Source organism: Cytobacillus sp. EB106-05-05-XG126 (assembly GCF_058791715.1).
The window spans coordinates 1-57,671 of record NZ_JBYTDU010000014.1; the positions used below are offsets into that span (position 1 = coordinate 1).

A 57,671-nucleotide genomic window follows, 5' to 3' on the forward strand; every position below is an offset into this window, starting at 1 on the left:
GGTATATGTCGAAAAATATTTTTTTGACATCCCACCAACGGGTCAAACCGTTGTTATATCAATATTTATAGAGGGAGGGTGATACAAAAGTGAATTTACCTGCGGTGGACCTTGGGATCATGGCGGAACATTTGAGTACCCATGAAGGGGTCATAAATAAGCTTAAATTGTATTATTCATCAGTACAAAACCCTGTATTAAAAAATTTATTGGGATTAAATATTAAAATGTTAAGAAATCATGTTAGAACAATGCTCAATCTTATCGACCCAGATCGAACACATAAGGTGCTTCTATCCGATATTGATTCAATAAACTGGAACATAAATTTAGGCACTCTCGAAGAATATGAGAAAGATATTGCCCTTGATGCGAGGTCGACCGCCAAACTGATGGGGAGCGATAATTTTAATTCAGCCTTAATGATGAAGGATGATAACGTCAAAAATATCCACTTTCAAATGTCATACCAGGATGTAAGCATGCAAATGATGTATGACCATCTAATAAAACATACTCGTGGAGAATTTATTCCCAGGGTTAGCAAAGAAATGCAGCGTTTGACTCTGCAGCATTATTCCCACGTACAAAATGAATAGCCATCTCATTCGTGCCGGAACCCATTTGATTGCTCCGGCTTTTTTGTGGAGCAATATGTGCATTTTTTGTGCAGTTTAATTCACTATAGAAGTGGTAGAAGATAGATGAACCGAAAATACCATAATCAGGAGGAATGCATATGTTACTGCCTGCTACAGATATGGGGCTTATTGCTACACATTTATCAGCACAAGATGGTTGAATAGCTAAAGAAAAAATGCATGAGACTATCCTTTGAGGAATTAGCTGCCAACTAGCATCTTACGATGGCTTTTACCCTAAAGGATTCTGAAAGCCAAAAGCCTGTAAAAGATCTGGAACCCTACCTAGGATCAGCTGGTCATATGGTAATTGTCAGCAGTGACCTGGATGAATTCCTTCACGTTCATCCAACTGATGAAAAAACGACCGGACCGACCGTTATCTATATGACTTCATTTCCGGAGTCGGGTATTTATAAAATTTGGGGGCAGTTTAAACATAAAGGGGAGTTGCATACCGTCCCCTTTGTCGTGGAAGTTCCAAATAAATCCCTATAATAGTACACTTTCCGTGTGCTTTTATTCTAGAAATTGGTCAAACCCTAGGAAAGGAGAAGTGATCTTGAAACAACGAATTGAACCGAGCAAAGTAATGGCAGCCGATACCAACAAAGCCAGGTTAAAGTTGATCATCATTCTTGCCATTCCTGCCGTAATCGAGAATTTCTTTCAAACCATTCTTGGGTTTGTCGATACTTATTTTGTTTCAAAAATTAGCCTGGCAGCTGTATCAGCGGTTGGTGTAACCAACGCCATTCTTGCCATTTACTTTGCCTTGTTTATGGCAATTGGCATTGCAGCAAATGTACGGATTGCAAACTTTATGGGAGCGGGTTTCCACGAAAAAGCGCGTCATATCTCCCAGCAATCGATCGTCCTTTCCATCGTTTTTGGCTTGATTACAGGACTCTTAACCTTAATATTTGCCGAAGCGCTATTAAGATTGATGGGGATTGAAGAGGAAGTTTTAGAGCTTGGGGCTTTATATTTTAGAATTGTCGGAATTCCGTCTGTATTTATGTCACTTATGTTTGTAATGAGTGCAATCTTAAGAGGAGCCGGTAATACTAGGTCCCCGATGATTGTTAGTATTGTAATAAACATCGTAAACGGAGTTCTTGATTACGTTCTAATATTCGGGTTTTTGTTTATACCGGAAATGGGCATTGTGGGTGCCGCAATCGCTACAGTTTTTTCCAGAATTGTTGGAAGTCTGTTCCTTGTCTACTATATCAATCGAGAAAAAGTGCTCAAGTTTCGCCAGGATTATTGGAAGCCAGATTTGACGCACCTTAAGGAACTTTCTACACTTGGTGCCCCGGCAGCCGGCGAAAGATTATTAATGCGTGCCGGTCAGATCGTTTACTTTGGGTTTATTGTGGCGCTGGGGACCAACTCGTTCGCGGCACATCAGATAGCAGGTAATATTGAGGTGTTTTCCTACATGATCGGTTATGGGTTTGCGACAGCGGCAACCATTCTGGTCGGGCAACAGGTCGGAGCAGGAAGATATGAAGAAGCTAAAACATACGCAAAACTATCTACCTATTTTGCTTTCATATCAATGACCATTCTAGGTATTCTTCTATTTTTCCTTGGGGAATGGACAGGCAGTTTCTTCACAGAAGATCAGGCGGTCATCTCGAATATCGATACCGCGCTTAAAATTTCAGGTGTGTTTCAGCCCCTGCTGGCAATTCTCCTAGTCATGACAGGAGCTTTCCAAGGGGCAAACAATACAAAGTTTCCCATGTATATTACAGCCATTGGCATGTGGGCCGTCCGCACCGTATTGGTCTACGTGCTTGCCATCATGCTTGACTGGGGTTTGGCAGGTGTATGGATTGCCATAGGCATTGACATTGGACTGAGAGCCATTATCCTGTTAATTCAATTCAAACGAGATAAATGGATGGAGCTTGAAAAGGCACCTGAACCAAGAACAGAATGTGATCCACAAACAACAAAGGAAGATTTGCCAGCTTGTGCAAATAGTTATTAATAATTTCTCTAGGGTAAGTAACTCCCTAATGGATAAAGATACATTTGAATTTTTTTAAGAGGTGATATTTAATGAAACCCTATGTTAAATTTGCAGGAATGGTTACGGTATCCACGATTGTCATGTTTATCTTTAAATATTTCAGTACATTTAAGTTAGATCACGTTTTTTTCAGTGAAACAAGAGCTTATATGGCTCTTTTAATGGGCGCAACAATGGCTGTTATTATGCTGGTATTTATGCGTAACATGTTAAAAAACCGGAAACTAAATATAGGAATTGCTGCGGGAAGTGTGATTGTTTTCTTTGTTTCAATATATCTGTTGAGGAGCCAAACCTTGGTTGATGATGTGGATTATATGGAAGCTATGATCCCTCACCATTCCATTGCCATATTGACCAGTGAACGAGCGGAGATATCAGATCCAAGGGTTAGAAGCCTTGCTGATGAAATTATAAAAGCCCAACGCAAGGAGATTTCAGAAATGAAAAGTTTGATTAACGACCTTGAAGAAGACTAAAAGTACAAAACACAAAAAGCCTTTTAAAGAGGCTTTTTGCGTTTTTAGATTCAAATATTTAACTGCGCGCCTATACACCAACAAAAAATAATGACAAACGGGGCAGGTTAGTAAAAGAAGAAAAAATTCTTAATGATTATTAGACTCATACTGTGACAGTAGAAAAACATCGGAACTATTGTGAAGAAATGTACCTAAACTATAGGGTGCTTTTGTTCAATAATCTAAATCAATAGTGAGCTAATAATATGCAAGTTCTTAATCAAAAGTACATATTTCTGGCTTTATTTCATATAAAAAACATACTTCCATAATCAGCATTTTTGTTATGTCAGATATACTAACTACTAATAAAAAACATGTAAAACTGAAGGTCTTCATATTTTCTTGACATCTTTTTAGTAAATTTAAGTCTTAAAGCTGCGCAAAGTATTTTTTTATATTCATGCCCTCACACTCCTGCTGAAAACTTCCTTATAAAATTAATCATAAAATCACGATAAATATTGTGATATCGCCTATTTTCAGAAAGATTAAATGTATTTAGGAGGCGTTCAAAATCAATGTACTGAAATGGAGTATACTTGTGTCGGGATTAGGGGTAATGCTATTAGGGTGCTCAAAAGACCAGAATTACAATGAAGGATTTAGTTACACTGAAGTTACTGATAGAAATATAGAGCATATTCACGGTATAGGGTACACAGAGGAAAAAGAGGAACTCTTTGTTGCTACTCATTCAGGTTTATTGAAATTTTCAAAGGGACGCTGGAATGAATCCACAACCAATAATCATGATTATATAGGATTCCAAGCAACGTATGATGGATTTTACTCGAGTGGTCATCCAGATTCGGATTCTGATTTTAAGGATCCTCTTGGCCTAATCAAAAGTACGGATAATGGAAAGACATTAGAAAAATTAGCATTTTACGGGGAATCGGATTTCCATCATATGGCGGTTGGGTATTACAGCCGTGCGATTTATGTAATAAATGAAGTCCCCAATTCTAAATTATACACAGGTATCTTTTTTTCGAAGAACAATGGTGAAACTTGGGAGTTAAGTGAACTGAATGGTCTAACTTCTAAATCAATTTCTAAAATTGCCACCCATCCAAAGGAGGCTGCACTGGTTGGTATTTCTACAAAAGATGGCCTTTTTTATTCGACAGACTTTGGTGACAACTTTCAGCTAATAAGTAAAAAAGATATGATAACATCCCTATACTTCGAAGAAGAGACTCTTCTCTTTTCCTTAATAGAAGATGGGAATGCTCAATTGTATGAGTTAGATTTAGCTACTAGAATGAAAAAAAAATTCCTGTTACCCGAAATAAGTGAAAACGATGCAATCATTGAAATAACTTCTAACCCCTTAAATAGAAACGAAGTAGTGTTAATTACACAGACAAATGATATGTTCCTAACAATAGACAGAGGGCTTAAATGGCAACAAGTTGTGACCAAAGGAAAATTGGATGGTATCAGCTGAAAGTAGGCAAACGTACCTTTTGAGTCTAAGAAATAGAAACATCCAACCACAGAAAATAGCAATAGAAATAATATTCAGAAAGATTCAAATGCTTGAAGTGGAATTGAATCTGTGTTCCTTACTATAAACATACTGGAAGAATGCATTTCCTAGATTCCCGTCGTTTCTCCCTCAAAAAGGGTTGGTGACTATTCCTAAATTTTAGTGCTTTTTCTTAAGTCCCCTAGGAGACAAACTGAAATTGATACGTCTTAGCGAATTCGATAGATTTCAATAAAGATCCAATTAATATAAAGTGCCACATAAGTTAAATTTTTTTGTTACCATGAAAGAAAAATGAAAAAAGGAATAAAGCTGGTGAAAAAAATGGAGAAAACGATTTTAGTGGTCGATGATGAGCGTGACATTGTAAAACTAATTACAGAAAGCTTAAAGTTTGAACAATTTAATGCAATACGAGCTTACTCTGGAAAAGAAGCTTTATCTATACTGAAAGAAAACAAGATTGATTTTATTGTTTTGGATATCATGATGCCAGAAATGGACGGTTTAGAAGTATGCCGAAAAATTAGAAAGGAATACAACATTCCCATTCTATTACTAAGTGCACGCAACAGAGATATGGACAAGATTATTGGACTGGAAATTGGTGCAGACGATTATATGACTAAACCTTTCAGCATTCAAGAGCTTACCTCACGCATAAAAGCTCATTTCAGAAAGGTTGACCGTCTATTTCAGGAATGGAGTGGTCTTAGGCACGAAAAGGATATGAACTTTCAAAGTTCAAACTCGCCGCTCATATTAAATGATAAGTCGTTTGAAGCTTTTTTGAATCATGAAAAGCTCGATTTATCGACAAAAGAATTTCAAATTTTATCCTTTCTGATGAATCATCCAAATAATGTCCTCACACGTGAACAAATTTATGATAGCGTCTGGGGAGACGAGTACGGAGAATTAAACACTGTCACGGTTCATATAAAAAATATCCGCAAAAAGATTGGCGTAGAGTATGATTTTATCAAAACCGTCTGGGGTGTCGGGTACAAATATATTGAAGGGAATAGATGAACATGAAGCTAAAAACCAAGCTTCCGTTACTGTTTCTCTTAATATTTTTGCTAATGTTTCTGCTGATTGCAGCCTTTTTTGTCTTATATATAAAATCGTTATTTTCAGATGAAGGGCACGCGTTGCTAGGAAATATTTTTAGTCCGGTTCATTTTCAAATGCTTTTACTTCTTAGTTTTTTAATGGGATTGATATTTGTTGTTTTAACCATATTTTTTCACTTTAACATCACTAAACCGATCGAAACCCTCAATTCGAGGCTAAAAAAAGTAAATATCGGTAACTCCCGAACCCCATTGCATTCAAGAAGAAAGGACGAAATCGGGGACCTGTATAATCATTTCAATGAGATGGAAGAAAGATTATACCAGGCTCATAGGGAACAGGTTGATATGATCGCTGCTATCGCTCATGATTTGAAGACCCCATTAACTTCGATAACAGGATTTGTGGAACTACTCTCCATGCAAAAGAATCTAACTAAAATGGAAACACAGGATTATTATGAGCTTATTATGAAAAAATCAAGACACATGGTGGAGCTGATAGAAACTTTCTCTATGTATACCAAGAATGAGGCTATAGTTGAAACCATTGATATGAGACCGATGGAGGCTCATAGATTGTTTGAAAATATTGCAACTGAATATGAAACCGAATTATCCGGATTCAATTTCAGACTTACATGGAAGCAGAGGTTCAATTCGAACCAAATCATATGTATTAATGAAAACATGATACGGCGCGTATTTGGTAATCTTTTTAGCAATGCTGTCAGATACGGTAACAAGAAAGACCTTCATGTCTATTTGACCGGTTATGCGCAGGATAGTTATTCATATTTTCAAATAGAGGATAATGGTGTTGGAGTGCCATCTAAGGATCTATCATCGCTGTTTCTTAAATTTTTTACAGTAGATAAGTCTAGACAAATGGATAATCAAGGCTCCGGATTAGGTCTTTCCAGTTGTAAATTAATAATTGAACATCATGGCGGGCAAATTCATGCTTTTCAATCAAATCATGGAGGATTGGGAATCCGTTTTACACTTCCACTTAAAATATAAGAATCTTTTCTGGAAAACTTTCGGTTGAAACTGAAAGTTTTTTTGGTAAGTAACTTCATACTTTTTTATATTTTTTATAACTTTTTATTTTCATATTATCAGCGTTTTAGTTTTCTCATTTACAATAAGTTTGCAAGTATGGTTATGGAACTAAGTAGGATTTTAGAAAAAGAATTCATTACATCTAAGCAGGAGGAAACCTAAATGAAAAAATCACCAGAAAACGATAATGGCCGGAATGTGACTAAAGAGCCGCCGCCAATGCCACGTTGGGTAAAGGTATCTGGGATCATCGTCATCGCCCTGGTACTATTGTTTGTTATAAAGGTGTTTTTTGGAAATGGTGACCACGGCCCTGGTCGCCACTTACCTATGGGTGAACCAACCGAACAGACAGAGCAGGGGACAGCCCAGTGATGACCATGACACCCCGCATCCGTAAATTCGCGCTTACCACACATATCACTGCGTCTGTCGGGTGGCTCGGAGCGGTCATTGCTTACCTAGCTCTCGCAGCCGTTACTCAGATCAACCACGATGCACAGATGGTGCGTGCAGCCTATCTAGCATTAGATCCGATCACCAGCTACGTCATCGTCCCAATGTCCTTCGCTTCGCTGTTAACGGGAATTGTCATGTCCCTTTTCACGCATTGGGGATTGTTTAAGCACTATTGGGTGGTTTTCAAACTTCTTTTAACTGTCTTCGCTACCATCATTTTGCTTGGTTTCACACAGACACTTAATAAAATGATCAGTTTAGCAGCAGATCCGACAACATCGATTCTTGACCTCCGTACAATGGGGGCTGGTATGAATCATGCTGTTGGAGCCCTATTGGTGTTGCTCATTATTACAATATTATCTGTCTACAAGCCTAGAGGCACAACCCGATATGGGTGGCGTAAGGAGCAGGAGAAGCGCAATTTGCCAAAACCGTGATGTAGTCTAGTAGGTGCTACCAACTTAAGTCAAATTTATTTAGTTGTTAGATAAAATGTTCAACATAAACCATTACTAGATAGGCAATCGAGTAGGAGGGGGTGACTAACCCCCGACCTCTCACACCACCGTACGTACCGTTCGGTATACGGCGGTTCAATTAAGTTTGACGTAGAAATTCATATCTTTGATATAGACTTTTAAGCCCTCGATTACTCCAGTAGGAGTTATCGAGGGTTTTGTGTAGGATTGGACTAGAGGCTATTCTCCAATATTTCTTTCTGGAGTTTCCCCATTCGTATGCCTTTTGGTCAGTGACACCTAGACCTTTGAGTTTTCTTACTCTTGTCCTCGGTTTCTTCCATTGTTTCCATTCAATCATACGAAGTCTTCTTCTAATCCACTCATCGAATTCTTTAAATTTACTTGGTGTATCAGCCAATGCAAAATATCCACACCATCCCGTTAGATATTGATTTAGTTTCTCGATTCTAACTTCCATAGGAATTGCTTTAGAACGGGAGGTTAACTCCCTTATTTTAGTTTTAAGCTTTTTGATACTTTCATTTGCTATTCGAACCTTCGGTATCTTATTAAACGTAAAGCTAAAGCCAAGGAACTTTCGTTTCCACGGGCGATCTACCGCTGATTTTTCTCTATTTACTTTAAGCTTTAATTTCTGCTCAATGAAGCATGTAATCGAGTTCATCACTCGTTCTCCAGCTTTCTTCGATTTCATGTAAATATTACAATCATCGGCGTAGCGGACAAACTTGTGACCTCTCTTTTCTAGCTCTTTATCGAGCTTATCCAGAAGGATATTCGAAAGAAGAGGGCTCAGAGGACCTCCTTGTGGTGTCCCTTCTTCTGCATCATGGACTACACCATTTATCATGATTCCTGCTTGGAGATATTTCCGTATCAATTTCAAGACCAATCGGTCTTGGATTTTACTTGCCATTATCCCCATCAATTTATCATGATTCACTTTGTCAAAGAATTTCTCCAAGTCCATGTCAATCACCCATCTATAACCTTCACTTATAAATTCCCTTGCTTTACGAACAGCGTCGTGAGCTCTTCTTTTTGGTCTAAATCCATAACTATGTTCTGATAAGGTTGGGTCAAAAAGCGGGGTTAGAACTTGGGCGATGGCCTGTTGGATGAACCGGTCTGTCACGGTAGGTATTCCTAGTAACCTTACTCCACCGTTCGATTTCGGGATTTCGACTCGACGGACTGGGTTAGGTTGATAGGTACCTTTCCTTAAAGAGTCACAAAGGGTGTCCCAGTTCTCATAAAGATGTCTTCGTAGGGATTTTACGGACATTCCATCTATGCCGTGACTCCCTTTGTTCTTCTCCACACGTTTAAGTGCTTCTATTAAGTTTTCCCGTGACAGAATCAGATCCATTAACATGTGATATTTCCTTTCGACGTGAACGTAGAAATCTAATTATGTTATTCCTGCTCCACCCTCATGAAGTCCCCTGTGGAATTCACCACTTCCTCCTTCAAGTAAGTCCTTTCGGATTGTCTGCTTCTACACAGGAATTGTATGCCTAGTTCTCGTTCTTCCTAATTGTTCAGTCCTTCCCTTACCGTCTCGAGAAGGTAAGGTACTATGACCTCTGCTGACTTCTGGTTGTTCAGCTACCTATTGCTAGATAGGTTACCAAGTGTGCTTGGCGTTCCAACCAGACCTCCCCGGGTAAGAGTACAGTCTTTCCCTCCATCTATCTGCTCCATTTACTCTGTACCACCTTCGGCAGTAAGGACTTTGTTTTGTAATGCAAACTCATCCAATGGTACCTAGCCTTATATGAAGTTCGTGTTCCTCAGACCGGAGGTTTGCCGCTCGCTTCCTTCAGATTCCGCGTCACCGCAGACACCCTTGCGTTAAGCTAACCACTACTACTGCCTTCATGGCTCGGGACTTGCACCCTATAGACTGCACCCATGCCGGGCGCACATCTAAAAACCTAACACAGGCAGTGTTAGGTTTATCTATAATATAAACCAATACCTAAAGGGGTTAGTGAAATTTCTTGAATTGCTCATTTCCATTCAACTCATTCTGTGAGTCTGCCGCTCTGTTATTGAAAATGTTAAATCCTCATCCCAACGCCTCTCAGTCAAATAAAAAATCTCTTATTAATAAAGTAAAATTCACCTTTCATATTCTTATGCAAATTCTCCATTGCGGGTAGATATATAGGATTCTCCTATCGACTAATGCAGGGAGTATAGAATCTGGCATAGAGATGCATTTTTTTAAATAGTAGTAATGTTGAAATAAAATCTTAATTATAATTAGAATGAGAATTGAAAATAAAAAAAGAGGTAAGTACTAAATTTGATTCCCCAAATAATACACCATTTGGAGGGGTATGTATGGGATTTAAAAAATACTTTGCTTGTCAATCTAGAAGTCCCAAAGGTTTCATTGGTAAGTTAATGGGTAAGTTGATGAATAATATCAATGCTCCGATGAATGAAAAGACAATCCAATTACTCGATATTGAAGAACAGGATCATATACTAGAAATAGGTTTTGGTAACGGAAAATATATTGCAGATATTATTAAAAGAATAAAGGGAACTCATGTGTGCGGTATAGATTATTCTGATACAATGGTCCAGGCTGCAACCAAACTCAATAAGGCTTTCATCAAGCAGGGGAGAGTACAGATCAAACAGGGAGATATAGAAAAAATTCCTTTTGACGATTCGATGTTCAATAAAATATTTTCAGTGAACACGATTTACTTTTGGTCTCGTCCAATTCTTGCCCTACGCGAGATAAGAAGAGTGCTCAAGCCGGGAGGTAGGTTGGTCATTTCGTTTCGTTCCAGGGAGATAATGACGGAAAGAGCATCTGATGACTATGATTTTAAATTATATACTCCAGCAGCAGAGGAAATCGAGAACTTACTAACAAAAACCGGTTACTCAAGTATCAGGATAGAACATTTTATCGACAAGTCCATAGACTATTATTGTGTAATAGCGGAAAAGCAAGGTACCGACTAGTCAAAAGTTATTGGCGATCCAGCTGCTAGGTGGGTAAGAGAGTCTAGATAAGGATGCGAAACCTATTGAAGCAGGCCTATATTCCGTACTTTTCAATTTGGTATATTTAATTACAATTTGTATTTATGGGTAAAATACAAATAGATAAGTCGAATATAAAGGAGAGATAAACTTGCAAAAATTGCAAATAGAATTATATTCAAGACCAACATGACTGGATTGTAAAGAAGCGAAGGAGTTTCTTTCGCAGCACGATATTAAATACATTGAATATGATTTGACCCAGGTCCCTGATAAAGAGGAGGAAATGATAGAAAGAACGGGTTCACGAATTGTACCTACTTTTGTAATAAAAGATAAAAGACTTCCCGGTTTTATTAAACGCCCTGAGATTTTTATTGGTTTCGAGGTAAATAAGGACAAAATTGTAAAGTTACTAAATGTGCAATAATATAAATTAAAAAACAGATAAGCATGTAGATAAGGATTTAGAATTATAAGTTTTTGACTGAAATTAGAAACTAATAAATTTTATTTAACCTCAAGCTCTTTTATTCAAAATTTTAATAGTTACACAAACAAGTTAATATATTATAAAGGACCGCCAATAGGTGGTCTCATTTATTTTGTTTAGTGTTGAGTTTAATTTAGTTAGGCATTTAAGATAAAAAACATAATGTTTCTATTCAATTAAGGCAATGGGGGATTACCATACAACTATTCGTATAATAACTATTTTACGAATAGTTATAATCGACATGTAAACAAGGGCCTGCTATAATTAATATACTTAGTATTCTTTATATTTTTGAATAAGAAATTAATTAGTTTATTATCACGATGAAATTATACATAATTGGAGTTATACCATCCGACATTTTCCACCTTTAAAGTTAAAGATCAATCTCAGGATTTTTAGTAAAGGAGCGGTTTAAATATTGAATCCACACCTTGAAGAAACCATTATAGATGTACTACGTGAAAAATTATCCCCCGATTGGATAGTTATATTTGGTTCAACTGTCAGTGGAAATACCCATAAGGAAAGTGACATTGATATTGCATATTTGGGTGACACAATAAAAGCGGATAAATATCAAATATTCATGATTGCTCAGGAATTAGCAGCAAAACTCAACAAAGATGTGGACCTCATTGATTTAAACCAGGCCAGCACAGTATTTCAAGCCCAAATAGTTCAATCCGGAACAACTATTTATTGTACCAATGAGCACAAAAAAGCTGAATTTGAAGTTAGAGTATTAAAAATGTATGCGAAGCTAAACGAGGAGCGATCAGAAATTTTAAAAAAAATTGACGAAAGCGGGACAATTTATGAAAAGTGATGTAATTTTAAACAAAATAAATATAATTGAACGCTGTATTAAACGAATACACGAAGAATACGACAAGAACCCAAAAAATCTAGAGAATTATACAAAGCAAGATTCCATTATTTTAAATCTACAGCGGGCTTGTGAGGCAAGTATTGACTTGGGTATGCACATAGTAGCTGTTAAAAAGCTGGGACTCCCACAGCAAAGCCGGGATGCCTTTACCCTATTGGAATCTGAAGGTATTATTCCCTCCTCTCTTTCAGATAAGATGAAAGCTATGGTTGGATTTCGTAATATCGCGGTTCATGATTACCAAGAAATCAATTTAGTGATCCTTCAAAAGATACTTGATAATCATTTAGTGGATTTCTTTGAATATACAAAAACCATTTTAATGCACTGATCTAGTTTTAGATAATATTATTATGTAAATTACTATTCGTAATAATTGTATTATACGAATATTTATTCCATTTTTTTACATCCATTGATCATACAGTTCTTTTCTTGCCTCATGATATAAACGAGCATACAGCTGTGTTTGGTGCGGACCATTATGCCCTAAAAGAACCTGTATACATGCTAAGGGCATCCCCTTCCGTGCTAAATGCGCAGCAAATGTATGGCGTAAGGTATGTGGTGAAATGTGAGTACCCAGTTTTTTGGTATAGCTTTCAAATTTTAATTGGATGGTACGCGGACACACCGGACCTGTGCCTTTTGAATTCACAAAAACAAATGGAAGTGTGTCCTCACGTGTATCTAAATAGGCTCTCAGATGTTCCGCACACTCTCGTGTAAATAGCACAATCCGCTCTTTTTTACGTTTCCCTTTTGGTACTGTTATCATTCGTTCCTTCCAATTTATACTCAACTTTTTCATGTCTACTAACTCCATAAGGCGCACACCCGTGGAATAAAGCATTTCAATAACAGCTTTTTCCTCTAGCTTTCCTTTTACTAATTGGCGTAGCTGAAACAGTTCATCCCGCTGCAGATAGCGGGGCAATTTGTCCTCCACTTCTGGAAAAGGAATGTTTTTCACTGGATTTTTAGCAAGAAGACCTTCTTCTGTACAGTACTTATAAAACAGCTTGATGCCAGCGAGCTTACTTTTCACAGTAGCAGCTTTATATTCTTTTGATTCTAAGGATGCCATCCATCTTCTAATATCTCTGGAATTAATTTCAGAATAGGGTTTATCACCATAGGCCATTAGCTGTTCCACTGCTAATATATACATGTTTACAGTCTTTTCTTCTAATCGAAAACTATATTCGTCTTTAAACTGCTTCAAGCTAATTTCTGAAGTTATCAAATCTAATACTCCCTATCCCATATATTTTCGGTAAAGTGATATGATTTCTCTTTTGGGAAGTCTGGCATAGATTTGAGTAGTGCCCACATCACTATGGCCCAATTCATCCCCAATAAACGATAAATCAGCCCCTTTAGCCAATAATTCTGTTGCAAATGTATGCCGTAATCGATGTGGGTGCAAGGTGGTACTCAACTCCGCTCCAGTTCCTAGCTTTTTGATAAGAAGCTGGATTGGCCGAACATCTAACCGTTTACCTGAAGAGGTTGCAAAAAGCGCATTTGGAGAATTATGACCTGCTGCTAGATACCGTTCCAATAAAAGAGCACACCTATCCGTAAAATGTACATAGCGGATTTTCTTTCCTTTTCCAACTACTCGTGCTGTACGGTTCTCAAGATCCACATCTTCCCGATTTAAGTTGCTTACTTCTCTTACTCGGCAACCGGTTGTCAGCATAAATTCCACCAGCGCTTGATTGCGAAGAGTGGTTATTTCACTGTAATTGCGAATTTTAGCGATTTCCTCTTTTTCCAAATACTTAGGAAGTGGTTTTGGCAGTCGAGGAAACCACCGGCTCTTCATTGGAGAACAGTCCACATAACCCTCCTGCACGCAAAACTTATAAAATGAAGAAAGAATACTTAAGCGAAGTCTCAGCGTTGCTTCGCTAAAATGTCCTCCATTCTTTTTAAACCAATCCAGAATTGTATTTGATGTCAAAGTAGTATACGGTTCTTTCACGTCCCCAAAGAAATACTCTAAAAATCTGCGATAGGCCGTGACCGTTACCTGGCTTCGGTTCGATACCTTTAAACTTAATAAATATTCTCCAACGATATCTTGATTGCTTTCATTCGGTAAGTCTTTAGTCAACTCCCAATACTTGTTCATTCTATTCACCTCTAGTGGTAAAGATCATATTGCTTTTTACGCGCATGTTCCATTAACCGTGTATAAATACGGGTACTATTAATATCCACATGGCCAAGCAGATCCTGAATGTAACTTTGAGGCATATTTTTCTCTGCTAGGTGTGCTGCAAATGTATGGCGCAGCGTGTGGGGAGTTACCCTAAAGCCAAGAGTTTTAGAGAAACTGCGAAAGTTTTTTTGTATATATTCCCGGTGTAGCTGCCCTCCTCTTCGATTTGCAAATAAAAACAGGCTTTTCGTTTCTCGCTTGTCCAGGTATATTTTTAATCGTTCAGCACAATCGTGGGTAAAAAGGACAAAGCGTTCTCTGTTTCCTTTTCCTTTTCGTATCCATATTTGCCGGGTGTCCCATTTAATATCTTCCAGCTTTATTTGTAATAGTTCACTAACCCTTACTCCAGTAGAATATAACGTTTCTATGATAGGACGAAACTCGTTATTATTTCTTGTTAATTCTTGCAGCAGGGCTACTTGACGTCTGGTTAGATAGTATGGAAGAATATCATCATTTTTTGGCGTTTTTATTGTTAGCACTGGACTTTTCTTAATAAGATTCTCTTCCATACAATATTGATAGAACGATTTCAAACCCGATAGTTTAATATGAATTGTACGTTTTTTATTGCCTCTTTCCTCCATTGATGCTAGCCATGCTCTTATATCTGCTGCTTTGACCTCGTCAAAATTCTTTCCGCAAAAGATAAAAAACTGTCTAAGAGAAAGCCTATAGCTTCGAATGGTTTCTTTACTAAACCTAGATTGATGATCATCAAAAAAGGTCTCTAGTACAGTCAGTTTCAACGTTATCTACCCCATTTTATTTTGATAAGCTATAATCATATCCTCTGTCAGGATTCGTGCATAAATACGTGTTGTATTTAAATTTACATGCCCCAGTTGATCTGCAATAAATTCAAGTGTTGCACCCCTTGCAAGCGTATTGGTGGCAAATGTATGTCGACAACAATGTGGATATAATGATTGCTTCATTCCAGCCCTTTTGCCAAGTTTCCTTATGATGTAATAAATCGCTTTTGTTTGAATACGCTGGCCCGAATTATCCAAAAATAAGGGTTCTATCCCCTTGCTGCTTCTTGTTTGTAAATAATCACACAATGCAATGGCACACTCCTCTGAAAAGTGCACCCTTCTAATTCTCTTTCCTTTTCCCGTTACCTCAGCCGATCTATTTTCTAAATTGACATCCTGAATTGATAGCCTGGAGATTTCTGAACTTCTGCATCCTGAAGAAAATAAAAATAAAATCAGTGCCCGATCACGAGGAGGCACATTTTCAGCTGTAACTTTCACCTTGGCAAACTCCTTCTCATTTAAATACTTTGGTAAGGGCTGTCGGATTTTGGGTCTCCATCTTTTTTTAATTACAATATTTCTTATGTATTCTTCTGCGAGGCAAAATTGTAAAAATGAAGACAGTGCTGATAAATAAACATCAACAGTCTTTTCTTTTTTTCCATAGGTAAAATGATTTAAATACTCTTTCACATCTTCAGATGTTAAGAGATTTAAAGGAATTGTACACATGGTAAAAAAGCGTTCTAAAAACCAACGATAGTTTTTAATTGTTCGTTCAGCTTTATTCTCAAGTTTTAAACTCAACAAATATTCATTCATGATAGTTCTCATTGACTCATCTTTAAGGCTACTTTTCCAATATTGACTTATTTCTTCCATCCTTTCACCTCCTTTCTAGTATCATTAATCATATGTAATAATCTTTAACAAGAAGATTCTTTTTTATACCATTAATTCCAATCGGAATAATAAGATAATTTCATTTAGGAGGAAAACCTGAAACCGATGCTAAAGCTTCAAATCTATCCTATAACTCCAAGATTCTTTTTTAAAAAATACTAGTCCAATAAAAAAAGGCTGCCAAAGTATCCATGACAGCCTTTTCTTCCTATTAGATTCAATTATTTGTTTTCAATTTCTTTTGACATAAGATAATTATACTCAGAACGGTCTACCGGTACAAAATTCTCAGGAGTATAGAAGCGCAGCAAATCTCCATTAACAACCTTATCCGATAAATCAAGCTTTTGTTCAGCAATTTCCTTATATTTTCTTGCTTCATCTAATCTATTTTCTTCCAGCAGCTCGCCAGTTGCTGAATCATAGAACTTACCGTCTACAGATGTGAAATTTGAGCTTACAAAGTCTCCATTTCTGAACGGAATAATGTCATCATGCTGATTAGATAAAATATCAGTTCCCATGTGGACATATTCTTTTGTATCCATTCCAAGCAAATGAAGCAGGGTTGGAAGCAAATCGATTTGTCCTGCATACTCGTGATTAACTCCGCCTTCCATGCCGGGTACACGAATAAATAAAGGAGTGCGCTGAAGTCCTGCACTTTCAAACGGTGTTACCTCTTTTCCAATGACTTCTTCCATTGCTTTGTTATGGTTATTCGATATTCCATAATGATCGCCATACATAACAATAATAGAGTTATCGTATAATCCTGACTCCTTTAAATAAGTAAAGAATTGTTCGAGTGCTTCATCAGCATATCTTGCTGTCTGAAAGTAGTTATCTACTGTTTTGTTCCCCGTTGTGTGCTTCTCTATAGTTGCTTCATCTTCATCGATTGTGAAAGGAAAATGATGCGTAACCGTAATAAAGTTTGCATAAAAAGGCTGCGGCAAGGCTTCTAAATATGTCATGGACTGTTCAAAGAATGGCTTGTCCATTAACCCATAGTCAGCCAGATCAACCGGGTTCATCTCATAATAGCTGGAATCATAGAACTTGTCATATCCCAATGATTTATATATTTCATCTCTGTTCCAAAAGCTCCCCGTATTCCCGTGAAACACTGCAGATGTATATCCGCGTTGCTGGATTAATATTGCTGGAGCCGCCTGATAGGTATTTAATCCTTTTGTTGTAAACGCTGAACCTTGAGGTAATCCGTAAAGTGAGTTTGCTACCATAAATTCAGCGTCTGCAGTTTTACCTTGAGCTGTTTGGTGAAAGAAGTTATCAAAGTATTGTGTATTTCCTTCTTTAGTTAAGGAATTTAAAAATGGTGTAACTTCTTCTCCATGCAGTTTGTAATCAATAAGGAAATTTTGAATAGATTCCATGTGCACATAAATCACATTCATTCCTTTAGCAGCACCAAAGTAGTTCGGATTGGGCTCCGCATAATTCGATTTTGTGAAATTGGTAATTTCCGTAATATCATTGCTGTCTGCAAAAACTCTCTGTGCAGTAGCTTTCGTACTTTGCACAGCATCATATATAGTATAATTGTACATGCCGAGATATTTTACTATATAGTTACGGTCAAACCCTCTTGTTAATAATTGCGGACGGTCCGCTTCTGCAATGGCCAGATTTATCCCTGATATACTTAAGGCAATGAGCAGCAAGGCAGTTACTTTTCTAGATGCTATCTTTTTAACTTGTAAACTTCTAAAATTAAATGTAAGAAGAAGCAGGAGCAAAATAACATCAGCAAAAAAGAACACATCCAAAGGGCTAAGCAATGTACCTATACTTCCGCTAACATCCCCAAAGTTTTGTGTCTGTGTTAGAGTCGGCAAGGTAATAAAATCATTAAAAAAACGATAATACAACGCATTTGCATATAAGAGAAACGACATGAAGAAGTCGATCATAAGAAGTGCTGCAAATTTTTTCTTTCCTTTAAATAGAAAAGCAAAACCCAAAAATAATAATGAAGAACCTAGAGGGTTTAAGAAAAGCAAAATTTGCTGAATCGTATTCTCTATGCCTAAACTGAATTGTGTTAATTGGACAACATAAGTCTTAAGCCAAAGCATTAATACCGCAGCTATAAAAAAGAAAGTAAATTCTTTCGTCAGTGTTTTATTTACTAATTCTTTCATTTCCACCCTTCTTTCTAAAAAACATTGTATTTAAAGTAAGTGTTATAAAAACTCCGTTAGTATAAACTAAACAATATGGAATAAGATTAACAAAAGATAAAAAGAGTGTACCACGAATCGTCCCAAAAATGAACTGTTTTGGTACTGGCAATAATATATACATATTATTCTCTATGAAAAAAATCCCATTTTAATGATAGTGATAGTCAGGAGTGTTATACATGTTAATTGGATATGCCAGGCCATATTCAAGTGATCCAAACAGTAAAAGACAGCATAAACTACTCAAGAATGCGAATTGTGACTTGATTATAAATGAATCCCATTTTTCCTCTAAAGAGAGACAGAATCTGCGTGCAATGATAAAGAAACTTAGGTCAGGAGATACAGTAGTTGTTGCAAAACTGTTTACGTTTGCTGATTCCACCCGGAATCTAGTTGAACTCCTGCATGAAATAGAGGAAAAGGGAGCTTATTTCCATTCTCTAAAAGAGGGCATTAATACAAGGAATGATCAAAACAGCTCATTTAAGGAGATTGTCATTCATATTATAGAATTTGAATCAGATTTACTCAGCGAAAAAACCAAGGAAGGGATTCATGAAGCAAAACAGAAAGGAATCCTTCCAGGACGGCCAAGAATACCGGATGAAAATGTAAAGAAAGCAATTGCAATGTATGAAAGCAAAAAATACAGCCTGGCCGAAATTAAAAATGAAACAGGAATAAGCAAGTCTACGTTATACAGGTATCTGGGAAAATAAAAATCCAGCAAAAGTAGGGATAAAGGAACCCTGCTTTGCTGGATTTCTATCATTGGTTTTGATTCTGATTCTAAATCTCCATAAGAACTGGAAGGATCATCGGTCTCCGCCCTGTTCTTTGAAACAGGAACGGCTGGACAACATCAATGATTTCTTTCTTAAAATATGCACGATCTTTTGCTTCAGGTAATTCAGTCAGCACTTTATCTTTAACAAGATCTTCAAGATCATTAATCAAACTTCCGGATTCCCGGATATAAACAAAGCCCCTGGTTACAATAGCTGGCTTTGCTGCCAGATTACGAGTATTTTTTTCAATTGCTATGGTTACGATGACTAACCCTTCTTCGGATAGTATTCTTCTATCCCTCAGAACAATATTCCCGATATCCCCGATACCATTCCCATCGACATATACTGGCTGGGCTGTAACTGTATCCGTTATTTGAGCACTATCTGCTGTTAATTCCAATACATCACCATTATCCAGTATAAAACAATTGTCGCCTAAAATACCGCAAGCTACTGCTAAGCCTACATGTTCTTTGAGCATTCTGTACTCTCCATGAATGGGAATGAAATATTTAGGCTTCACTAAGCGCAGCATCAGTTTTTGTTCTTCCTGCATTCCATGGCCTGATGTATGGACTTCACTTATTTTGTGATGGATAATTTCAGCACCAGCCCGCAGCAATTTGTCCATAACCCTGCTTATGCTTATTCCATTCCCCGGAATAGGTGAGGATGAAAAGACAATTTTATCTCCTGGGATCACTTGTATCTGCTTGTGGATACCATTCGCAATCCTCGATAAAGCAGCCATTGGTTCTCCTTGGCTTCCTGTACAAATAATCGTCACTTCATGGCTTGAAAGCCGGCCAATATCTTTTATATGAACAAAAGCTCTATCAGGAGCTGATATGTACCCGAGTCTTCTTCCAATTTCAAGAGTTTTTTCCATGCTTCTACCCACAACTGCTATTTTCCGATTGTATTTCAGAGACGATTGCACTACTTGCTGAATGCGGTCAATGTTTGATGCAAATGTGGCAAAAATGACTCTGCCATCTGCATTTCGAAAAACATCTTCTATCGCACCAGCTACCTTCTTTTCGGATAAAGAAAAGCCGGGAACTTCACTATTGGTGCTGTCTGATAATAAACAAAGGACCCCTTCCTGGCTAATTGATGCTATTTTATGGAAATCGGTTTCAGCACCAACAGGGGTCAAATCAAACTTGAAATCTCCTGTGTGGACGATGTTCCCTTCAGGTGTTGATACCACAACACCAAAGGAGTCCGCAATACTGTGCGTCGTACGAAAAAACCGTATCTTCATATTCTTTAATTGAACAACGCTTTCATTATCAACCTGCTGAAACCTTGCGCCTTTTATCCGGTGCTCAGCGAGCTTGCTTTTTATGAGCTCAATAGCAAATTCCCCGCCAAAAATCGGTGCCTGCACATCACGGAATAAAAACGGGATTCCTCCGATGTGATCTTCATGGCCGTGGGTAATGAAGATGCCTTTAAGCTTATTTCTATTTTGTTTAAGGTATGTATAATCTGCCAATACATAATCAATTCCAAGCAGTTCATTATCCGGGAACTTAATACCACAGTCTATCAGTACCATTTCATCCATATACTCAATGACATATGTATTCTTCCCAATTTCCCCAAGACCGCCTAAGGCAAATATTTTAACCTTATTCTCTTTTTTTATAGACATTCATTCAACTCCTAATTATCATATTTGACTCTATAAAGAAGGATTAAATCCTATAGATAGCATAATGTTCAATTATGGAAACGCTTTATTAGTATTTTCATTGTACCATTTAATAGATTTAAGCACATTGAAAAGGAACTATTTCCCATACATCATAGTGAAAAAGCGCAGACTATGTCTGCGCATAATACATTTGACAGAAAGTTGCTTTTGCATGTTTACATAACCTGTATGAATTCTGTCAATAACCAGACTCTTTATATTACCAATATCTCTATTCAATAGTTGAGTTGACAGTTTTAAACTCCTGCCCCTAAGCTGCTTATAATATAATGGGACTCGTCCACCCTATTTAATAAAAAGTCTGATGGTTCTTCGCCATATAAACAAAGTCTGTGCATTGGCCTGGTCATAGCCACGTACAACAGCTTAATATCCAGTTCCTGTTCAGTATATTTTTCATTCAGACTTACCATTAATACAGCATCGAATTCAAGGCCCTTAGAAAGATAAGACGGAACAATCACAACATGGCTTTTCTTAATATCCTCGGATTCATTCAAAAGTTGCGTTTTAATGCTGCTTGATTCCAGAATGGCAGCCAGGGCACCACATTCTTTCTCTGTCCTGCCGATAATCGCAATAGAGTTCAGATCCTGACTGGAAAGATCGTGCACTTCTCTTTCAATAAGATTCACAAACTGTTTCCGGTCCGCAGGATCAATTTTATGAAAGACCGATTTTTGTCCATGTCTGACCACCGGCTCCACTTTTGGAAGGTCTTCCGCCATGACAGACAATATGTCATTGGCGAGCTCCATAATCTCAACTGTTGTTCGATAGCTTTTTTGCAATGCATAATAATTTGCAGATGGAAAAATCTCTTTTATTAATGGCTCCCAGCTATTTAACCCCCGGTAGGCATGTATACCTTGTGCAAGGTCCCCTACAATCGTAAATAGCTCTGTTTCCACTCCTTCCTTCATAGCGGCAAACTGAAAATAACTGTAATCCTGTGCCTCATCTATAAAAACACTCTTCATCTTTAATTCTGGGGCAATTCCAATCAATTTTGATTTTATATAAAATAGCGGGGCAAGATCTTCCAGTTCGTAGACTCCTTTTTTAAATATAAATTTGCAATAGGCAGCTAACAGGGAAGCTTCTTCTAAATTTAGGCCAGAATATTTCATAAGCATTTCTTTTGAAGTCATTAAGTCTTTATATAAAGTAAAAACAGCCGTTTTGGCAAAGCTTTTCATATATCTATTCACAGCTGTTCTTGCTTCTGTTTTAATGCTCTCCATTCTCTTTTCTTTCTGATCCATTAATGATGTTACTTTTTTCTTTCTTTTTTCTGCATCTTTTATATTATAAAGGGCCTTTTCTAATGCCTCATCATATTTTTCTTCCAGCATTGTTAAGATTGTTTTTCTTTTCGTCTTTAAATGGCTTACAAGCAGCGCTTTTATTTTGTCCAGGCGTGCATATACAGGCAGATACTTATATTCCTTTAAAAAAAGCCTTTTTAGCTTCGACCCTTTCATCAGCCTGAATTTTTCTACCTTGAAATCTTCAGAAGGTCCAAGCTCGCTTTCAATATCCGCTATATACTTGTCCAACAACTCTTTAAATTCAAGAGAACCTTTATAAGCCGAAACCCATTTTATCCGATTGGACTCTGGAGTGTTCTTTACCAATGCTAAAAGTTTACTTCCCGGGGAGGCAATCTTAAGTTTTCCTCCTAAGCTTTCCCGCATGTAATCAATAAAAGTAGTTTGTTTAATCCGATTCACACCTAACTCCGGAAGAACCTCAGATATATATTCTATAAACAAGCGGTTTGGTGCGAGGATCATCAATTTTTCAGTTGGAAAACTCTCACCAGCTGAATATAAAAAATAAGAGATTCTATGAAGGGCGATCGTCGTTTTTCCGCTTCCGGCTGCCCCTTGCACTATAATGGGATGACCTAAAGAAGCCCGGATAACATCATTTTGTTCTTTTTGGATAGTGGAGACAATCTCTGTCAGCCGATTGTCAGCTTTTCCAGCCAACGACTCCTGCAGCAGTTCATCATGCGTAGTTAAATCAACATCACGTATATCTTTTAATATACCTTTTTCAATATTGTATTGCCTTTTAAGTGATAAGTACCCTTCTCTCTCGTCCCCATTCACTTGGTAAGAAACGGTACCTAACCTCCCGTCATAATAAACATTCGCTATCGGGGAACGCCAATCCACGATGATAGGCATTTGATTTTCTCTGTCATATAAGGAGGTCTTTCCAATGTAAAGAAACTCTTCGCTTTTACCGACATTCCTTTGAAAGTTAATTCTTGCGAAATAAGGTTTGTTTAAGATACTTTCCAGCCTTTCTAATTCGCTTTCTGCCATTTCAAGAAATTTGGCATTCGTTAAGATATTGATATAGCTTAAACTGCTATCTAAATAGTCCAAATCAACAAATGCTTGCTTTATATTTTCCTTAAAACTGGCCTTATTGCCTTTGGAGCTTTCGAGTATGCTTTTTATATACACCTTCGTGAACTCCAGATGCTGTGCTTCAGCTTGATAATCTGGGTGTTCATATATAACTGTGTTTTTATCAGTACCCATTCTTTCGATTCTCACATCCCTTTACATTTTTTCTTTATTCTTTTTTAAAAAAACCTCAGGAAATAAAAGATGAAATCTGAAGATATAAGAGGAATTACGAGGAAATTTCATTTTGAATATAACATACACGTTTTTCTTATGCAAAACCATCACAAAAAGAAGCGTCTGTCGGACGCCTCTGTTGGGTATCTATATCACTTTACAATCATGACTGGGCATGATGCTTTTTTCATTACTTTATGACTGACACTTCCTAAAATCATACTTTGGAATGGGTTAAGGCCTCTGGATCCAATGATAATCATATCCGTACTGTTTTCTTTTGCATACTCCACTATTTTTGTTTCTGGGTCTCCCCTTAGAAGCTTGATTTCATAATTGACGCCATTTTGCTTGGCTGCCTCCTCAGCAAGTTTGAACCTCTCCATACGGTCTTCTTTTATTCCCTCGGCTTCCCACAAGTTTAACACTTCGCTTTTTGAAGTATCATCAGACAAAACATATAGAACGTCCACCTTTGATTTTTGGGTTAACTTTGCTATTTCAATTGCTTTAACAACAGTGCGAAAAGAATGTTCTGAGCCATCAAAAGCCAAAAGAATTTTCTTAAACATAACTCTCCCCCCTAGAATAATCATACCTGGTAATTAAAGCGCTTTCAAATTATATTTTTGAATATTAAGATTATTTTTAAGTAAAAAAAGAAACAGTACGAGTTGCACCATTTCTCATTTAACTATTAAAACCGGGCAATTAGCCATTTTCGCCACTTTATGGCTTACACTTCCCAAAACCAGTTCCTGAAAGACATTAAGTCCCCTGCTTCCAATGACAACAACATCCATTTCGTTTTTATTTGTATATTCCACAATAGCCGGTCCAGGTTCACCATGTAGAGTCTTTATTTCATATGGCACTTCCGCTTCTTTTGCCTGTTGTTCTGCAAACTTAATTCTATCTCTTTTTTTATCCCCCAAGTCTGCTCTATTCCAATTTTGCAGAACGTCCGATTTGGCATTATCATCATCAATGACATACACAATCTCAATTCTGGAGCCTTCAGTACATTTCGCCATGGCAATGGCATGCTCAGCGGCCCTCTTGGAATGTTCCGAACCATCTGTTGCCAATAAAATCCTTTTATACATTTCTACACCGCCTTAATGAGATCCAAGCTTATTAGCTAATTTGCCGACAAGTTCTGAACTATCTTCATTTAACCCTGTCAATTTAATTTGTTTCCCATTTTCCTCAAATTTATTAATGATTTTATCAATGGCAGCCACTGCTGAATCATCCCATAAATGGGATAGGCTTAAATTGAGTTCAACAAACTTCACTTCTTCTTTATAGTCAAATTTCTTTAAAAGCTCTGTGACAGAGGCAAAAAACAATTCTCCCCTTACTTTGTAAACTCGGGTTCTTCCTTCCATAGTACTATCAACATGAACTTGGGATATTTTTGATACAAAGAAAATGGCACTTAGTAAAATACCTGTAAAAACTCCAATTGCCAAATTGTGAGTAAGAACTACAGTCAGCACTGTCGCTACCATGACAATGGCATCTGTTTTAGGCAATAGATGCAGGGTCTTAATGGAATTCCAGTCAAACGTGCTGATCGATACCATAATCATGACTCCAGCAAGCGCTGCCATCGGTATTCTTACAACAATATCTCCCAGAAGAACAATCAATAGTATTAAAAACACACCTGCAAAGAAGGACGATAACCTTCCCCTGCCGCCAGACTTAACATTGATTACAGATTGTCCAATCATTGCACAGCCAGCCATTCCACCGAAAAAACCTGTTACAATATTTGCGATTCCCTGCCCACTGCTCTCTGTATCTTTATTGCTTTCTGTATCGGTCATATCATCTACAATTGCGGCTGTAAGCAATGATTCAAGCAATCCGACAATCGCCAAAGCCAGAGCATATGGAAGGATAATGGCAAGCGTTTCTATATTCAAAGGGATATCAGGTATTAAAAATATCGGAAGTGTTTGTGAAATGGTCCCCATATCACCTACTGCCCGAACCCCGATATTCATATAAACGGTCAAGGCTGTTATGACGATTATAGCAACAAGTGTTGATGGGATAGCCTTGGTTAAGTATGGCAGTAAATAAATTATCGCCAGTGTCAGGGCTACCAGCAAAAAGATTATTCCGGATTCATTCTCAAAATGCTGAAGCTGTGAAATAAAAATGAGAATTGCTAAAGCATTTACAAATCCAACCATAACTGATCTCGGAATAAACTTCATATAACGGGCAAGTTTGAATACACCAAACAGAATCTGCAAAATACCTGTTAAAATCGTAGCCGCAAGCAGATATTGAAGACCATGTTCAGCTACTAAATCAATAAATAATAACGCCATTGCCCCTGTTGCCCCGGATATCATGCCAGGTCTTCCTCCCACAAAAGCGATAACCACAGCTATAGTAAAGGAGGCATATAATCCGACCATTGGGTCAACACCGGCGATGATTGAGAAGGCAATCGCTTCAGGTATTAAGGCTAGAGCCACGACCAATCCCGATAAAAAGTCTCCTTTTACATTGTAAAACCAAGTGTCTTTATAACTCATTTTCTCCATATCCTAACCTCCTTTTTTTAGTATGCATCATCTTTTAGTAAATCATGAGAGCTTTAAAACAGATGCAGGTATTACTACAGTAAAGGCATAGGCTTTAGAAGGTGCATTCAGCCTTTTCCTACAAAAAATGAAAGATGTATCGTATAATTAATTTGCAAGAATATTGATGAATAATAACTTCAAAAGGAGGTTGGTTATCTTTATGGAACCAAGAAATAATTGGTCAATTAAGCGAAGACTGCTGCTTTCTCTATTATAGAATCTATCTTTCTCATGCCACTCCTCTCCCCTGATTGTAAATTAATACTGTATCACCATTTATCCCCTCAAAAAAATAAATACTGGATTAATAATTCAAAAAAATACTATATGTTTTTTCGAAAGATAATGAAGGTTTAATAAAACCTATAGAAAACCTTAACTATTTTAAGGAGGGTAACGTTTGAAAAAAACCATCTTTACTTACCTCGATAAATCTCAACTTAATATGATGTATGGCTATTGGGAATCTGGACGTCAAGATCAAATAGGTGTTTTTGACGTTTCCTTGCGCAGTAATCCAGCCGGGAACTGTTTCTATGTATTCGCAGGACTTGAGCGTATTGTTTTGAATCTCCAGGATACCTTCTTTACCGAAGATGACATAAATTTTTTAAAAACTCAGCCTGAACAATATGAGGAAGGCTTCTTTCAGGAATTGAGGCATTTTCAATTTTCCGGGGATATTCATTCAGTAACGGAAGGGACAATAATATTTTCTGATGAGCCGATTATTCGTATTAAAACAAAACTATTTGAGTTCCCCCTTATTGAATCAATATTATTAAATTTCATTAATTCTGATACTCTGGCAGCCACCCAAGCGGCCCGAATGAAAATAATAGATCCCAAAGGAACTTTTATTGACCTAAGCCCTCATAAATTACTTGCCGGTGATGAAAAACCTTGGGCAGCTAGATCTTCATATTTAGCTGGTTATGAAGGAACTGTCAATATAAAGGCTAGTTGCTTTTTCGGAATCCCATTGGAAGAAACACATCATCAGTCTTGGGTGAATAGCTTTGAAAGTGAGTTAGATGCTTTTCGTTCATTTCTAAAGGTACATCCAAATGATGCAACTCTGCTTGTTGATGCTTATGATCCCCTCCGTTCTGGAGTTCCAAACGCAATTAGAGCAGCAAAAGAACTTGAACAGATGGGGAAAAGAATGAAAGCAATTCAAATTAATAGCGGGGATTTGGCCTATATTTCTCAGAAATCAAGAAAAATGCTGAATAATGCCGGTTTAGATTATGTGAAAATAATAGCTTCAGGAGATTTAAATGAAGAGGTTATTTTTAACTTACTTAATCAAGAAGCAAAAATTGATGGATGGTTTATTGATAACGAAGCGGCTGCTCAAAAGGGCAATTTAGATATAGAGGCTGCTTCTACACTTGCTGCCATGAAGCAGGATGGAACTTATCTTCCAAAAATAAAGATGTCATCAAATCCAGAAAAAATATCAATACCTGGATATAAAAATCTTTATAGGATCATTAACAATGAAACAGGTAAAGCTGAAGGGGATTATATTACCTTACACGATGAAAAAATTAATTTGCATGAACCTCTGCATCTATTTCATCCCATTCACCCTCATTTACAAAAAAGAATACAAAAGTTTACGGCCGTTCCCCTGCTTAGGCCTATAATAGAAAATGGGAGAGTAACCTGTGAATTGCCGTCTTTGGAGCAAATCAGACAATATCATAAAAAGCAGCTTGATTATTTTTGGAATGAGTATTTAAGAAATTTAAATCCTCACCCGTATCCTGTAGACTTAAGTCATACCTTATGGGAGTTAAGAAGATCAACTGTTTCGCGGATACAAATAAACTATTAAAAAATCAAAAAAGGAATGGGTATTACTCCCATTCCTCTTTATAAATTCAATGAATAGTTTATTTTACGATTATAACAGGAGCCTTTACACGCTTTGCTACTTTATGGCTCACGCTTCCCAGCACCATTTCCTGAAGGCCATTCAACCCTCTGCTTCCAACAGTAACTAGATCAAAATCCTTGGAATTTGCATAGTCAACAATTGTTGGAGCCGCTTCGCCATGAAGGATTTCATGGCTATAAGAAATGCCCTTTTCACTCAAGTAGTCCTCAACTTTTTTCAGGCGTTCTTTTCTTTTTTCATTAATAACTTCTTTTGATGAATAATGAAGAACATCTTCCTTGGAGGAAGCACCGTCAACTACATAGACAATCGTAATCTCGGCACCTTCTGTATTTTCAGCAATAAAGGCTGCCTTTTCAGCTGCCCTAAGAGCATTTTCAGAACCATCATATGCAAGCATAATCTTTTTAAACAATATAATCCGCTCCTTTCAAACTAAAGCTCTTTTATAAAAAAAGCACGTGAAACCACGTGCTTTTTCAAAACAATCATCATACTTTTTAATGCCCGGATAATTTTGCACCTGGTCTGCGGTGTACGGCCAAACGTTCAATTAAATTTGAGCTTGGCGCGTTTAATCCTGATAAGCGGACCAAAACATCATTGTCCCTTAGCTTTAATACTATTTTATCAATTGCAGCAACACCAGAGTCATCCCAAATATGTGCCTGTGAAAAGTCAATTTCCACTTCTTTAACACCTTCGTTAAACTCAAATGCAGCTACAAGTTCATCTGTAGAAGCAAAGAAAACTTGGCCTGTAACAGAGTAAATTTTCTTTTCTCCTTCAAGTCTTGATGTAACATGGACTTTTGATATCTTAGCAACGAAGAATATCGCACTTAAGATGATTCCGGCAAATACCCCTTTAGATAAGTCATGAGTTGCAACTGTAGTTACAGTAGTTACAACCATAACGATTGAGTCGGTAACAGGAGCCTTGACAAGGACTTTAAGAGAAGACCAATCAAAAGTACCAATAGCAACCATGAACATAACCCCTACTAAAGCAGCCATAGGTATTTGAACAACTATGTTGCTCAATACCAGGATTAAGAACATTAAGAATGCTCCTGCCACAAGAGAAGAAAGGCGTCCTCGCCCGCCGGATTTCACATTGATTACTGATTGTCCGATCATTGCACAGCCGGCCATTCCTCCGAATAACCCTGCAACAATATTCGCAATACCTTGCCCGCGGCTTTCCTTGTTTTTATCACTTGCTGTATCTGTCATATCATCAACAATTGACGCAGTTAGCAAGGATTCCAAAATACCAACAACCGCAAGAGCTAACGAATAAGGAAAGATAATCTTTAAGGTTTCTAGATTAAAAGGCACATCCGGCAAGAAGAAGGATGGCAACGCAGCAGTTAGAGCGCCCATGTCCCCAACTGTCTTAACATCACTATTTGTCATGATAGCAATAACAGTAATAACAATAATGGCCACCAATGGCGACGGAACAGCTTTAGTAACTCTAGGAAAAACATAAATGATAGCTAAAGCTCCGGCAACCATTGCATACATTACCCAAGTTGCACCAACGAACTGTTCCAACTGTGCCATGAATATTAAGATTGCTAATGCATTAACAAACCCTATCATTACAGATCGTGGGATAAACTTCATAAAACGGGCTAATTTAAGAACACCAAATAAAATTTGGAGAACCCCCGTTAGAATTGTTGCAGCCAGTAAATACTGCAGTCCGTGATCAGCCACTAACGTAACCATCAATAATGCCATTGCACCAGTCGCAGCAGAAATCATTCCAGGTCTTCCGCCTACGATCGCAATGGTAACAGCAATACTAAAAGAAGCGTACAATCCCACCATAGGATCGACACCAGCAATAATAGAGAATGCAATAGCCTCCGGAATCAGAGCTAAGGCGACAACTATACCAGCAAGTATGTCTCCTTTTATATTGCCGAACCATTGTTGTTTAAAAGAATTAGCTTTCAAACGAACACCCCTTTATTTAGTTTTAATTAAAATGACCTTGAACTCTCATCAAAGTCGAGCCGACGAAAACATAATGAATCATATCACATTTAAGATATTTGACAAGAGAGGATGTAAGCGATAAAACATATGAATTTCACCATTTTCCTTCATTTTTCTTGTAATTTCATTGTTAATGGTGAAAAATATAATTAAATAAAAGTTTTATAATTCTTACAATTTGCTTGCATGGTATTCCTTGAAAATATTGAAGTCTTATGACTTTTAAAGCTGCTCTAGTAATGCGTCCTACAAAACAGATATCATATTTGTTATAATGAACAGGTAATTTCCAATAAGGTAAGGGAGGTATTGAGGAGAGATAATGGAATGATACTTGAAGATACTGGAGAAAGAGTAATACCGGATCTAATGAAGCCTACAAACGGCCTGCTCCTGGAACATATTGCAAGGTACCATTTTAGCAATCATTATACAAAGGGTAGAATTCTTGACCTTGCTTGTGGATCCGGTTTTGGTTCCCACATGTTGGCCAAGCTAGGCAAAAAAAGATTAAAACAAATAGTTGCACTTGATTGCGACCCCAAAACACTTGCATATGCACGGAAGCGATATAATCACCCTCTAGTGGAATATCGCTGTGAAGATGCAGTGAATCCCCTTCTTCCCCAAAAGTTAGGACTCTTTGATGTAATTGTTTCTTTTGAAACAATTGAGCACATTGAAGAAGAACAACAATTCCTATCGAATGTTTATCAGTTATTAAAACCGGGTGGAGTTTTGGTAATCTCAACGCCATATGGAAAAGGCAGAGGAATCCCATGCGGATCACCCTTCCATGTTCATCAGCTTACAGTTGACGAATTTAGGAATCTATTTACAGAGTATCAGCATACATCTTTTTACGGACAAAAAGGTGTCCTGATTGAACCGCCTATAACCGATTTATGGTATCCGATTGGGATTGCCGTATGCACGAAATAATTTCTCTTTTATTGGAGGTAATTATTTGGAGAATCAAATTACTGTTAAATTTGTTGATGAGAATGATGTCAGGTTTATCATTCTTAAAGAAGAACGGTTTTACACTTTGAAATTTCAAAGGAATCAGCGTGAAGGCTGGATAGTAACCATCGGTAATCTAGAAAGTAACGATCATATCCCTTACTTATTGGAAATTTTATTTCAAAATGAACAAACATTAACATTGTTTAATGAATTGCAAATCCCAATGGACCTTCCAATGTTATACCTTACCCACTAATCCATAAAGGAGGATTTAATGGCCATTAAATTAATTTGTTCTAAATGTCAGGGCAAAGGAAAAAAACCTTCATTTTTAGGAAATCTCCTAACAATAACCTGCACTGAATGCAAGGGTTCAGGATTAAAAAAAGACAGCCGCCCTTTAGATCCGATTGTAAAAAATGACTTTAAAATAAAGTAGGTGATTACTTGGTAAAAACTAATGATATAATTGTTTATAATAATGAAACTTACCATGTTCTTTACGTTTACGAATCCGGATACTGTGAAATAAAAAAGCTAAATAATCATTATGTTGAATTGGTTCATCGGAGCGATTTAAAACACGCAAAAGAAGTACATTGATTTTCTGCTTCTCTAAAAAATGTCTCGCACCATGTTTGCCATAAAATTAAAAGGACCCGGTGATTTGGGTCCTTTTAGATTTGTATCGATTGATGAACTTATTAAGCTAATTTATGATTTTTAATTCCCCCTCTATAAACTTTCCCGGTATTTGTATCAACTGTTACAATCTCTCCAGAACGAAGATTATCTATATTATTAACCCCTATTATCATTGGTTTGCTTAAATTCAATCCAACTACAGCCGCCAAAGTATTCAATGTTTTTTCTTTTGTAAGGATAACCGATGCTTTTCTTATAAGATCAGGCTGTTGTTCTGCTGCTTCGTTGAAAACGAGAATATCCCCCCGTTCCATTGTCCCTGGGTAATCAAAATTACTGGAAATAAAGACTCTGCCTGTAGTAAAGCTATTGCCTATCCCTTCACCTTGAGCCAATACATCACCTATCACAATGATTTCTGTACAATCATCCAACTGACTGTCATCCTTAAGAAGTATTGCTCTGTCGCCTTTCCTCAGCTGGCAAATCTCCTCAGCATTTTCTATAATACTGGAAGTTGGAAGGTCGTCTTCTAAATATAATGAAACAATCCCTCGTGTTAGCTGATATTTTCTTGTCAGATATTTATTTGAGGTATAGAAGATAATAGGAATTTGAGGATTACACTTTAAGAGACTTCGGATTGAGTTCTCGTCATTGTCAGCAGCAATAATTACCCTTGCATTTAGGCGGTGCGCCAGCTGCACAGCATTATTCAAGTTGCTTCCGGGCAATAACTTATTGTATTTTACATTTACTGCATTACATTCAGAAAATCTGTTATTAAAGGTGTTCAATACTTCTGTTATCGACTTTCGTGTGTGTTTTTTCAAAGCAAAAATAACACCGTCCACAGCTGCAGGCTTAAACAGCTTATAGTCATAGTTTTCGGGGTGCTTTTTTAGGATAACAGGTTTATCATTTTCATTACATTTCATAATAATATCATTAATGATTAACGGAACCTGCTTGCCTGGAAATAGATTTTCGATACTTGATGCATTGATAATAATACCATCCGATTCTTTTATTATCTCAATAACATTTTTTATGCTATAAGCATTGCTAAGTTCCGACAGAATCATTCGGGGGGCTTCTCTTTGAGTACTTGTTTGCGATATTTCCTTTCTATATTCGAGTACATCCGCACCACTTCTTATATTTGGGCAAAGATAATAGCTTATTCCAAGTCTTTTCCCCCAAGCAATTTCCGCTTTGGCTCTCTCTTTAATAATAAGTCTTTGATCTGTATCGTCTTCCTCTGGTATGGAGTGAGGAAGTTCTAGTATCATACTAAAATTTCTCCCTGTAAGACGGGAGGCTTCTTCAAATGCTGCCATCCTTTTTTCCAATTCCATATAATCTTCATTTGCCGGTTGAAGGATAACAAAATCTAAACCCGTGTTTAAAAGTTCAACAATACTGAATAAAGATTTAGGAACATTTTCTAAATAGCATAGTCTTTTTGTTTTTAACATTAAAATCTCCTTCCATAAAAAGATGTTTAAAGATATTAGAAATTGAATCTGTGAAGAGCAACTCGGGGGAAAGGGTGGGGAATTGAAGAAATATTCAAATAAGAAGCATACAGTATTATTATAATATAAATAAAATAGTAATTGTATGCCTTAAGCCCTTTTCATAATTAATAAGGGACCAAAATTTTGGTCTTACCCCTGTCAAGTAGACAGCCTAAAAAAAGACTAAGCAGCCAGTGTGAGTCGGTATTCAACCGGAGCACACTGGTTTAGTTTTTTCTGGAATCTTTTATAGTTATAGAGGTACATGTATTCTTCAAGTATTTGAATTAATTCTTTTTCTGTTTTAAACTGTGATCGATATAGCTTCTCTGTCTTTAGATGAGAGAAGAAAGACTCAATACAGGCATTATCGAGGCAGTTTCCTTTGCGAGAATGGCTGCCTTGAATGCCTATTTTCTTTAACTTTTTGTGGTATTGATTAGACGTGTATTGGAAGCCTTGATCTGAATGCAGGATCGCACCATACACGTTTCTTTTTTTTGTTAATAGATCGATTGTATTAAGGACCAATTCTAAGTCATTTCTCTTTGAAATATTCCAGGCTAAAACCTCATTGTTGTAAAGATCGAGTATAACGGAAAGGTAATAAAAAGAATCTCCAACTTGAATATACGTAATGTCTGTCACGTATTTCTCATCTGGCTTTAGAGCCTTAAAGTTACGGTTTAATAAGTTTGAATAAATAACGGAAGGCTTCCTTCCGAAGAAGTTTCGCTTCTTCCTAATTTCAGCTCGAATATTCATATCAGTCATTAATCGATATACCTTCTTATGATTTATATGAAATCCTTCGTCTTTAAGAGCTATTTTTATACGAGGGTAACCATAAAAAGGGTATGTATGATGAATAGCCATAATATGTGATTTTATTAGAGATTCTTTGGCCGCCCTGTCCTCCCTAAGGGAGGTCGTTTTAAGCCACTTATAGTAGCCTGATCTTGAGACTTGCGCAATCTCAACTAACCAAGCGATAGGGTAAATACCACTTAGTTCGTTTATGATTTCAAATCGTTCTGCTTTTGGGATGATCCCTCCCCGTGTAGATTTGGATACCGCTTTTTTAGGTATTCAACCTGAGATTTATAATAATCCCTTTCCTCTTGGATATTTTTAAAGTTCGTTCTGGGGCGTCCCTTAAGTGGGTTACTGTCTGTGTTACCGCCTGCACGCCCCCTTAAATCTTCAAAGGACTCTCCCTGATTAAATTTCATAACGCATTTCTTTAATTGGGTTGGGCTTCGAAGACCTAGTTCTTCCGATACTGTTCTGTAACTTTTGTTTCCTTCTTTGTATAGTTTTACTGCTCTTATTTTAAAATCTTCTGTATATTTTTGATACGTTCTTCCTGTTTTCCCCATAAAAAATCCCCTCCAAGTTAAGTGTATCACCAATTTTTATGATGGTCTTTTTACACTGTCTACTTAGAGGGGATAATATCATTTCGGGTCCCTTCTTTATATTGCGGCGAGCCATTATTATTTTACCCGTTGTGCCATTTAGAATAATTCGTTTTTAGAAATTTGAGTCAAAGCCTCACCAGCATTTTGATTAGCTTGTTCACGGACAGCTAAATCACCAAGAGAGACCATCCCAACCAAATTCCCATTCTCAACAACCGGCAATCGTCTGATTTGATGCTGTGACATTAATTGTCCTGCTTCTTCAAGTGATGCAGTTGGAGCTATCGTTATAACATTATTGGACATAACATTTTGGATTGAATCATTTGCCGTTCCATTTGTTAGCCCTCTAATAACCATATCCCTATCAGTTACGACACCTACAACCTGATTGTTTTCTACAATCGGAAGCGACCCTATGTTCGAATTCTGCATTATTGAAGCAGCTGTTTTTAAATCATCATTCACTGAACAACTTTGTACATTGGTGCTCATTACATCTCTTACTTGCATGATTATTCTCCTCCTAAAATCAAAGAATGGTCTAACAGACATATTATTTTTCACTATCGTCATTCCCATACAAAAACAAATTACTAAAACCGATTATTTAAGATAAATTGTTATTAAACCCTTTTTCATTTCAAGCGGCTTTATTGAATTTTCAACAGTTTGTTAAGAGGACATTGAGGAATAAAGGGGATTGTTCAATAATTATCGTTAAATATTGGAGTCTCTCCGATTTGTTCTTTGTTTAAAAATACTTTTAGTTTTCCAACAGGTTTCTTAGAATTTCTTTGATTTCCTCTATCGACATTTTTCATTTCAATAGAAATAATAATGTTTTTCACTTCATTATCAGAAAGTGGATAAAAAAGATTATGTTTTATTATCAAGCCTTCCGCTAACATCACATTCCTGGAAAACAGATCACCCTTCTTGATAATTTCAACAAGCTTATATTCATTAAAGGCATTTTCGAATAATGTTATATGATCCTGCCAATCATTCGGGTCGTTAATGGTTACCGATATCAGGTTTAAATTGTCTTTGCTTGCTGTCGACACCAATGTTCTTTTTGCTCTTATTGTGTATCCTGTCTTTCCTCCAGTTGAATATGAATATAATTGTGTCAGCAATTTATTTTTATTGGTCCATATTTGTTTGGGAGAATCTTTTGGCTCATAAATATACTTCTTGGTTGAGGCAATCTCTTTATAGATGGGGTTTCTCATGGCATACCGAGTTAATAAAGCCATATCATATGCAGTAGAATAATGATTTTCATGGTCGTCCAGACCGTGAGGATTCGAGAAGACTGTATTATCCATTCCAATTTCAGTTGCCTTCTTATTCATTAACTTTACAAAACTTCCTAAACTTCCGCCAACATGCTCTGCAATCGCAACTGCCGAATCATTCCCTGAACGCAGCATTAATCCATACGTTAAATCGATAAGCTTAATCTTTTGTCCGGGTTTCAGATAAATCGAAGACCCCTCGGTACTTGCTGCAGCTTCGCTAACGGTAACAACCTCTTCCAGCTCACCTGATTCTATTGCCAAAATTGCTGTCATAATTTTCGTGATGCTGGCAATTCGCATTTTCACGTTCGCATTTTTTTCATAAAGAACCCTTCCAGAAGACTGTTCCATTAATATCGCACTTTTCGCGGAGATTGCATCAGTTGTTAATGGAAATGTCCCGCTAAATAAAATCATTCCGAAAAGCATAGCCAAACTTTTACTTTTTCTCATTTCTTCTCCCTCCTAAAGGTACTCATTTCTGCTTTATTGTTTGGATGAATAAAAAAATTATGCTTTAAAATAAAACTGTTGTTTTTCTTTAAACAAAAAAACCTGCACTATGGCTATCGCCAATTTGTACAGGCTTTCAATCTCAATTTAAGTACGAACACTTTGGAGAAGCGATACCCACTCCTCTAGCTCATTATATAACCTCGAAGCATCATCATAACCTTGTTCATATAATTGTGTGAGTTTAACTCGATTACGCTCCACCCTGCCAACCTGAAGCTCCTGCACTGGCCGAATTATAAACACTTTCCCCTCATCCTCTAACTGCTCTATCAAATCAAGGGTATCGTTATAAACTTGATAACGATTTTCGATTGCTTTTATCAATCCGCTATATTCCCCGTAAAAATACTTCGTTAACTTAGATAAAGAAGATTTCTTTTTACGGTAGCCTCTATTTCTTGTCAGCACGATTACACTCTTTTCAACACCATCTTTAATTGCCTTTTTTATAGGAATCGGATCTGAAATCCCCCCATCCATAAGGGCTTTTCCGGCAAAATTGATGACTGGTGCCATTAAAGGCAGCGAACTTGAAGCTCTTATAATAGTCAATATATCGCGAGCATAAGAGTCCTTATTAAAGTAAACTGGTTCGCCTGTGTGACAATCGGTTGTTCCAATAACAAATTCCTCTGATGCTTTAGCAAACGTTTTAAAATCAAATGGATCCAGTTCATTGGGGATTTTATCAAATATTAAGTCCATACCGAACAACTCTTTTTTCAGAAAAAGATTTTTATATGAGATGTAATCGGGATGATTAACATATCCGATGGTAACTTTCTGGTTCCTGCCATGCTGCCTTGAAATATAGGATGCAGCATTACATGCTCCAGCAGAAACACCAATAACATATGGAAAAAATAACTGCTTTTCCAGGAAGTATTCAAGTACTCCGGCAGTATACACTCCTCTCATACCCCCGCCTTCAAGAACTAACCCTGTTTTCACCATATATAAACCTCCTAACTATCCAATTCTATATAAAAAAGACGCGCTGTATAATACAACGCGCCTTCCCCTAATGATGCCCTGATAATTTGGCCCCCGGTTTATCGTGAATGGCCATCCGCTTTATTAAAAGAGAACTAGGCTCATTCAATCCTACTAGACTAACCTGGATATTATTCTCACGAAGCTTCAGTACTACTTTATCTATCGCAGATACTGCCGAGTCATCCCAAACATGCGCATGGGAAAGATTGATCTCCACAGATTTAATTTCTTCATCGCTAGTAAAATCAAAAGCGTCGACAAAATCTGTCACAGAGGCAAAGAAAAGCTGCCCTTTTACACTGTATACTTTCTTACTTGCCCCAGGAACTGAAACAGGAGTCACATACACTTTTGAAATCTTCGCTACAAAGAAGATAGCACTTAAAATAATCCCCGCAAATACACCCTTTGATAAATCATGGGTAACAACTACAGTCACAACTGTCACTACCATAACAATCGAGTCTGTTACAGGAACCACCTTCAAGCTTTTTAAAGAAGACCAATCAAATGTTCCGATTGATACCATAAACATGACACCTACAAGTGCAGCCATTGGAATCTGGACGACTACTCCACCAAGTACCAAAATCAAAAACATTAAAACAGCTCCTGAAACCAAGGATGAAAGCCTGGTATAACCACCTGATTTTACATTGATGACAGATTGGCCGATCATTGCACAGCCTGCCATGCCTCCAAAGCATCCAGCAACAATATTTGCTATACCCTGGCCTCGGCTTTCCTGATTCTTATCACTGCCTGTATCAGTCATATCATCAACAATTGAAGCAGTTAATAAAGATTCCAAAAGCCCTACAATAGCCAATGCCAGTGAATAAGGAAAAATGATTTGGAGTGTTTCTAATGTGAAGGGAATGCTAGGAATTGCAAACAATGGCAAAGCCTGTGTAAGTGAACCCATATCACCTACCGTGCTAACATTCAATCCTCCAAATATGGCCACTACCGTAATAACTACAATCGCAACTAAAGGTGAAGGAATCGCATTTGTAAACTTTGGCAAGATATAGATGATTGCTAGTGTACCTGCTACAAGAGCATACATCACCCATGATGCGTCAATAAAATGGTCAAGCTGAGCCATAAAAATCAGAATCGCCAGTGCATTCACAAATCCAACCATAACCGATCTGGGAATAAACTTCATGAATCTGGCAAGCTTAAAGACTCCAAAGATAATTTGCATTATCCCCGTTAAAATAGTCGCAGCCAATAAATACTGTAATCCATGTTCAGCAATCAATGTAACCATCAATAATGCCATTGCACCTGTAGCTCCGGAAATCATAGCGGGCCTGCCGCCAACGAAAGCTATAACCACCGATATACAGAAAGATGCGTAAAGCCCTACCATAGGATCTACACCTGCTATGATAGAAAATGCAATCGCTTCTGGAATAAGAGCCAATGCAACCACGATACCTGCTAGCACATCACCCTTTACGTTACCAAACCAACTATATTTAATTTTTTCAAAACTCAATAAAACTGCACCTCTTCCTTTTTTATTTTTTGTGACTTTCAACTCTCATGAAAGTCGGATCCCGTCGTTAATGACCAAAGCATAGCACAAAATGAGATAAAACACTTTTGCGATGAAAGCGTTTAAATAGTTGTTTTTCTCACACATCATGTTTAATACTTAGCCATCCTAGCGCATTTCACATTTTAGACACAACACAAAAATAAAACTTTTCTGATAATAGCTTGATTGAAATACAGGCAAAAACTCGCGTGCTTTGTTATGATAAGCGAGGAGGTTATATCATGAAAGCACAATCACAAAAAATGGCGGCTCCTGTTTCTACACCTTTTTACTACGGCTGGATGATTGTCCTAATTTCAGCACTAGGTGTATTTTTCTCTGGTCCCGGACAAACCTACTCTATTTCCGTTTTTATTGATTCTTACATTCGTGATTTTGGCTGGAGCCGTTCACAAGTATCCGCAGTCTACTCTGCAGCTACTCTTGCAGCGGGCTTATGCATGCTTTTTGTCGGCCGCTTTATCGATAAGCATGGACAGCGGAAGATGGCCGTATTCGTTGGATTCAGCCTTGCACTCGCTTGTTTTTGGAACAGCATTGTTGCTAATACCGCCATGCTTTTTATAGGCTTCTTCTTGTTAAGGCTTCTTGGTCAAGGTTCCATGACTCTTATACCAAATACTCTTGTTCCTCAATGGTTTATCACCAAGCGGGGAAAAGCATTAAGCTTGATGGCAATAGGAGGATTCTCAAGCTCAGCTATATTTCCTCCACTCAATGCATGGCTGGTTAATAAATGGGGCTGGGCTATTTCTTGGCAGGTATGGGGAGTTGCTCTGCTGTTAATATTTGTTCCGCTTGCTTATTTCCTTATTCGAAACAAACCTGAAGATATTGGCATTCTTCCTGATGGACGAGCAAAACCAATTTTAAAACCTGGAGAAACAGGTGAAAGTTATACTGATGTTGACTTAGAAGTAAATTGGACGCTAAAAGAAGCAATGAAAACAAAAGCTTATTGGCTGCTTCTCTTCTGTGTAGCTATACCTGCATTAGTGAATACAGGGCTCACTTTTCATTTAATATCCATCTTTGGCATACAGAAAATATCACCTGGCATTGCCGCTCTAGTATTAAGCTTAATGGCCATTATCGGTTTTCCAATTACACTGGCAGCAGGATTCATCCTGGATAAGGTAAAAGTAAACTATGTATTAGCAGGGATTTTCCTCGGAGAAATCATCTTTATGCTCGTTTTGCTGTTCGCTAATAATGTAACAGTCGCCATTATCTTTGGCGTTCTTTGGGGTATAAGCGGGGGCTTTGAAAGGATTGCCTTAAACTATGTATGGCCCAGTTTTTTTGGCAGACAATACCTAGGCAGCATAAAAGGCACTGCCATGACTGTCATGGTTATTGGATCCGCTCTAGGTCCGCTTCCTTTTGGAATTGCCTATGATATATTTGGAGGATATAAAGAAATATTGTATTTGACCATGCTATTGCCTGGACTTGCAATTATTAGTTCACTTTTGGCACGTAAACCAGTAAAACCAAATGAATAATATTGGTTTTATTTCCTATTATTTTTTCAACAAAAAGAAATAATTAAGTTAACGGTACGCTCGTTAATCTAACTGCTATTGCATCTACCATGACTTTCTCATACTCATCACAAGAAACGTTTTATTTTTATTAAATAACTGAAAAAAGAGGAGTTGGTTCTTACCAACTCCTTTATTTTGGCTCCCAGGGCCGTATCTTATTCAAAAAAAAACGCCCGTTTGTTTAAGTACATAACTTCACAAACTCATCCAATAGTAAGTTTCCTCATTTGGCCCATTTAGCCACCTTCTTCTCTTTTCCAAGTTTGTGAATAACTCTTCATGGAGCTTGATTAGATTTAAAATACGAGCACAATCAACTATTATGTGGAAATGTTTTTATTAATTGCAGATTTATTTAAAGCTTGTGCTGTTTTTGTAGCATATCCATTCCCTCAGTACGATTTGCAATTTAATAGACATTCACTATTATTAAAAAGTTTGATTGGTAGATAGAACTACTCCTGTTCCTTATCAGAACTCACTCCCATTTCTATGCCATAGGAAAAATAAAAACGCTGAGATCTCAGCGTTTTTTTGCCATTATGAACAGCACGAAGAGTTATTAATTTCAATTTTGACTGGTTGTGGCGCGCAGCAGGAGGAATCAGTCTTCATTGACTCCACATCAGCTTTTGTATAGAAAAACTCCCATTCGTTTCCGTCAGGATCCGTCACCCAAAATTTATCCTGGGTAGCATAGCAGCAAGTAACATCCATTTCTTCACGGGCAAAGAAGCCGAGTTTCTCTAATCGTTCTTTGTGCTGGAATACTTCTTCCCGATTTTCGACCTGAAAACCAAAGTGCCCCACCTGGTTTCCTGAAACCTTATCCTTTAAATTCAAGGTGAAATTAAGACCTGGATCTTCCAATAAAAACTTTGCATAATCTTCTTTTACTTTTATTGGTTCAGCATTAAATACTTTTGAGTAGAATTCAATTGATTGATTTAAGTCCGTTACATTAATTCCTACGTGTACCTTCATACTAATCGCTCCTTTAGGTCCTTTAAGATTTTTTTATATTAGCAGCAAGAGGACTATTGTTCATCAGATGTGACGCTGTAGGAAGACTGTACCTTCGAAGATCCGCAGCAGTGGTCTTCCTGTGTCGTTGCCTCCTTGATTTCATTATCACAGCAGCCAGATGACTTAGAGGATTTGCCTGTAAACTTGTTAATAATATTCATCTTTAACAGCTCCCTTTTTTAGTTTTTGACTTTAAATCAATTTTTTTTGATTTATAATTAAAGTATATTAGCAATTATTTCTAAACGCAACCGGTTTATCAAATTATTTTGATTTTACAGATTGACATATGAAAATTTTGGATATATGATTAACTCATCAAGAATTTTTGATTAAAGAAAGAGTGGGTGCAATGAAATCTGAAATGACAAATCAAAATCAATCGACAGACGAACTTTTTGAGCATTATGAGGGAAAGTTTAAAGCCATAGCAGATAAAAAGCGACTTCAAATTATGAATATATTAACCCAGAATGGCTCCATGTGCGTATGTGATCTCGCTCCACTAATAGAAATGAGCCAATCCAAACTATCCTATCATTTAAAGATCTTACTGGATGCAAATATCATCAAAAAAGAAACAAAAGGCACCTGGAGTTTTTACGAGCTGAATCAAGAAGAATTAAATCACTTATTATCCTCAGAATTATGCTGCTTGTTTAAACCTACTTGCTGCTAAATTTTTTTAAAATATATATCAATTTTTTTTGATTAATAAGGAGGAGTTAAAGATGGATTATTACAATTATGAATTGATCATTAAAACAAAACAGCAGGAAATTGAAAGAATGTCTAATGAGGCATGGAAATTTGCAAACTTAAATGAGGAATCCTTTTTTAGAAAACTTGTCACGAAGTTCTCTTCAGTAAAAAAAGCCTCAGAACCAAGCAAACAAAATCAATGTGTTTGCCTTTGCGAATGCTAGTATGAATAACAATGGATTGGTGTAATTTTTGGATGAAAAGTTAAAGGAGCTGGTGTTCACCAAGCTCCTTTAATTATTTAGCAGCAGTCACTTTCATTCCCCAATAGCACAAGTCCATTCGCTTCTTGGCTAAAATCCAAAACAAGATATTGTGTTACGTTTTCAATGTTAGGATCAATTGCCACTGTGATGCCGTTAATCTCACTAATTTTATCCTCTTCACCTGGCTCATCCAGAGCCAGTCCTACCTTTGGCTGTCCTCAGCCAAAGCCTGCAAAATAAAAACGTACGTTTTGGGCATTGTGTTCTTCAAACAACTGTTTCAAGAAATCACGAGCCTGATCTGTAATATTCATGTTCTCCTCACCTCTAATTTATATTAAATGAAGCCTCAAACCATTTTACCATTAAGCATTAGGGAAAAGACGATGAAGGGACTCTTTCATTTCTGGTTTTACATTGATTTTAGGACGTGCGGCCTTCGCCATCGCTTCTGCTTCTTCGATAGTCTTAGCTTTTCCTAGCGATAACAATGATCCAATTGCAACAGTTCCAGTGCGGTTGCTTCCTCCCGCACAGTGGAAGTACACTTTTTTCCCCTCATTATAGGCATTTACCACATGCTCAATAGACTGCTTAATGGATTCATCCTGATTTTCTGCATCATCCACAATGGGACTATGAATTCGATCATAGTCCGCTTCTGGAGCCTCTGCCCGCAAATCAAAAATTACCTCTGCTTTTTCATTTCTCAACATCTCTTTTACATCATCTGCTCCACCAATGTAAATACGATCTTTTATTAATTCATGATAGTTTTTTGTCATGATGCTCCCTCCTTTTATAGTGATTTGCTCCAATCGTGTGTTGCCGTTCCTTCCAGGTATCGTTCGGCATCAAGTGCTGCCATGCATCCTGTTCCTGCAGCTGTAATTGCCTGGCGGTATTTCTTATCCTGTACATCACCGCATGCAAAAACGCCAGGGATATTGGTTTCCGTTGTTCCAGGTACCACATTAATATAGCCTGTTTCATCCGTTTCGATTTGTCCATTAAGGAAAGCCGTATTTGGCGTATGTCCAATCGCAACGAAAATCCCGTCTGTTTCGATCACTTCTTCTTTTCCTGTCAAATTGTCTCGAACTTTTAAGCCTGTCACTTTCATTCCATCGGATACCACTTCAATCGGCGTATTGTTGAGCGCCCAAGTTATTTTCGCATTCTCCTTGGCACGTTCCTGCATAATCTTTGAAGCCCGAAGTTCATCACGGCGGTGAACAATCGTGACTTCTGAAGCAAACTTTGTTAAGAAGCTGGCTTCTTCCATAGCCGAATCTCCGCCGCCAACGATAATCACTTTCTTGCCGCGATAAAAGAATCCGTCACAAGTCGCACAGGTGCTGACTCCCCGTCCAATATTTTCTGATTCACCAGGAATGCCTAGAAGTTTAGCGGATGCACCAGTGGAAAGAATCAGCGCTTCCGTCTGTATTTCTCCTATACCGCTCACTTTTAGTGTAAATGGCTTCTTGGAAAGATCCGTTTCCGTAACCCATCCTCTTTTAAACTCAGCTCCAAATCTTTCTGCCTGCTTTCGCATATTGTCCATTAATTCAGGACCCATTACCCCGTCTACAAACCCTGGAAAATTCTCTACTTCGGTTGTTAACGTCAATTGTCCTCCTGGCTGCGTACCTTCGATTACTATTGGCTTCATATTTGCACGCGCTAAATAAATGGCTGCGGTTAATCCTGCTGGACCTGTCCCTAAAATAACGACCTTCTCCATCTTAATCCCTCCGCTATTGGTTAATAAACTTCTTTAATTCCTGGTATCCAGTGCCTTCTTCGCTCTGTAATGGAACAATGGCACATTTTTCACTTAGCTCATTGGTCACTTTTTCAATCCAGTTGATCTCAGCATTTGTTCTTCCTTTTAGAACAGGATCTTTTGTTTCTGTTGCATATAGACTTTGGTTAATTAGCCACCACTTAGGCGTGATATCTGCCCGCTTTAAATCATCCTGCAAACGGCCAGCTTCCAGTACAGGAGTTGCTTCAGCCAATGTAACGATCACCACACCTGTTTCTTTTGGGTTTCTTAACCTTGGAAGCAGCATTTTTACACTTTCAGGGACTTCACCCGTTGAGCGCGCAAGCTCTTTATGATAGGACTGTGCTGCATCCAGTAGCAAGAGGGTATGTCCTGATGGAGCAGTATCAATGACCACCACTTCATCCTTCGATTTCTCCACGACTTCTGCAAATGCCCGAAATACCGCAATCTCCTCTGTACATGGGGAATTTAAATCCTCTTCTATATAAGCTAAAGACTCATCATCCAGTTCATCACTCACATTGGATAGTACCTCGGCTTTATACACCTCAACTTCTTTCTTCGGATCGATGCGGCTGATGCTCAGGTTCTGATTCAGCTGGCTATTCTGGAAAACAAATTCGAGATGAGCTGCGGGATCCGTTGTGGTCAAATGGACTTTGTGACCTTTTTCTGCTAAGCCAACCGCGATAGCAGAGGCCATTGTTGTTTTGCCGACTCCTCCCTTGCCCATTGTAAAGATAACTCTTGTATTAGTAGAAGAAAAATCTTCAATGACTTCACTTAGTCCAGGCAAACTGATCAAATTTTGCTCCATAGCCAATTCAGTCTGCGGAAGGATAAACTGCTTAAACAAATAGCGCAGATTTTTAATCCCTGTAAGGGAATAAGAGACAAATGGCAGTGAATAAGTCGCCACTTGCTTCAGATCGTCTGGCATCCGTTTTAGGGCGTTCCGCTGACGATGAAAGAATGAAGCTGAAACCTCATCATCATGAATATGGGACTGCATTAATCCATTTATAATCAGACTCTGGTTCTTGATGCCAATCTCTTTTAATTCTTTGGCGGCACGGCTTGCTTCAACTAAAGAAGATTCATCTGGTCTTGCCACCAGAATTAATGTGGTTTGGGCCGAATCAGCAAGAGCTTCCATCGTAATGGAATAAATCTGTTTCTTTTCCGCAAGTCCTGAGAGTGGTCCCAGGCATGAAGCACCATGCGTGCTTTCTTCTAAAAATCCGCTCCAGGCGGTTGGCAGCTGAAGGAGACGAAGAGTATGGCCTGTTGGTGCGGTATCAAAAATAATGTGATCATAAGCCTCTACAACGGAGGCATCTGAAAGCAAACTAGTGAATTCATCAAATGCGGCAATTTCAACCGTACAGGCACCTGATAGCTGTTCTTCCATTGTAGCCACAACTGAATCTGGGAGCTTGCCGCGATAAGGTCCAATCGTCTTTTCGCGATAAGCGCGGGCTGCTTCCTCTGGGTCAAGATTACAGGCAGAAAGATTCGAAACCCCAGGCACAGGCATAGGTGTGTTTGTTAGCTCTACCTCTAAAACATCCTGCAAGTTGGAAGCAGGATCCGTACTGACGAGCAGAACCCGCTTTCCTTCATCAGCAAGCTTGACAGCCGAAGCACAAGCCGTTGACGTTTTTCCTACTCCTCCTTTTCCTGTAAAGAAAAGAAATTTCGTATTCGTTACCGCCCTTGTATCAAAAGGTTGAAACATGAGTTTTCCTCCTTCCTATTTTCAGATCAGCTTGAATTTTACGTTTGGCTTTTTGAGAGAGAGATCTTCGACTTTCACTTCAAACCACTGTGCAAGTTCATCGTTTGAAGGATACTTTCCTTCCTTCACGACTGCTCCGTTTAATAACGTAACTGGCAGTGCATCAGGTCCCTTTTCATGGAGGACCTTATTTACCTCTTTATTGTCTGCAAACACAGCTGGCTCATTGGCCAGGTTGTATCGTTTAATATCAAAGCCTTTTTTCTCCAATGCGAAGACAACCGATGCCATTCTGGTTAGTTCTGGATCTACACTCGGTCCGCACACACCCGTTGGACAACATAGCGCGGGGTCAAAGATTTCAATTTTATTCATGATTTTCGCTCCTTTACAATTAAATAAGCATATACTTATATATAAGATGAAAGGATAGCCAAGAGAGTGATTTCTCTTGGCTATTTTCTTTTACTTTCCTGTTTCGGCAAACGTTTTAATTCGGTCGCCAATTTCATCACGCACACGCTGGAAGAACGCCCATTTTTCTTCATCTGTTCCTTCTGCTTTTGCAGGATCATCAAATCCCCAGTGTTCGCGTTTCACGTGAGGAGGAGTCATTGGACATTTGTCAGCTGCATCTCCGCAAAGTGTGACAACTAAATCAGCATTATTTAGAATTTCAGGATCAATGATATCAGAAGTCTGATTGGAAATATCAATGCCAGCTTCTTTCATTGCCTTTACCGCATTTGGATTCAAACCATGTGCTTCGATTCCTGCGCTATATACATTCCACTCATCACCTAAATGCTGCTTTGCCCATCCTTCAGCCATCTGGCTGCGGCAAGAGTTACCTGTACATAGAAAGTAAATTGTTTTTTTAGTCATGTTGAGATTCTCCTTTTAGGTAAGTTTTTTTAAATGATCAGTAACCAAATATATAGACCAACCAATGTAATGAACAATGTTGGAATGGTTAATATAATGCCAGTTTTAAAGTAAGTTCCCCAGGAGATTTTAACTCCCTTTAAAGACAACACATGAAGCCATAGTAAGGTTGCCAGAGAACCAATCGGTGTAATCTTCGGACCTAAATCAGATCCAATGACATTCGCATAAATGAGTGCTTCTCGGATCACACCGCTAGTATTGGTGTCAGCAATAGCCAGTGCGTCAATCATAACGGTTGGCATATTATTCATCACAGATGAAAGAATGGCAGCAATGAATCCCATACCGATGGTTGCCGCAAATAATCCCTGGTCAGCTGTCATTTGAATTAAATCAGCCAACACATTAGTAAGACCTACGTTTCTCAGCCCGTATACCACTACATACATTCCGATGGAGAAGAACACAATGGCCCAAGGTGCGCCTTTGATAACGGTACGCGTATTAACTGCTGGGCTTCTGCGCGCCATGAGCAGGAAGAAAATCGCTACAATTCCTGCAATAATGGAAACTGGCACGCCAATAAATTCACTTGCAAAATAGCCTATTAATAGGATTCCTAACACAAGCCAGGACAAACGGAACATCTTGCTGTCACGAACCGCCTCAGCAGGTTTTTTCAAATGTGATAAATCATAATTCTTCGGTATGCTTTTTCTAAAGAATAAGTATAAGACGGTGATGCTTGCTGCTAGTGAAAAGAAGTTTGGAATAATCATTCTGGATGCAAATTCCACAAATCCGATTCCAAAAAAGTCAGCCGAAACGATATTAACAAGGTTGCTGACAACCAATGGCAGCGATGTGGTATCGGCAATAAATCCGCTCGCAATGATAAATGGAAAAACCATTTTTTCTTCAAACTTTAAGTTTCTTACCATCGCAAGAACAATTGGCGTCAGAATCAATGCTGCTCCATCATTTGCGAAGAATGCAGCAACCAAAGCACCCAATATGGAAACATAAACAAACATCCTTACTCCGTTTCCTTTTGCAGCTCTTGCCATATGCAGAGCTGCCCACTCAAAAAATCCAATCTCATCTAAAATGAGTGAAATGATAATGATGGCAATGAAAGCAAGCGTTGCATTCCAGACAATCGATGTAACATCTAAGACATCATTGAAGTCAACTACTCCCACAATTAAGGCAAGAATAGCGCCTCCACAGGCAGACCATCCAATCGATAAACCTTTAGGCTGCCATATTACTAATATGAGGGTGATCAAAAATATCACCGATGCCAATACAATTTGAGTCAATGTGATACCCCCTATTACTCACACGAAATTCTTAGTCCCTGTTCTTCCAGTTCTGTTAGTTTATAATCCTGACTTGGAAGGTGATCCAGCAGGTTGTGCACCATTGGATAGTAGTCACTGTCCTTAATCAGTGAATAAATAATCCATTGTCCTCTCCTGGCTTCTCTGACCACGCCTGCATCTTTTAACTTCCGAATATGCTGGCTGATGGCAGGCTGGCTCATTTTAAATATCTCCACAAATTCACATACGCAACAATCGTTGTTATCAAGAATTTTCACCATGGTTAATCGCGTTTTATCGCCCAATAATTTTAAGATGGTTGCTGCTTTATCGATCTCAACTGTGGATACTTTCATCCTGTGTTCACCTCCGCCTTTTCAAATATCAATATATAATAATTCACTTATATATGCAATCAAATCCAACTCTTTTAACAAAACCTTTACATTTAATATGTTCCTATTAGGGTTTCTCATAATACTTTTTGTATTTTTTCGTTACCTTTTCCTGTAACATACTTCTTTGAACTTTATTAAGGATGGTAATAACACCAAAGAAAAACAAAGTACAGAAAAGGATAGGAATGATAAGTTGGGCCATTAACTTAACCTCTATTCCACTTATAAATAAGTAAATAGTTATATATTTATAATTTAATGTTGATTTACGTATATCTTGATGTTACTTTAGTAACTGGTTACACCATCATTATATAAGTATATGATTATAAGTCAATGGGTATGAAAGGAGACAAAGATGGATATACAAACAATCTTATTTATGTTTTTTGGAGGTATAGGGATTTTCCTTTTCGGGATTAAGACGATGGGAGATGGTCTCCAAAAAGCAGCAGGAGACCGTTTGCGCGATATTTTAGATCGCTTTACCACCAATCCATTTATGGGAATTTTATCAGGTATTTTTGTAACGATTCTTTTGCAGACAAGCACAGGCACAACTGTTTTGACCATTGGTTTAGTCAGTGCTGGTTTTATGACGCTTCGTCAGGCAATAGGTGTTATTATGGGCGCAAACATCGGAACAACAGTTACAGCATTTATTATTGGTATTAAAATTTCCGAATACGCACTCCCTATTATGTTTGTCGGAGCTATTTTCTTATTTTTCATCAAGACGCGAGCTTCCAAAAATATTGGAGAAGTCATTTTTGGCTTCGGTGCTTTATTTTTAGGATTGGAGCTTATGGGGGATGCTTTAAAGCCACTAAGAGAGGTACAGGCATTTATTGATTTAACCATAAGCATGAGTGAGAATCCCTTTCTTGGTGTTGTAATTGGAACACTCTTTACCGTCGCTGTTCAAAGTTCTTCGGCATCAATCGGTTTGCTTCAAACCTTATTTGGACAAGGTGCGCTTACGCTTGATGGTGCCCTGCCTGTTCTTTTCGGTGATAATATTGGGACAACCATTACAGCAGTTATTGCTTCAATCGGCGCTTCAGTTGCAGCAAGACGCGCAGCTTTAGTTCACGTACTCTTTAATATTTTAGGTACTATTCTAGTCCTAATTTTCTTTATCCCTTACACGTCGCTTGTGGCGTCTTTACAGGAAAAATTATTACTTTCACCTGAAATGACCATTGCATTTGCGCACGGGTTATTTAATGTATTAAACACCATTATCCAATTTCCATTTATCGTGTTTCTTGCATGGATCGTAACAAAATTAATACCAGGACAGGATAGTGTAGTTGAATATAAAGCTAAGCATTTAGATCCTCTTGTTTTATCTAACCCTTCCGTTGCGTTAGGGCAGGCTAAAATGGAATTGCTGCGAATGGGGGAACTTGTCTCAAATGGATTGGATGAAGTGCTCTCTTACCTTAAAACGAATAAAAAGCAGCACGGGGAATTAGTACTCCAATTAGAAGATGCAACGAATAATCTGGACAAGAAAATATCTGATTTCCTTGTTCAGATTGGGTCGAGTGATTTATCTGCTGAGGAATCCGCTAAATACGCCCATTATTACGATACTATTCGTGATTTGGAGCGCGTCGGGGATCACGTTGAGAATATAAAAGAATTAATTGATTACCGCATTGAAAAATCTGTGTCATTCTCAGAAGATGCATATAGTGATTTACAGGAAATGTTCGATTTAACCATTACCACCTTAAATCAGGCAATCAATGCCTTGGATAAAGAGGACTTAGCCCTTGCCCATCAAGTCTTAGCTAATGAAGATAAAATTGATAAAATGGAAAGAATCCTAAGGAAAAAACACATCCTGCGAACACATTCAGGAGCATGCGTTGGTGCTGCCAGCATTGTATTTGTTGACATTATCAGCAATTTAGAACGCATAGGAGACCATGCGGTAAATATTGCTCAAATTCTTACAGGGGAAGAATAAACTAAATGGCGGCTGTTTAGCCGCCACTTTTTTGTGAAAGCAGGTTTATAGAAGTTTTTCCATAGCCATTACATCAACAAATTTCCCATCTAAAACACCTTGGTTTTGAAAAATACCAACTTCCCGAAAACCCATTTTTTTATAAAGCCCTTGCCCTAAACCGTTAACTGGGAAAGTAAATAAAACTAATTTGTGATAGTTATTTTCTCTGGCTTTGTCTTCCAAAGTGGAAAGAAGTTTTGCCCCTACGCCTTTGCCTCTGGCTTCCCTGGAGATATAAACTGATATATCTGCAACCCCATCATATGCACTACGATTATTATATGGATTTAAGGAAGCCCAGCCAATTATGTTTCTTCCCTCTTCTGCAATCACTACACTATATCTATATTGATGCTGCTTGAACCATTCTTTCATATATGAAGAATCTTTTATCTCTGTTTCTAACGTTGCAATCCGATCTTCTATTCCTTGATTATATATAGCCAAAATAGCTTTTAAATCTGACTCCCTGGCTCCCCGAACAACTGCTTCACTTATCATTAAAGTTCCTCCACTCGTGCCGATTAATCATGTTATATACTTTTATATCATACGACCTTTAATAAGCTTTGTTGAACCCTTTATCATAGTCATTGATAAATGTATTTAACCTTTTTGCTAAAACTGACCATATAATAGCTAAAATAAGGAGTGTTACTGCACCACCCCAATATATAAAGTTAAAACCAGCCTCTAACTGTATTAATATGTAACTAAGTGCTGGTCCTAAAGCTGCCCCTACATCTTGGGAGATGGAGTATATGGTAAGGAAAGAAACCACGTTTGCAGTCTTTGCTGTGTCCAGAGCAATCGTGTCCAGAATGGTAGTTAAAATTGTAGCTCCAGCCATCACTAATAGAGTAATGACTATCCATAACCCTAACGGAAGTCTAATAGATATCATTCCAAAGACAATCCCTGCAAAAATTAAGGAAACAATAAAAATTGGCAACCTTCCTCGAGAACCATCAGACCAGTGCCCAACAGTCCTTCCCAGGAAAGGCTCCCAAGCCCATCTAACTGCTTGGATTATGCCTGATAATAACGTTACACTAACAACTACATTCAATATTGAAATATGCTCTCCGTAAAAATGTTCAATCATGGAACTCAGAGTGGATGTTAATATCCCTTGATATAACATAGCAATGAGAAAGCCTGAAACGATAATGGATACTTTATACCCTGTCTTTCCAATGAAAGGCTTACTTTTATTGATTTCACCTTTCTCTTCAGAAGTCTCATTATCCTGAGTTAAATTAGATTTCAAAATTAAAGGAAGACCCAAAAGGGTCAAAAAACCAAATCCAACTGAAACCGTGCTTAAGCCTATGATCGGAACTAACAGACCTCCAATCAGCATACCCACTAAACTTCCTGTTCGGTAGAGTCCATTATATAGCCCCATGGAACTTCCCCGCTTATTGTTATCAGCATATAGGGCAACAACCGATAATCCGCCAATTCGAAAAAATGACCAGGCAATCCCCCATACTGCACGAAGGATTACCCAGGCGATAAAACCCTCGAAAACACCATAACCTATCGTAGTAAATCCGCCTAACAGAACAGCTATTATTAGTCCAGTCTTCAATGAAATACGTTTATACATCCAACCAACCAAAGGATTAAAAGGCAATCTTATGAAGCGATTTATAGAAAGTAGCACACCAACTTGCCAAATTGATTCAAGGCCTGCAGTTTCCCAATAGATAGGCAAGGCAATGTACAGCATGGAATCTCCTAGGAGACTTAAAGCTGTGATTAAGGCGACTATTATAATAGTATTTGAAGACATTTTATCTTTAATAGTCACCATGGTTCATCCTTTCAGAAGATATAATAATTTCTTTAATCATTAGATTGGTTCAATAATTCTTGATAAGCCAAGAGAAATTGTGAGAAGGTTTCCTGACCCATATCATTTTCCTTTAAACGAAACAGCCGTTCGAAGGTTCTTTCTTTAGCTTCCTCAATTGAACATCCAAAAGCATTCATAATTAAATTCATATAAGAAATAAAATATTCCTTTTTGAGCGTTCCGGCATGATTAATAGTCATTTGCATCACCTTTAGATTAGTCTTTAGGGGAGCCGCAGGCTTCCCCTTTAATAATTGTTATTAATTGCAGCAAGAAGACGCAGGTTCATCACAAGAGGAACTTTTACTATTAAGATTGACGCTGCAGACACCTGTTTCTGGTAAATCTAACTCCACTTTTTCAGCAGCTGCCAAGTCACCACTTAAATAAGCCACCACTGATCTAACTTGTTCATATCCTGTCGCCATCAAGAAGGTTGGAGCACGCCCATAGCTTTTTGCACCTACAATATAAAAATCTTTCTCAGGCTGTCTTAATTCCTTTTCTCCATGAGGACGAACAGTACCGCAACTATGAATATTAGGATCGATTAATGGTGCTAAAGCTTCTACACTTTCAGTAGCAGTGTCTATAGAAGTACGAAGTTCATTTACGATTGAAAAATCCGGACGGCTTCCAGTATTAACAATCATTTCGTCGATCCCATCAAGGCTGCTCTGCTTGCCATTTTGGCTGCCTATTAACTCGATTCCCTCTTCTAACTTTTTGACTAATTGGATTCGGAATGGAGTAATGACCTTCACTTGCTGATTATCTACCAGATTGTGAATTCTGCTTCCGAGAAGGCCGCGAGCTTCAAGAGCATCTTTTTCTTCACCGCCATAGGCATCCTCAACTCGCTCCCTTCTCATAATCCATAAAATCTCCGTTTCAGGATAAGATTCTTTCAATTTGGCCAAATCTAATAAAGCGTTTATAGCTGAATGGCCACCTCCAACAACAGCTATTCGTTTATTTGCATAACGTTGCTGTTCCTTCCCTAGAATATCTGGTATTCCATAGAATATTTTATCCTTAAGGGATTTTTCTTCAGTGAGCCATATACCACTTGAGACAGAAGGGTTGGGGTTTCCCCATGTCCCTGTAGCATCTATCACTGCCTTGGCTTCAAATGTTTTGTACTCTGTATTACTTTCAGTATGGATAATGAATGGGGCTTTTTCCCGATTTGATGTTTTCATTTTATCCATATCTTTTCTGCCAATCGATAAAACTTTAGTATTGTGATGAACGAATGGTTTAATTTCAGGTACCATAGCCAATGGCTGCAAATACAGTTCCACCAGCTCCTGCCCAGTCGGCAAACTTTCTAATTCCGGATGAATCCAACCACTGGTATATAATAAGTCCTTAGCAGCTTTATCAACATTGTATTGCCAAGGTGAGAATAAGCGTACATGGCCCCAAGTTAAAATATTTGCACCTATTTGTGAACCAGCTTCTAAAAGGATAAAGGGAATCCTATTTTTTGCTAAATGGGCTGCAGCTGCCAGGCCTACAGGCCCACCTCCTATAACTGCAACAGGTAGCTTACTTGTTTCATTATTTATCGTAATACTTTGAGTTGATAAGCTTACATTTGTACCGCAGCATCCGTTTCCACTAATTAGAATATTATTTGCCTCCTTCGTCATATTAATCTCCTCTTTTCATTTAATTGGATAATTGATAGATCAGTATTAGTATTACTGTATAAATGAATTGTTTTGAGAAAAACAATAAAACAATTGTTTAATCTTTTAATACCTATTATTTTTCAAATGTCGCCGCAGCTTTCTAACGATAAACCGTGAATCGGGACCAACCCCTCTTAATGTTGCAGAAGCAAATGACCGCTGTCCTTCTAGCCCCACATAATATAGTCCTGACACCGAGGTGCTTATCCCAGCGATTTCCATGGGTTTCCCCTCGTTATCGAGGGCACCTAGATCGCTTAAGTAATCAAGGTTAAAACGGAAACCTGTAGCATAAATGACAGTGTCTACCTGTTCTTTTGTTCCGTCTGGCCAAATTACCCCATTGTCATAAAAGGAAATAAACATGGGTTGTTGATTAGGTTTCCCAGATGCCAATCGTTCTTCGTAATTATTAAGATTGGCTACTGAACTCGAAATCGGTGGCTTTTTGCCAAATCGCCAGAAAGGGAATGTATCTATCCCAATAGCCCTTATCCAAAAGTGCAGATCCTGCCCCAAAAATCTTTGTCTTATTAATTGAACCGGCTTTCGTACAGCTAGTGTTGTTTTACTTACCTCTGCCAACTCAATAGCAATCTGCACTGCCGAATTCCTACTTCCCACAACAAGCACTCTATGATTTATAAAAGGGTCCGGATTTCTATAATCTGATGAATGAATAATACGTCCCTGAAAGGTCTCTTGCCCTTTTATAAAAGGAATAAATGGATTATTAAAAGAACCAGTTGCGTTGATAATAGTCCGAGCATGGAATGTCTCACCCGATTCTGTTAGCACCTCAAATACTTGAGCCTTGCTCTTTACGGATACGACCCTTTGATTGGCCATAACAGACAGGTTAAAGTGTTTTTTATAATCCATTAAGTAATCAATTAATTCCATTTTTGAGGGATAATGATTAGGATCTCCAGGGAATTTCATCCCAGGTAATGATGAAAATCTTGCAGGAGAAAATAGTTTGAGGCTGTCATAATATTTAGGCCAGGAACCAGTAGTCTGCTCATTTGCTTCCAAGATTAAATAGTCTAGCCCTTCCTTTTGCAAATAATATCCTGTTGCAAGACCAGCTTGCCCCCCGCCAATAACTATAGCCTCCCAAACGTTACTCATATGAATCCTCCTTTCGTTTATTTGCATTTTGCAAGTATTAGATACAAGGGAATTACCCCTGTATTGGTTTGCAGCATGCACTGGACTTTGCCATTGCGTTATTTAATAAATGAATTGAACGGATAACCGTTTCTCTTTCAAACTCATTCATCTGGGAAAAAACCTCATTTAAAAATGAATTCATTTGTTGATCAATTGTCGCTGCGATATATTTTCCCTCTGTAGTCAGAGAAAGAATACTAATCCGTTTATCATCTGGGTCTGGTGTTTTCTTTACTAAGTTCATTTTCACTAATGATTGTACCTGCCGACTAAAAGTAGTAATATCAGTCCCCAAGGTTTCCGCAATTTGTTGCATAGATGGCTTATGTTGATTATCTATCTCATAAAGAATGTGACTTTGAATGAGGGAAATATCGCATCCACCAACACTGCAGCAATTTTTATTAAGCAAACCAAATCGGCGTGTCATTACTTGAAACATCCCACGAAGATTTTCCAATATTTTCACCTCTTATTCACATTATATGAAAAATATTTGCAATATGCAACTATTTTACAAGAAAATCCGCCTTACATTGTTAAGGAAAGCATGATTTAATGGCAGGAAAATTTCTCTATATCTAAATAAAGCATTAAATCTATGCTTACTTTATAGAAAGCCCAAGGCGTTCGTTTCTTATTTCACAAACCTCCCTCAATAAAAGAAGCGAATACACCCCGTACAATTGCCTTTTAGGATGACGACGCGGTGGTTATGAATCCTATTCCGTAAGAGTATTACATAATAGGTAACAATCGCACGATTAGCCGGGCGTGCGCTCGCGCAGCCGTATTTTTAACCCCCTCCCGGTGAGGAGAAAGTGGTGTATTTGGTCTCTGTGAATAGATTCGGTGTGCTAGTCAGTAGTATGAAAAATAACCCCACCCCTATCACAATCCATTTCATTCCTTTACCCTTTAACATATATAAAGCTGAACAAACGGCTGCAATAATGAGCAAGATGCTTATTGTATGATGACTGCTGCCACTGTTTGGGGACCCAGTTGAACGTAAACACTTTTTGCATCCTTCACCAATAGTATTAGCAGAAGTAAAATGCTGACACCAAGGCCGATGATAGCAATCCTATTACGTTTGATCATTTGATTTAACTCTCCCTTACCTTTGAGAACCTATACGCAGAAAGTATATCATAGTTAAGTTCAAAACATTGCGAGAACTCTTGTATAGGTTTTAAAAGAGGAATATAATGGACATCTAAAATATTTCATTAAATGGAGGACTGTTTTTGAAAGTCATAAAAATCGGATTGGTCGGTATGTTGGCAGCCGGATTGTTGACGGCATGTAATGGAAATGACGGCAAATCGGTTGCGAAAGCGGACGATGTGCCAACCGCGGTTGAAAATGATACTGTTGAATTTTCTCCAGAAGCAAAAGAATGGATTGCTGAAATGGCAGCGGAGTTCAATCGAGCACCGGAGGAAAGTTTTGAAGAACTAGAGCAAGAAGATGTTGGGTTTGTTTATTACACAAAGGCCGAAGATCTCTATAAAAATATGCAACATTATATTGATGACAAAAATGAAAGTTTTGATGAAGACTTTGCCAACTTGCGTATGCTTGCTGCTGGAATCAGTCATAATCAATTTGAACGGTCCGCCCATATCGATGATACGGGGAAAGAAAAGGACAATCTTGAACATGCTGAGGATTGGAAACCGGTGCCGGCAAGTATGGAAACGGCGTATCAATATATGAAACAATTACTCAATGATTTGGACGTCGCAATTAATAAGGACGGCAAAGGGACATCTTTTGGAGTGTCACACTTAACGAATGGCGACAAGGTGAAAGAACTAGAGTCGTTTATAAAACACGACAACTAATACAAAACACCTTTCTTTGGAGAGGTGTTTTCTTTTCGCCGATTAGTCGAATCACTATTTATCTTTGAAACTTACAAAAAAACCGGACAGAGTCTCTGTCCGGTTTTCACCTGTATGATCATAGCGACCGACTGTATGCCTGGTATCCCCCTTCAGACTCAGAAACAACAACACACAGAATGGTGAAATGATTTGTTTTTACGTAAGAGTATTACATAATACGTAATAATCTAAGTGTGTCAGTTCGACCAGATGTTAAAGCATTGGGCTTTGGCCACCTGTTCGATCAACTCCTTATCCTCCCTTCGATCCGGTACCGTTATCCAAAATCAAAACTTGGGAAAAAATACAAAGATATATCGAGTACGTTGAAAGCGGGCAATACAAAGAAAGAAAAGAGTTATTCGAAAAAAGGTTAGTGATTAACCCTTAAATAAAAAAGCCGAGATAAAAGTCTCAGACTTTTTCAATGCTTATCTCATTGTCACCAAATCTTATGAAGTCTTCCTCATCGCT

General features: G+C 37.9%; 59 protein-coding genes (1 of these 59 running past the window's edge). 23 read left to right on the top strand and 36 right to left on the bottom strand.

What is annotated here, in order from left to right:
- The first annotated feature begins 89 nt into the window (after nucleotides 1-89).
- The 9 genes from AC3WTL_RS21640 (at nucleotide 90) to AC3WTL_RS21680 (ending at nucleotide 7,741) form a co-directional block, all read left to right on the top strand.
- The gene (locus tag AC3WTL_RS21640) at nucleotides 90-599 is read left to right on the top strand and encodes a hypothetical protein (protein ID WP_492369997.1); all 510 of its coding nucleotides are present in this window, start codon (nucleotides 90-92) and stop codon (nucleotides 597-599) included.
- A gap of 267 nt (nucleotides 600-866) precedes the next feature.
- On the top strand, nucleotides 867-1,139 hold the full coding sequence (locus tag AC3WTL_RS21645; protein WP_492369998.1) for a DUF8832 domain-containing protein: 273 nt from the start codon (nucleotides 867-869) through the stop codon (nucleotides 1,137-1,139).
- Nucleotides 1,140-1,233: 94 nt separating this feature from the next.
- Complete coding sequence (locus AC3WTL_RS21650) at nucleotides 1,234-2,643, top strand: MATE family efflux transporter (protein WP_492370045.1); 1,410 nt, start codon at nucleotides 1,234-1,236, stop codon at nucleotides 2,641-2,643.
- Nucleotides 2,644-2,714: 71 nt separating this feature from the next.
- On the top strand, nucleotides 2,715-3,164 hold the full coding sequence (locus tag AC3WTL_RS21655; protein ID WP_492369999.1) for a DUF305 domain-containing protein: 450 nt from the start codon (nucleotides 2,715-2,717) through the stop codon (nucleotides 3,162-3,164).
- A gap of 586 nt (nucleotides 3,165-3,750) precedes the next feature.
- Entirely contained in the window at nucleotides 3,751-4,659 is a 909-nt protein-coding gene (locus tag AC3WTL_RS21660) for a F510_1955 family glycosylhydrolase (RefSeq protein WP_009336052.1), read from the top strand.
- Nucleotides 4,660-5,025: 366 nt separating this feature from the next.
- Complete coding sequence (locus AC3WTL_RS21665; RefSeq protein ID WP_284522325.1) at nucleotides 5,026-5,733, top strand: response regulator transcription factor; 708 nt, start codon at nucleotides 5,026-5,028, stop codon at nucleotides 5,731-5,733.
- Nucleotides 5,734-5,735: 2 nt separating this feature from the next.
- Entirely contained in the window at nucleotides 5,736-6,800 is a 1,065-nt protein-coding gene (locus tag AC3WTL_RS21670) for a HAMP domain-containing sensor histidine kinase (RefSeq protein WP_492370046.1), read from the top strand.
- A 204-nt stretch (nucleotides 6,801-7,004) separates the two neighbouring features.
- Nucleotides 7,005-7,217: a hypothetical protein gene (locus tag AC3WTL_RS21675; RefSeq protein WP_009336056.1), complete on the top strand. Its 213-nt coding sequence runs from the start codon at nucleotides 7,005-7,007 to the stop codon at nucleotides 7,215-7,217.
- Nucleotides 7,217-7,741 carry a DUF2269 domain-containing protein gene (locus tag AC3WTL_RS21680; protein WP_198286744.1) on the top strand — a complete coding sequence of 175 codons (525 nt, stop codon included), beginning with the start codon at nucleotides 7,217-7,219 and terminating at the stop codon, nucleotides 7,739-7,741. The genes AC3WTL_RS21675 and AC3WTL_RS21680 overlap by 1 nt, the downstream gene beginning before the upstream one ends.
- A 160-nt stretch (nucleotides 7,742-7,901) precedes the next feature.
- Here AC3WTL_RS21680 and ltrA read toward each other — a convergent pair whose 3' ends face one another.
- On the bottom strand, nucleotides 7,902-9,161 hold the full coding sequence (ltrA, locus tag AC3WTL_RS21685; protein ID WP_492370000.1) for a group II intron reverse transcriptase/maturase: 1,260 nt from the start codon (nucleotides 9,159-9,161) through the stop codon (nucleotides 7,902-7,904).
- A gap of 974 nt (nucleotides 9,162-10,135) precedes the next feature.
- On the opposite strand from ltrA, the gene AC3WTL_RS21690 reads away from it, so the two are divergent.
- The 4 genes from AC3WTL_RS21690 to hepT all read left to right on the top strand — a co-directional run bounded on the left by AC3WTL_RS21690 (nucleotide 10,136) and on the right by hepT (nucleotide 12,514).
- Entirely contained in the window at nucleotides 10,136-10,774 is a 639-nt protein-coding gene (locus AC3WTL_RS21690) for a class I SAM-dependent methyltransferase (protein WP_009336058.1), read from the top strand.
- A gap of 214 nt (nucleotides 10,775-10,988) precedes the next feature.
- Entirely contained in the window at nucleotides 10,989-11,225 is a 237-nt protein-coding gene (locus AC3WTL_RS21695; protein WP_083805748.1) for a glutaredoxin family protein, read from the top strand.
- A 487-nt stretch (nucleotides 11,226-11,712) separates the two neighbouring features.
- On the top strand, nucleotides 11,713-12,120 hold the full coding sequence (gene mntA, locus AC3WTL_RS21700; RefSeq protein ID WP_492370001.1) for a type VII toxin-antitoxin system MntA family adenylyltransferase antitoxin: 408 nt from the start codon (nucleotides 11,713-11,715) through the stop codon (nucleotides 12,118-12,120).
- Nucleotides 12,110-12,514, top strand: coding sequence for a type VII toxin-antitoxin system HepT family RNase toxin (gene hepT, locus AC3WTL_RS21705; RefSeq protein ID WP_009336060.1), 405 nt, complete (start codon nucleotides 12,110-12,112; stop codon nucleotides 12,512-12,514). The genes mntA and hepT overlap by 11 nt, the downstream gene beginning before the upstream one ends.
- A gap of 75 nt (nucleotides 12,515-12,589) precedes the next feature.
- Here hepT and AC3WTL_RS21710 read toward each other — a convergent pair whose 3' ends face one another.
- From AC3WTL_RS21710 to ltaS, 5 genes are all read right to left on the bottom strand, one after another.
- Entirely contained in the window at nucleotides 12,590-13,429 is an 840-nt protein-coding gene (locus AC3WTL_RS21710; protein ID WP_492370002.1) for a tyrosine-type recombinase/integrase, read from the bottom strand.
- A 12-nt stretch (nucleotides 13,430-13,441) separates the two neighbouring features.
- On the bottom strand, nucleotides 13,442-14,323 hold the full coding sequence (locus AC3WTL_RS21715) for a tyrosine-type recombinase/integrase (protein WP_492370003.1): 882 nt from the start codon (nucleotides 14,321-14,323) through the stop codon (nucleotides 13,442-13,444).
- Nucleotides 14,324-14,334: 11 nt separating this feature from the next.
- Nucleotides 14,335-15,165 carry a tyrosine-type recombinase/integrase gene (locus AC3WTL_RS21720; protein WP_492370004.1) on the bottom strand — a complete coding sequence of 277 codons (831 nt, stop codon included), beginning with the start codon at nucleotides 15,163-15,165 and terminating at the stop codon, nucleotides 14,335-14,337.
- A 6-nt stretch (nucleotides 15,166-15,171) separates the two neighbouring features.
- Nucleotides 15,172-16,059 (bottom strand): tyrosine-type recombinase/integrase, encoded by an 888-nt coding sequence (locus AC3WTL_RS21725; RefSeq protein WP_492370005.1) that lies wholly within the window; start codon nucleotides 16,057-16,059, stop codon nucleotides 15,172-15,174.
- Between the two features lie 242 nt (nucleotides 16,060-16,301).
- Nucleotides 16,302-18,248 (bottom strand): lipoteichoic acid synthase, encoded by a 1,947-nt coding sequence (gene ltaS, locus AC3WTL_RS21730; protein ID WP_492370006.1) that lies wholly within the window; start codon nucleotides 18,246-18,248, stop codon nucleotides 16,302-16,304.
- A 221-nt stretch (nucleotides 18,249-18,469) separates the two neighbouring features.
- On the opposite strand from ltaS, the gene AC3WTL_RS21735 reads away from it, so the two are divergent.
- Nucleotides 18,470-19,012 carry a recombinase family protein gene (locus AC3WTL_RS21735; RefSeq protein WP_492370007.1) on the top strand — a complete coding sequence of 181 codons (543 nt, stop codon included), beginning with the start codon at nucleotides 18,470-18,472 and terminating at the stop codon, nucleotides 19,010-19,012.
- A gap of 70 nt (nucleotides 19,013-19,082) precedes the next feature.
- On the opposite strand, the gene rnjA is transcribed toward AC3WTL_RS21735, so the two are convergent.
- The 5 genes from rnjA to AC3WTL_RS21760 all read right to left on the bottom strand — a co-directional run bounded on the left by rnjA (nucleotide 19,083) and on the right by AC3WTL_RS21760 (nucleotide 25,974).
- Nucleotides 19,083-20,744, bottom strand: a complete 1,662-nt coding sequence (gene rnjA, locus AC3WTL_RS21740) for a ribonuclease J1 (protein ID WP_492370008.1) — start codon at nucleotides 20,742-20,744, stop codon at nucleotides 19,083-19,085.
- 299 nt (nucleotides 20,745-21,043) lie between these two features.
- Entirely contained in the window at nucleotides 21,044-23,365 is a 2,322-nt protein-coding gene (helD, locus tag AC3WTL_RS21745; RefSeq protein ID WP_492370009.1) for an RNA polymerase recycling motor HelD, read from the bottom strand.
- A 194-nt stretch (nucleotides 23,366-23,559) separates the two neighbouring features.
- A complete protein-coding gene (locus AC3WTL_RS21750) occupies nucleotides 23,560-23,979 on the bottom strand; it encodes a universal stress protein (protein ID WP_492370010.1) in 420 nt (139 codons plus the stop codon).
- A gap of 114 nt (nucleotides 23,980-24,093) precedes the next feature.
- Complete coding sequence (locus AC3WTL_RS21755; protein ID WP_492370011.1) at nucleotides 24,094-24,513, bottom strand: universal stress protein; 420 nt, start codon at nucleotides 24,511-24,513, stop codon at nucleotides 24,094-24,096.
- A gap of 12 nt (nucleotides 24,514-24,525) precedes the next feature.
- On the bottom strand, nucleotides 24,526-25,974 hold the full coding sequence (locus tag AC3WTL_RS21760) for a SulP family inorganic anion transporter (protein ID WP_492370012.1): 1,449 nt from the start codon (nucleotides 25,972-25,974) through the stop codon (nucleotides 24,526-24,528).
- Between the two features lie 442 nt (nucleotides 25,975-26,416).
- Here AC3WTL_RS21760 and pncB point away from each other — a divergent pair, with 442 nt between their 5' ends.
- Nucleotides 26,417-27,859: a nicotinate phosphoribosyltransferase gene (gene pncB / locus AC3WTL_RS21765; protein WP_492370013.1), complete on the top strand. Its 1,443-nt coding sequence runs from the start codon at nucleotides 26,417-26,419 to the stop codon at nucleotides 27,857-27,859.
- 58 nt (nucleotides 27,860-27,917) lie between these two features.
- On the opposite strand, the gene AC3WTL_RS21770 is transcribed toward pncB, so the two are convergent.
- Nucleotides 27,918-28,337 (bottom strand): universal stress protein, encoded by a 420-nt coding sequence (locus AC3WTL_RS21770; RefSeq protein ID WP_492370014.1) that lies wholly within the window; start codon nucleotides 28,335-28,337, stop codon nucleotides 27,918-27,920.
- Nucleotides 28,338-28,422: 85 nt separating this feature from the next.
- Nucleotides 28,423-29,889, bottom strand: coding sequence for a SulP family inorganic anion transporter (locus AC3WTL_RS21775; protein ID WP_492370015.1), 1,467 nt, complete (start codon nucleotides 29,887-29,889; stop codon nucleotides 28,423-28,425).
- A gap of 369 nt (nucleotides 29,890-30,258) precedes the next feature.
- Between AC3WTL_RS21775 and AC3WTL_RS21780 the strand changes: the two genes are divergently transcribed.
- From AC3WTL_RS21780 to AC3WTL_RS21790, 3 genes are read left to right on the top strand one after another with little or no spacing between them, the layout of a single operon-like run.
- The gene (locus tag AC3WTL_RS21780) at nucleotides 30,259-30,873 is read left to right on the top strand and encodes a class I SAM-dependent methyltransferase (RefSeq protein ID WP_492370016.1); all 615 of its coding nucleotides are present in this window, start codon (nucleotides 30,259-30,261) and stop codon (nucleotides 30,871-30,873) included.
- 25 nt (nucleotides 30,874-30,898) lie between these two features.
- Entirely contained in the window at nucleotides 30,899-31,153 is a 255-nt protein-coding gene (locus tag AC3WTL_RS21785) for a hypothetical protein (protein ID WP_492370017.1), read from the top strand.
- A gap of 18 nt (nucleotides 31,154-31,171) precedes the next feature.
- Complete coding sequence (locus AC3WTL_RS21790) at nucleotides 31,172-31,336, top strand: hypothetical protein (protein ID WP_492370018.1); 165 nt, start codon at nucleotides 31,172-31,174, stop codon at nucleotides 31,334-31,336.
- Nucleotides 31,337-31,601: 265 nt separating this feature from the next.
- Here AC3WTL_RS21790 and AC3WTL_RS21795 read toward each other — a convergent pair whose 3' ends face one another.
- The 6 genes from AC3WTL_RS21795 to AC3WTL_RS21820 form a co-directional block, all read right to left on the bottom strand.
- Nucleotides 31,602-33,020: a pyruvate kinase gene (locus AC3WTL_RS21795; RefSeq protein WP_492370019.1), complete on the bottom strand. Its 1,419-nt coding sequence runs from the start codon at nucleotides 33,018-33,020 to the stop codon at nucleotides 31,602-31,604.
- 225 nt (nucleotides 33,021-33,245) lie between these two features.
- Nucleotides 33,246-34,441, bottom strand: a protein-coding gene (locus tag AC3WTL_RS21800; protein ID WP_492370020.1) for an IS3 family transposase whose coding sequence is annotated in 2 segments (ribosomal slippage) — nucleotides 33,246-34,150 and nucleotides 34,150-34,441 — 1,197 coding nt in all. Because the reading frame shifts where the segments join, the coding sequence is not laid out codon by codon here.
- A 138-nt stretch (nucleotides 34,442-34,579) separates the two neighbouring features.
- Nucleotides 34,580-34,996: a CBS domain-containing protein gene (locus tag AC3WTL_RS21805; protein WP_492370021.1), complete on the bottom strand. Its 417-nt coding sequence runs from the start codon at nucleotides 34,994-34,996 to the stop codon at nucleotides 34,580-34,582.
- 194 nt (nucleotides 34,997-35,190) lie between these two features.
- Nucleotides 35,191-36,240, bottom strand: coding sequence for a D-alanyl-D-alanine carboxypeptidase family protein (locus tag AC3WTL_RS21810; RefSeq protein ID WP_492370022.1), 1,050 nt, complete (start codon nucleotides 36,238-36,240; stop codon nucleotides 35,191-35,193).
- A 147-nt stretch (nucleotides 36,241-36,387) separates the two neighbouring features.
- Nucleotides 36,388-37,257, bottom strand: a complete 870-nt coding sequence (locus AC3WTL_RS21815; protein WP_492370023.1) for a patatin-like phospholipase family protein — start codon at nucleotides 37,255-37,257, stop codon at nucleotides 36,388-36,390.
- 67 nt (nucleotides 37,258-37,324) lie between these two features.
- Nucleotides 37,325-38,806 carry a SulP family inorganic anion transporter gene (locus AC3WTL_RS21820; RefSeq protein ID WP_492370024.1) on the bottom strand — a complete coding sequence of 494 codons (1,482 nt, stop codon included), beginning with the start codon at nucleotides 38,804-38,806 and terminating at the stop codon, nucleotides 37,325-37,327.
- A 284-nt stretch (nucleotides 38,807-39,090) separates the two neighbouring features.
- On the opposite strand from AC3WTL_RS21820, the gene AC3WTL_RS21825 reads away from it, so the two are divergent.
- Nucleotides 39,091-40,374 (top strand): MFS transporter, encoded by a 1,284-nt coding sequence (locus AC3WTL_RS21825; protein WP_492370025.1) that lies wholly within the window; start codon nucleotides 39,091-39,093, stop codon nucleotides 40,372-40,374.
- Nucleotides 40,375-40,956: 582 nt separating this feature from the next.
- On the opposite strand, the gene AC3WTL_RS21830 is transcribed toward AC3WTL_RS21825, so the two are convergent.
- Both AC3WTL_RS21830 and AC3WTL_RS21835 read right to left on the bottom strand, forming a co-directional pair.
- Complete coding sequence (locus AC3WTL_RS21830; protein ID WP_492370026.1) at nucleotides 40,957-41,400, bottom strand: ArsI/CadI family heavy metal resistance metalloenzyme; 444 nt, start codon at nucleotides 41,398-41,400, stop codon at nucleotides 40,957-40,959.
- 53 nt (nucleotides 41,401-41,453) lie between these two features.
- Nucleotides 41,454-41,603 (bottom strand): hypothetical protein, encoded by a 150-nt coding sequence (locus AC3WTL_RS21835; RefSeq protein WP_492370027.1) that lies wholly within the window; start codon nucleotides 41,601-41,603, stop codon nucleotides 41,454-41,456.
- A 191-nt stretch (nucleotides 41,604-41,794) separates the two neighbouring features.
- Between AC3WTL_RS21835 and AC3WTL_RS21840 the strand changes: the two genes are divergently transcribed.
- The gene (locus tag AC3WTL_RS21840) at nucleotides 41,795-42,121 is read left to right on the top strand and encodes an ArsR/SmtB family transcription factor (protein WP_492370028.1); all 327 of its coding nucleotides are present in this window, start codon (nucleotides 41,795-41,797) and stop codon (nucleotides 42,119-42,121) included.
- 52 nt (nucleotides 42,122-42,173) lie between these two features.
- On the top strand, nucleotides 42,174-42,368 hold the full coding sequence (locus tag AC3WTL_RS21845) for a hypothetical protein (RefSeq protein WP_492370029.1): 195 nt from the start codon (nucleotides 42,174-42,176) through the stop codon (nucleotides 42,366-42,368).
- 407 nt (nucleotides 42,369-42,775) lie between these two features.
- Here AC3WTL_RS21845 and AC3WTL_RS21850 read toward each other — a convergent pair whose 3' ends face one another.
- The 7 genes from AC3WTL_RS21850 to AC3WTL_RS21880 all read right to left on the bottom strand — a co-directional run bounded on the left by AC3WTL_RS21850 (nucleotide 42,776) and on the right by AC3WTL_RS21880 (nucleotide 48,512).
- On the bottom strand, nucleotides 42,776-43,195 hold the full coding sequence (locus AC3WTL_RS21850) for a protein-tyrosine phosphatase family protein (protein WP_492370030.1): 420 nt from the start codon (nucleotides 43,193-43,195) through the stop codon (nucleotides 42,776-42,778).
- 14 nt (nucleotides 43,196-43,209) lie between these two features.
- Nucleotides 43,210-44,157 (bottom strand): thioredoxin-disulfide reductase, encoded by a 948-nt coding sequence (gene trxB, locus AC3WTL_RS21855; protein ID WP_492370031.1) that lies wholly within the window; start codon nucleotides 44,155-44,157, stop codon nucleotides 43,210-43,212.
- Between the two features lie 13 nt (nucleotides 44,158-44,170).
- Nucleotides 44,171-45,943, bottom strand: a complete 1,773-nt coding sequence (arsA, locus tag AC3WTL_RS21860; RefSeq protein WP_492370032.1) for an arsenical pump-driving ATPase — start codon at nucleotides 45,941-45,943, stop codon at nucleotides 44,171-44,173.
- 21 nt (nucleotides 45,944-45,964) lie between these two features.
- Nucleotides 45,965-46,318: an arsenite efflux transporter metallochaperone ArsD gene (gene arsD, locus AC3WTL_RS21865; protein WP_251172292.1), complete on the bottom strand. Its 354-nt coding sequence runs from the start codon at nucleotides 46,316-46,318 to the stop codon at nucleotides 45,965-45,967.
- 90 nt (nucleotides 46,319-46,408) lie between these two features.
- Nucleotides 46,409-46,828 carry an arsenate reductase (thioredoxin) gene (gene arsC, locus AC3WTL_RS21870; protein WP_019381026.1) on the bottom strand — a complete coding sequence of 140 codons (420 nt, stop codon included), beginning with the start codon at nucleotides 46,826-46,828 and terminating at the stop codon, nucleotides 46,409-46,411.
- A 29-nt stretch (nucleotides 46,829-46,857) separates the two neighbouring features.
- Entirely contained in the window at nucleotides 46,858-48,153 is a 1,296-nt protein-coding gene (locus AC3WTL_RS21875; RefSeq protein WP_492370033.1) for an arsenic transporter, read from the bottom strand.
- Nucleotides 48,154-48,167: 14 nt separating this feature from the next.
- Nucleotides 48,168-48,512 carry an ArsR/SmtB family transcription factor gene (locus tag AC3WTL_RS21880; protein WP_492370034.1) on the bottom strand — a complete coding sequence of 115 codons (345 nt, stop codon included), beginning with the start codon at nucleotides 48,510-48,512 and terminating at the stop codon, nucleotides 48,168-48,170.
- 400 nt (nucleotides 48,513-48,912) lie between these two features.
- On the opposite strand from AC3WTL_RS21880, the gene AC3WTL_RS21885 reads away from it, so the two are divergent.
- Complete coding sequence (locus AC3WTL_RS21885) at nucleotides 48,913-50,532, top strand: Na/Pi cotransporter family protein (protein WP_492370035.1); 1,620 nt, start codon at nucleotides 48,913-48,915, stop codon at nucleotides 50,530-50,532.
- 45 nt (nucleotides 50,533-50,577) lie between these two features.
- Here the strand turns inward: AC3WTL_RS21885 and AC3WTL_RS21890 are convergent, their stop codons facing one another.
- The 7 genes from AC3WTL_RS21890 to AC3WTL_RS21920 all read right to left on the bottom strand — a co-directional run bounded on the left by AC3WTL_RS21890 (nucleotide 50,578) and on the right by AC3WTL_RS21920 (nucleotide 56,409).
- The gene (locus tag AC3WTL_RS21890) at nucleotides 50,578-51,075 is read right to left on the bottom strand and encodes an arsinothricin resistance N-acetyltransferase ArsN1 family A (RefSeq protein ID WP_492370036.1); all 498 of its coding nucleotides are present in this window, start codon (nucleotides 51,073-51,075) and stop codon (nucleotides 50,578-50,580) included.
- A 58-nt stretch (nucleotides 51,076-51,133) separates the two neighbouring features.
- Complete coding sequence (locus tag AC3WTL_RS21895) at nucleotides 51,134-52,393, bottom strand: MFS transporter (RefSeq protein ID WP_492370037.1); 1,260 nt, start codon at nucleotides 52,391-52,393, stop codon at nucleotides 51,134-51,136.
- A gap of 32 nt (nucleotides 52,394-52,425) precedes the next feature.
- Nucleotides 52,426-52,635: a hypothetical protein gene (locus AC3WTL_RS21900; RefSeq protein WP_263600282.1), complete on the bottom strand. Its 210-nt coding sequence runs from the start codon at nucleotides 52,633-52,635 to the stop codon at nucleotides 52,426-52,428.
- A 60-nt stretch (nucleotides 52,636-52,695) separates the two neighbouring features.
- Nucleotides 52,696-54,090, bottom strand: a complete 1,395-nt coding sequence (locus AC3WTL_RS21905) for an NAD(P)-binding domain-containing protein (protein WP_492370038.1) — start codon at nucleotides 54,088-54,090, stop codon at nucleotides 52,696-52,698.
- A gap of 105 nt (nucleotides 54,091-54,195) precedes the next feature.
- Entirely contained in the window at nucleotides 54,196-55,263 is a 1,068-nt protein-coding gene (locus AC3WTL_RS21910) for an NAD(P)-binding domain-containing protein (protein WP_492370039.1), read from the bottom strand.
- A gap of 52 nt (nucleotides 55,264-55,315) precedes the next feature.
- Complete coding sequence (locus AC3WTL_RS21915) at nucleotides 55,316-55,765, bottom strand: MarR family winged helix-turn-helix transcriptional regulator (RefSeq protein ID WP_492370040.1); 450 nt, start codon at nucleotides 55,763-55,765, stop codon at nucleotides 55,316-55,318.
- Between the two features lie 506 nt (nucleotides 55,766-56,271).
- On the bottom strand, nucleotides 56,272-56,409 hold the full coding sequence (locus tag AC3WTL_RS21920; protein WP_492370041.1) for a hypothetical protein: 138 nt from the start codon (nucleotides 56,407-56,409) through the stop codon (nucleotides 56,272-56,274).
- Nucleotides 56,410-56,555: 146 nt separating this feature from the next.
- Between AC3WTL_RS21920 and AC3WTL_RS21925 the strand changes: the two genes are divergently transcribed.
- On the top strand, nucleotides 56,556-57,155 hold the full coding sequence (locus AC3WTL_RS21925) for a hypothetical protein (RefSeq protein ID WP_492370042.1): 600 nt from the start codon (nucleotides 56,556-56,558) through the stop codon (nucleotides 57,153-57,155).
- 456 nt (nucleotides 57,156-57,611) lie between these two features.
- Here the strand turns inward: AC3WTL_RS21925 and AC3WTL_RS21930 are convergent, their stop codons facing one another.
- Nucleotides 57,612-57,671, bottom strand: the final stretch of a protein-coding gene (locus AC3WTL_RS21930) for a hypothetical protein (protein ID WP_492370043.1). 342 nt of this gene lie beyond the right edge of the window; only the last 60 of its 402 coding nucleotides appear in the window; its start codon lies beyond the right edge, outside the window; its stop codon occupies nucleotides 57,612-57,614.

Bases quoted from the DNA above. Each gene is read 5' to 3' on its own strand.
- trxB (WP_492370031.1), bottom strand. From the start codon at position 44,157: ATGGAGAAGGTCGTTATTTTAGGGACAGGTCCAGCAGGATTAACCGCA.
- rnjA (WP_492370008.1), bottom strand. From the start codon at position 20,744: ATGTCTATAAAAAAAGAGAATAAGGTTAAAATATTTGCCTTAGGCGGT.
- arsA (WP_492370032.1), bottom strand. From the start codon at position 45,943: ATGTTTCAACCTTTTGATACAAGGGCGGTAACGAATACGAAATTTCTT.
- AC3WTL_RS21835 (WP_492370027.1), bottom strand. From the start codon at position 41,603: ATGAATATTATTAACAAGTTTACAGGCAAATCCTCTAAGTCATCTGGC.
- AC3WTL_RS21805 (WP_492370021.1), bottom strand. From the start codon at position 34,996: ATGCAAGTAAGAGATGTAATGAGCACCAATGTACAAAGTTGTTCAGTG.
- AC3WTL_RS21840 (WP_492370028.1), top strand. From the start codon at position 41,795: ATGAAATCTGAAATGACAAATCAAAATCAATCGACAGACGAACTTTTT.
- AC3WTL_RS21905 (WP_492370038.1), bottom strand. From the start codon at position 54,090: ATGACGAAGGAGGCAAATAATATTCTAATTAGTGGAAACGGATGCTGC.
- AC3WTL_RS21885 (WP_492370035.1), top strand. From the start codon at position 48,913: ATGGATATACAAACAATCTTATTTATGTTTTTTGGAGGTATAGGGATT.
- AC3WTL_RS21725 (WP_492370005.1), bottom strand. From the start codon at position 16,059: ATGGAAGAAATAAGTCAATATTGGAAAAGTAGCCTTAAAGATGAGTCA.
- AC3WTL_RS21665 (WP_284522325.1), top strand. From the start codon at position 5,026: ATGGAGAAAACGATTTTAGTGGTCGATGATGAGCGTGACATTGTAAAA.
- ltaS (WP_492370006.1), bottom strand. From the start codon at position 18,248: ATGAAAGAATTAGTAAATAAAACACTGACGAAAGAATTTACTTTCTTT.
- ltrA (WP_492370000.1), bottom strand. From the start codon at position 9,161: ATGTTAATGGATCTGATTCTGTCACGGGAAAACTTAATAGAAGCACTT.
- AC3WTL_RS21690 (WP_009336058.1), top strand. From the start codon at position 10,136: ATGGGATTTAAAAAATACTTTGCTTGTCAATCTAGAAGTCCCAAAGGT.
- AC3WTL_RS21850 (WP_492370030.1), bottom strand. From the start codon at position 43,195: ATGACAAAAAACTATCATGAATTAATAAAAGATCGTATTTACATTGGT.
- AC3WTL_RS21715 (WP_492370003.1), bottom strand. From the start codon at position 14,323: ATGAACAAGTATTGGGAGTTGACTAAAGACTTACCGAATGAAAGCAAT.
- helD (WP_492370009.1), bottom strand. From the start codon at position 23,365: ATGGGTACTGATAAAAACACAGTTATATATGAACACCCAGATTATCAA.
- arsD (WP_251172292.1), bottom strand. From the start codon at position 46,318: ATGAATAAAATTGAAATCTTTGACCCCGCGCTATGTTGTCCAACGGGT.
- AC3WTL_RS21830 (WP_492370026.1), bottom strand. From the start codon at position 41,400: ATGAAGGTACACGTAGGAATTAATGTAACGGACTTAAATCAATCAATT.
- AC3WTL_RS21670 (WP_492370046.1), top strand. From the start codon at position 5,736: ATGAAGCTAAAAACCAAGCTTCCGTTACTGTTTCTCTTAATATTTTTG.
- AC3WTL_RS21680 (WP_198286744.1), top strand. From the start codon at position 7,217: ATGACCATGACACCCCGCATCCGTAAATTCGCGCTTACCACACATATC.
- AC3WTL_RS21895 (WP_492370037.1), bottom strand. From the start codon at position 52,393: ATGGTGACTATTAAAGATAAAATGTCTTCAAATACTATTATAATAGTC.
- AC3WTL_RS21845 (WP_492370029.1), top strand. From the start codon at position 42,174: ATGGATTATTACAATTATGAATTGATCATTAAAACAAAACAGCAGGAA.
- AC3WTL_RS21890 (WP_492370036.1), bottom strand. From the start codon at position 51,075: ATGATAAGTGAAGCAGTTGTTCGGGGAGCCAGGGAGTCAGATTTAAAA.
- AC3WTL_RS21790 (WP_492370018.1), top strand. From the start codon at position 31,172: ATGGCCATTAAATTAATTTGTTCTAAATGTCAGGGCAAAGGAAAAAAA.
- AC3WTL_RS21655 (WP_492369999.1), top strand. From the start codon at position 2,715: ATGAAACCCTATGTTAAATTTGCAGGAATGGTTACGGTATCCACGATT.
- AC3WTL_RS21900 (WP_263600282.1), bottom strand. From the start codon at position 52,635: ATGACTATTAATCATGCCGGAACGCTCAAAAAGGAATATTTTATTTCT.
- AC3WTL_RS21795 (WP_492370019.1), bottom strand. From the start codon at position 33,020: ATGTTAAAAACAAAAAGACTATGCTATTTAGAAAATGTTCCTAAATCT.
- AC3WTL_RS21815 (WP_492370023.1), bottom strand. From the start codon at position 37,257: ATGGTGAAAACAGGGTTAGTTCTTGAAGGCGGGGGTATGAGAGGAGTG.
- AC3WTL_RS21645 (WP_492369998.1), top strand. From the start codon at position 867: ATGGCTTTTACCCTAAAGGATTCTGAAAGCCAAAAGCCTGTAAAAGAT.
- AC3WTL_RS21780 (WP_492370016.1), top strand. From the start codon at position 30,259: ATGATACTTGAAGATACTGGAGAAAGAGTAATACCGGATCTAATGAAG.
- hepT (WP_009336060.1), top strand. From the start codon at position 12,110: ATGAAAAGTGATGTAATTTTAAACAAAATAAATATAATTGAACGCTGT.
- AC3WTL_RS21755 (WP_492370011.1), bottom strand. From the start codon at position 24,513: ATGTATAAAAGGATTTTATTGGCAACAGATGGTTCGGAACATTCCAAG.
- AC3WTL_RS21750 (WP_492370010.1), bottom strand. From the start codon at position 23,979: ATGTTTAAGAAAATTCTTTTGGCTTTTGATGGCTCAGAACATTCTTTT.
- AC3WTL_RS21825 (WP_492370025.1), top strand. From the start codon at position 39,091: ATGAAAGCACAATCACAAAAAATGGCGGCTCCTGTTTCTACACCTTTT.
- arsC (WP_019381026.1), bottom strand. From the start codon at position 46,828: ATGACTAAAAAAACAATTTACTTTCTATGTACAGGTAACTCTTGCCGC.
- AC3WTL_RS21910 (WP_492370039.1), bottom strand. From the start codon at position 55,263: ATGAGTAACGTTTGGGAGGCTATAGTTATTGGCGGGGGGCAAGCTGGT.
- AC3WTL_RS21760 (WP_492370012.1), bottom strand. From the start codon at position 25,974: ATGGAGAAAATGAGTTATAAAGACACTTGGTTTTACAATGTAAAAGGA.
- AC3WTL_RS21650 (WP_492370045.1), top strand. From the start codon at position 1,234: ATGGCAGCCGATACCAACAAAGCCAGGTTAAAGTTGATCATCATTCTT.
- AC3WTL_RS21920 (WP_492370041.1), bottom strand. From the start codon at position 56,409: ATGATCAAACGTAATAGGATTGCTATCATCGGCCTTGGTGTCAGCATT.
- AC3WTL_RS21735 (WP_492370007.1), top strand. From the start codon at position 18,470: ATGTTAATTGGATATGCCAGGCCATATTCAAGTGATCCAAACAGTAAA.
- AC3WTL_RS21810 (WP_492370022.1), bottom strand. From the start codon at position 36,240: ATGAGAAAAAGTAAAAGTTTGGCTATGCTTTTCGGAATGATTTTATTT.
- AC3WTL_RS21880 (WP_492370034.1), bottom strand. From the start codon at position 48,512: ATGAAAGTATCCACAGTTGAGATCGATAAAGCAGCAACCATCTTAAAA.
- AC3WTL_RS21675 (WP_009336056.1), top strand. From the start codon at position 7,005: ATGAAAAAATCACCAGAAAACGATAATGGCCGGAATGTGACTAAAGAG.